This is a genomic window from Pleurocapsa sp. CCALA 161 (assembly GCF_003003995.1).
Classification (GTDB): domain Bacteria; phylum Cyanobacteriota; class Cyanobacteriia; order Cyanobacteriales; family Xenococcaceae; genus Waterburya.
This window is the reverse complement of sequence record NZ_PVWF01000031.1, coordinates 1-48,305: the sequence shown is the minus strand read 5'-3', so window position 1 is coordinate 48,305 and position 48,305 is coordinate 1. Positions and strand designations below refer to the sequence as shown.

The window sequence follows — 48,305 nt, the reverse complement described above, 5'->3', positions numbered from 1 at the left end:
ACTTGTTACTTGTTACTTGTTACTTGTTACTTGTTACTTGTTACTTGTTACTTGTTACTTGTTACTTGTTACTCGCTACTCGCTACTCAATTTTTTAAGTAACCTATATGAAACGAATTTAGTATCATCCTGTTGCTCTGTGCTTAATTTGCCCCTGATAAAGTATAAAGGTAGGCAGAAGCTCCCGTCTGCTCAAACGAGTCTCTTTTTTGACCGATGCGATCGAGATATTCAATTATTTCTGCTTTTTTTTCGGCATTTGCACGCAAAATAAACCAAACTCGATGATCTTTTAACGGTTGTAACTCTTTGCCCAAATCTTGCTGTAAATCTTGCTTTGGCTCATCGCTATCAAAGTTAACTGTGCCAAGAATATAGTCTATATTGCTATATTTTTTTAACTTCATGTAATAAGTAAAAGCTAGATTCCCTTCTGCATAAACGTATACTTTGTCTCCTGGTTGATTCTGCTGGGCAACATATGCCAACACTGGTTTAACTTCCTGTTTTAATTCAGGTTTAACAAGTAAGGTACTAGATCGATAAATTGGCAGGATCGTTAAAGCAACCAAAGAGATAATTCCTAACATTGCCATCAACCGAGTTCCTCTTGGGCTTTTGCCTCGATTTAGCTTATTTATTGGCGACAGCATCAAGACAATTCCTTCCGCTACGATCATCATGCCGAAAGGTGCTAAAAATAGAGTCAGACGATCTTGAAAAGGATATTGATGAAGATAAGCAGCAAGTATGGTAGAGACAAATGGAGCAATTAAGGCAAAAAAGAGCGTCCGATTGTGGCGATACCAGGCAATACAGCCGATGATAAAAGCAAAAATACCAATGGCATCGGTTATACCTAAAAATCCCATGGGATGATAGAAAAACTTAGCTAAAACATCGAATAACCACAAAATATCAGCAAATGAATCTGGATATCGCCCTGCCCAAGAAGAACTTAGATCTTCATTGTTCACAGCATCGGCAATATTAATTAAGTAGAACAAACCGAAACTAATCAACCAGGCAGAATAAATTCCCAGACGATTGATGATAATTTTGCCCCAGGATCTTCTCGAAGCTGTGCCCAAATTCCATCCCTCCATTCCTGCCATCACTAAAACCGCAGGATAAGAAAGCCAGATTGCTAAACTACCCAAAGCAGCAAAACCCAGCATCTCTCTAACTTTTAAAATTCGATGTTGAGCTTCAACTATAAACCAAAACAGAATTAGCGCGATCGCTACATCGCTAGAGTAAGGTTTTAATTCGGTGGAGAAGTAAACAGTAAACTTAGTACAGGCAAATAAACACAGAGCGATAGGTGCAGCCCAAGTTGAACTATATCGGCGCACCAAACTATAAAACACTCCCAAAGATATAATGCTGGCAATAAACGGCAATAACCTGAGAGCATATTCGCTGTTACCCCACAATTGCGTCGCCAGTTTCTCAATCCAGAGAAAACCCAGAGGTGCTGACTGATTATAATCTAGGGTTTGAGATAACTCTCCATAAGAGCGATCCAGAATGTTGACAACTAAACTAAGTTCATCTCCCCAGAGCGACCTATTACTAAGATATTGAACGGTTCGAACTAAAATACCCCAGAAAATGACCGCTAAAGCTAGATAATTAGCAAATTTAGTCCAGTTTACTTGATTTAAATTATTGTTTGACACCGCAAAACACTCAAATAGTTTCACTCATTAAACATCAAACATAGTTAGCTGGCAGCAATTATCTCAAAAACTACATAGAATTCATTTGCTATCTTCAAGGGCTGGATCGATAATCTGAATAAATCCAATGGGACGACCATCGATTTCAGCAATTAACTATATAGATTGCATGTCACATACATTTCATTAAGCTGCTACGTAGTGACATCAAGTTGGGTAATAACGCTAAATTTACTTGGCGAGTTCCGCTTCAACTGCCTGAATTAACTCAGCAGAAGTAGGAGCGACACCGCTACCAAAGCGAGCGACAACATCACCCTGTTTGCTAATGAGAAATTTCTCAAAGTTCCAGGCGACATCGCCTTTTGGCTCTATAGCGTTGGTGAGAGTTTGGTATAAAGGATGTTGCTCAGACCCCTTAGCATGTACCTTATCCATCATGTCAAAACTAACACCATAGCTAGTTTCACAAAACTTAGCAATCTCTTCGTTCGTTCCAGGCTCTTGTGCGCCAAAATCATTACAGGGGAAGCCCAACACTCTTAAGCCCTTTTCGCGGTAATCTTGGTTTAGCTGCTCTAATCCTTTGTATTGGGGAGTATAGCCACAATAAGAAGCAACATTGACAATTAACAATACCTTACCCTGATAGTCAGCAAATGTTTCAGATTTGCCTTGGATGTTTTTGACGGCTATATCGGATATATTGCTCATATTCTCCTAAAAACTCGATTAATTAAAGATGTCAGATCGTACTCTATCATCCCTCGATACTCAGGTTATCAAAATTGGTGACTTATCTGTCAGGGTTGCTGCTGACGCGATGGAATTAACCCAAGATGTAACGACACTGGCACAAGATTATCTTCAATCATTGCTTGAGCAACAAGAAACTGTCAGGATCATCTTAGCAACAGGCAATTCGCAGCTAGACTTTTTAACAGCGATCGCCCAAGGAAATCTACTAGTAGTCTGACAATTTTAAATTGAAGAGTTGAGATCAGGTAGTAGGTAGTAGGTAGTAAGTAGTAGGTTAAAACTCTTGACTTTTGACTTTTGTACTAACTATCCCTCAAAACAAATTTGATGCCCTACTAGATTGGTCGCGGATTATTTTTTTCCATCTCGATGAGTATCTGGGAATAGCTGCCGATCATCCTGGTAGCTTTCGCTATTATTTATATCACAAGGTAGAACAACCGCTAAAGCCACGGCAATTTTATTACCTCGCAGGAGATGCTCAACAACCCTTAAGAGAATGCGATCGCTATCGTCATTTATTACAGCAGCAAACCATTGACCTTTGTATGTTGGGTATTGGAGACAACGGACATCTAGCTTTTAATGAACCTAGCGTCGCCGATTTTAACGATCCACAAGTAGTAAAGTTAGTGAAGCTGGAAACAAAGACGCGCCAGCAACAGGTAAACGGAGGCTACTTCAGAGATTTAGCAGCTGTCCCCAGCTATGCCTACACTTTAACTATTCCTACAATTTGCGCTGCCAAGCGAGTATTTTGTTTGGCGGGAGGAAGTCATAAGACACAAGTGGTTAGACAGACTCTCAAACAGGCGATCGCGCCTAATTTCCCCGCAACTATCTTACGTACTTTGCCTCACGCAACTTTATTTTGCGATCGCGATTCTTTCAGCAGATAAATAGGTAGTAGGTAGTAGGTAGTAAGTTTTAAATAATACCTAATGTTAAAATTGAGTTGCGAAACTTAATCTTAACTATAAATTCAGTTCTTAATTAGAAAAAATAAAAATATTAGTTTCAATTACCAAAAAATTAAAAGCTCAAGAAAATTAACCCACTACCTACTACCCACTACCCACTACCCACTACCCACTACCCACTACCTAGTCTTAGCAGATTGATTAGTGCGTAACATCAGTTAATCACTCTTTAACGATCGCCCCAAAATCAGCTAAAACTCTAGCGTGATTCCGCAACAGCGCCAAAAGATTCAAGCGATTGCGTTTAACATCAGGATTTTCTGCCATAACTAATACGCTATGGTCACCATCAAAAAAGTTACTTACTACAGGAGCAATTGTCGTCAAACCCTCAATTAATGATTGATAATTCCGCTCTTGTTGTGCTGCTTCTGTCTGGGATAATAAATCACTGAGGGCTTGATAAAATTCTAGTTCAGAAGACTCTTCAAACAGTTCGGGCTTAACTAAGCCTTGAGGATCTAGAGTCTGTGTATCCAAATCTCCTTGACTTGCCAGACGTGATGAACGATTAATCGTTGCGTAGATCTCATTTAGTCTGCCGTTTTTGCGGGCTGATTGTAAAAATAAAGCGCGCTCTCGAACATCTAATAAATCTTCTAAAGCTCTTTGAGTGTATTCAGGATCATTATCGCCCACCACCCCATTGACTAGATCGTAATCTACTTGCAATTCGTCTTGCAGTAGTGTCCGTATTCGTTGCCAAAAGAATTCTTGTAAAGCTGTTAAGGGAGATTGGCGATCGCTATGGGCGGATACAAAATCGGCTGAACCCTGCTCTAATAATTGATTAAGATTAAGTGGTAAATCTGCCGACCAAATAATGTTCACGATGGCGTTAGCTGCCCGACGCAGGGCAAAAGGATCGGATGAACCAGTCGGAATCAACCCTAGACCAAAAATCCCGATTAAAGTATCCAGGCGATCCGCCAAACCAACCACCTGACCATTTAAGGTGGTGGGCATAATATCATCTGCGCCTTTAGGCAAATAGTGTTCAAAAATGCCCTTGGCTACAGTTACCGACTCACCACTAACTATTGCATATTTTTCCCCCATCACCCCCTGTAGTTCAGGAAACTCATAAACCATCTGGGTGACTAAGTCTGCTTTGCACAGTAAAGCAGTGCTTTCAATCTCATTTTGCTGCGATTCATCGGCGCTTAACTGTTCGGCAATCATTCTTGCCATATCAATAATGCGGTCAACTTTGTCCCGCATCGAACCTAAATCTTCTTGAAAGGTAACGTTCTCTAACTCAGGCAAATAGGTATCTAAATGCTCATCACAGTCTGCCTGATAAAAGAATTGTGCATCTGCGAGTCGGGCGCGAATAACTCTACCATTTCCTTCGGCAATAATATTTTGCTTCTTGGGATCGCCATTGGAAATAGTAATAAAGTTGGGCAACAAAGCCCCACCTTGCTCCTGATGAAGGGGAAAATAACGCTGATGGCTAACCATTACTGTCTTGATTACTTCCGTTGGTAAGGTAAGAAATTCCGCCTCAAATTTACCTGTAACTGCGGTGGGATATTCAACTAAATTAACAACTTCTGCCAGCAAATCTGGGTATATTTCTGCCTGTGCGCCTATTTCTTTAGCTCGCGCTAAGATGTCTGCTTCAATCTTTTCCTGTCTAACCTTAGAGTCTACTTCTACAGCAGCAGAACGCATGGTCGCAACATAATCTGTTGCTTGAGCAATTGCGATCGCCTCAGGATGTAATACTCTGTGTCCGCGAGAGATGCGATCGCTTTGAATACTTGCTGAACCATTAACTAATTCTAAGGGTAGAATCTGGCTATTCCATAACGCCACCAGCCAGCGAATCGGGCGAGGAAAACGTAAGTCACCATCTCCCCAGCGCATAAAACGTTTACCTTCTAAACCAGTAATCCAATCTAGGCATAGGTCTGGTAGAATCTCTGTTGTCTGACGACCTATAATCTGCTTTTGGATAAAGACAAATTCGCCTTTGTCAGTATCGCGAATTTCTAAATCTTCCAGGCTCACCCCCTGCTTACGGGCAAAACCCTCGGCTGCTTTGGTAGGCTGACCATTTTTGAATGCTGCTGTTGCTGGAGGGCCTTTAATTTCTTCTTCTCGATCTGCTTGGCGATCGGGAATGTCCTGAAGTAATACGGCTAGACGGCGAGGAGTTCCATAACACTCAACTTTGGCAGGATTAAGAAATTGCGCCGATAAACTATGAGAAATTTTAGTCTGCCATTGCGCGATCGCACTACTAACAAAATCTGCGGGTAATTCTTCTGTACCGACTTCCAACAAAAAATTAGCCATAAACCATAAAAGAGATCTGCTTACTGCCGTATCGTATCGTTTAAACAGGATAGCAGTTATCCGTAGTGCATTTTTAGTTATCAGGAGAAATTGGGTTTAAGACCTCCCCCTTCTAGGGGGACTTTATATTTTAGGTTCATTGTGTTAAAATGTAAGAGTTGTTAGACAAATATTACAAATGACTGAACGCGCCTACAAATATAGGTTTTACCCAACGCTCCCCCAAGAGAATCTCTTGCGTCGGACGATGGGCTGCGTTCGCTTGGTCTACAACAAGGCTTTGGCAGCCAAAACTGAAGGATGGTATCAGCGACAAGAAAGGGTTGGCTATAATCAAACCTCTTCTATGCTTACCGATTGGAAGAAAGAAGAAGATCTGGTTTTTCTGAATGAAGTTAGCTCCGTGCCACTTCAGCAAACCTTGCGCCATTTGAGCAAGGCGTTTGAAAATTTCTGGGCAAAACGAGCCAAGTATCCCAACTTCAAGAAAAAACGAAACGGAGGTAATGCTGAATTTACCCGTGCAGCTTTCAAATACCGTGATGGGAAATTGTGGCTTGCCAAGTGCAAAGAACCGTTGCATATAGTTTGGTCTAGGCTTTTGCCCGATGGCACTAGTCCCTCTACTGTCACAGTCAAACTTGAGCCATCTGGTAGATGGTTTGTTTCTCTGTTGATAGATGACCCAACTGTTCAACCATTGCCACCAACTGATAAAAAAGTTGGTATTGATGTTGGCATCTCTAGTCTGTTGACTACCAGCGATGGAGAAAAGATAGCCAATCCTAAGCATTTCAATCGGCTGTATCAAAAGCTTAAAGTCGCGCAAAAGTTGTTGAGTCGGAAAACCAAAGGCTCGAACAACCGATATAAAGCAAGACTTGAAGTAGCTAAGATACACGCCAAAATTAAAGATGCTCGTACTGATTTTTTGCACAAGTTGACTACAGGCTTGGTAAGAGCCAACGGCGTAATTGCTATTGAAGATCTTGCCATTAGAAACATGGTCAAAAACCATAAGCTGGCTCGGTCTATCTCCGATGCTGCTTGGGGCGAAATGTTTCGTCAACTTGAGTATAAGTGTGAATGGTACGGGCGAAAACTGGTCAAGATTGACCGCTTTTTCCCTAGCAGTAAGCGATGTAACCATTGCGGTTTCGTGATGGACAGCTTGCCCTTGGATATTCGCAGTTGGGATTGTCCTAGCTGTAAAACCATAGGCATCGACAGAGATATCAATGCTGGAAAAAACATACTTGCTGCGGGACTCGCAGTGATCGTCTGTGGATCGGACATAAGACCTAATAGACATAGTTCTAAAGGGCAGTTGAGCAAAACCCGCAACGCGGGAAGGAAACAGAAACCTAAGTCGTGAGTCTTAGGAATCCCCACGCTTTTAGGCTGGGGAGGATGTCAATCCTGCCTAACCAACAAATTCTGAAGATTTTGTTGGCCCAAGCCAAGAGTTAATTCTCAATTGAATAACGATACATTATAAATCTTTGAGTTACTATCAGAAATCTATATCTACACTCGGATAGATACAAATAGACATAAGGTAAGCTTAAACAAATATCTAGCAATTTAGGGCAATAACGCTTAAATTCGGTCATTTTCTTCGAGTTACAATGTCACAAAAATATACAAAATATTGTCGATCTATGATCGAATTTTTCACAATGTGTCCTTGAAGTTATCCGAATTTTTATCTTTCTCCTGCTAGGTTTTCTAGGTGTACAAATTGCCAGAACATTGTGCAAAAGCACCCTGGTCAGAATTATCAGCAAGACATACCGTCAAAAATAGTCTTGATTTTCCGTTTCTGACCGTAAAAAATACAAATCTTAATTTAGAATAAAAACATGCAAGATTCCTTAACTACTGAAACTACTGAAAACGTTGATTCAACTTATGTTGACAATGCTGGCAGCACGGAAAATTCAGGAACTAACGATAGTTTATATAGTGGAGATACAAATACTCCAGAAAGTGAGGTAAGCGACTCGGTCTTTTACGACACGACTACTGATCAAACCACTACCGATCAAACTGAGATTGATCAAACCACTACCGATCAAACTGAGATTGATCAAACCACTACCGATCAAACTGAGGTCGATCAAACCACTACCGATCAAACTGAGATTGATCAAACCACTACCGATCAAACTGAGGTCGATCAAACCACTACCGATCAAACTGAGGTCGATCAAACCACTACCGATCAAACTGAGGTCGATCAAACCACTACCGATCAAACTGAGGTCGATCAAACCACTACCGATCAAACTGAGGTCGATCAAGATACGACTGTTGTAGCAGAAAATGGTGGCAACGTTATTAATGTTGATAATGATTTTGGCGGCGATCTAAAAAGTGCGATCGCAGCAGCTAGCGATGGCGACATAGTTGAGTTAGGGAACAATACTTATTCTGCTTCAGGAGTTACCATCGACAAGGACATTACACTTGATGGTCAAGACGGTACGGTAATTGATGGTGGCGGCTCATCTGAACCGATTTTAAACATAACTCAAGATGCTGATGGTGCAACGATCCAAGATCTGGAATTAACCAATGCTAATATTGGTATTAACAGTTATGGGGCAACGGATCTAACTTTACAAAATTTAGATATTAATAACATTGGTATTAGCCAACCAAACACAGACGGTCAAAACAATACTGGAATTAACCTCGACAGTGCCGATGGATTTCAGGTTCTCAATTCCACCATCAGTAATGTAGGCAGAAAAGGTATTGGCGTTGGCGATACTAGGGGAGGTACAATCAGTGGCATTACCGTACAGGGTGTTAATTTAGCTGCCCAACATCCCCAAAACCATGATGCTGGTGGGGCTAAGTTTTTTAACACTACTGACGTTACTCTTAGAGATAGCAGTTTTTCTAATATTAATGCCCATTTCATATGGAACGATACCACCCATGGCACTACAATTGAAAACAATACTGCCCAAGGTGTTGGCAATGACTATATTGGTTACGGCTCGAATTCGAGTATAGGATTACCTATTTACGGTCTTTATAACGAAAAAAGTGAAGATTCGTATGTTAGTAACAACAACATTAGTGCTATTGATGGATTTACAGCTTTTAACTCCACAGAATTTTCTACTCAAACGCAAAGTCTTGACACCAACGAATTTTCAAGTCTAGAGACTGGTTCTACAGACTATTATGCCAATGAGCAAGCTGAAATACTGGTGGCCACAACTGAAGATCCATCACAGGCTGGTTTTGAGTTGTTTGCCGCGGAATATAATAGCCAGTAGACGAGGGCGTAAATAAAGTAAGCATCGAATAATCTGTAAAAGCTAATAAATCAATACTTATTACTTACGCGCAGCGGTACTAGGCTCTTATTTAGTCTTAAAGCTTCTAGTTTAGTCGTGAAACCTGTTGAGTATTAGTGCTTGTAAGTCACAAAAGCTTTTCCTAAAAGATTCACTAAAGCACTAGCTCAAAATATTAAGTTTAAGGTTCTAACTAAAAGTTCTAATTCAAATAAAAATTAAATTCTCATGTGTTGTTGATTTCATGAGTAAAACAAGAGTCTTTCTAATCATATTAGGGAGACTCTTTTAGTCAAGATAATATTGCCAACAAGAACTCTATTAGAACTAAATTCACGTTTTAATTAAAAGCGATCGCTTGGAAGGATGGATTAAAAACAGTTTCGTGGAATCTAATTATCTTTGTTGGTGCAGCTTTAGTCTTGAAAGAGGCGTTAATCGAGTCAGATGCAGCCCAATGGATTATTGAGCGCCTGTTTACAGCTTGTGGTATTGTTGGGGCTGATTCTCGCTTATTAATTTTGTTGGTATTGTCTTTAATCTCCTTTACTTCGCATATTTACATGACTTCTCATTGGTAAAGGTATCGAACAACCCCTGGTTGAACAAGTTTTCAATTCTTCAAACAATTTATCAGATAATATTGGCGTAGGACTAACTTTAACCAAAGCGATCCTTAAACAGCACGGAGGTAAGTTAACCATTAACGGCGAACCAGGTAAAGGAACATACGTTCGCATTCAAATTCCTTTTCAATGAAGACACTGCTTGCTTGGCTAACTCATGGTTTTTTTATTTTAGTTCTCGGAAAGTGACATAAAAGGATTAATTTTAGCTTTCATGGATATTTGAGCCTTTTCATTGACTCTTAGAATATTTTGGATCTTTCCAGCTACTTTTAAGAATTGGTATTATTTTAGCTTCTTATTATTCTTTAAATTACCAACAAGAACTTTGAGAATTAAGATCGAGTTAATTAAATTATTTTTAAAATATTTATTATCTATTATCTAAATCAACAATTTTTTGAATTAAATTAGAAATGTGTTCAGCCTGACTCATGATCATTAAATGTCCGCCATATTTAACGTTGAAATCTTCATGAACAAACTGATAAGGAAAAATGCGATCGCGTTCACCATGAATATGGTAAATATTTTCAGGAATTAATTCGTTTTTCCAGGTAACAATCTGATGAATTGCCCATTTTACGAATTGAGCATCAGTGTCAAACAAAATAGCTTTTAGTAGTTTACGTTCATCAACAGATTTTAAGCTAAAAAACCAGCTAGCAATAAATTGTCCAATCCAGAGTATAAATTTAGCAGGTAAGAGCAAATAAATTGGCAGCCAACGAAATATCTTAAAATAGAAAGGTACTTCCTGATAATTCTTTGTACTAGAAATTAAAATTACTTTTTCGGTAGCAATTTGCTTGGACATTTCAACAGCAATAATTCCTCCAAAAGACAAACCAATTATTATAGGTTTTTCAGCTTTTATTTGACTAGTTAAGCGTTGAGCATAATTCTCAATACTTTCTCCTGTTTTCGGTTTTAACCATTTAATATGTATTGGCTGGTAGCCTTGAAGTTTCAACTTTTGAAATACTCGCTCGTCTGCACCCAAACCGCTAACACAGTAGATATCTTTAAGAGCATTTTCTAGCTTTTCGTCAATTGTTGGTTGAGAATTCTCTTGATTGCTACTGTCCACAACAAATAAAATTATTGTTAATAATCGCTTAGAGTTTTTAAATTGCTCGACTGGAATAGTTAATAATTATTAGAAATTTAAAGATACAAGATTAAGCGATTATTAAAAAAATTCGCTAAAATTTCTATCATTATAAGTTTAAATAACGCTACAAAACTGTGGCTATGCTGACATAACGACATGAAAACACCTCATAGTGGCTATCACGGGAATCACATTACTCTTCGCTATTTTGAAGGCTGGTATTTCCGTTTAACATTACCAGAGATCAGACAAACCTTTGCTTTTATGTATTCAATTGAAGATCCCGTGGGTAATCAGCCTAATAGTGGTGGTGCAGTACAAATATTAGGTAAGAATGAAGCTTATCTTTGTCGTACTTTTCCTGATGTTCACAAATTTTTTGCCAGTAAAAATAATTTGATTTTTGGTCATTGGGGCAAAACCAATCTAAAAATTAAACCAAAACTGTTATCGTCGGCAGAATTTAATACTCACGTTACAGAAGGATATCAAGCAATGGCAAATCTTAATCAGGGAAGTATTTACGATCCTGTTAGAGATGAATATTGTCGTTGGGAATATCAAATTAAACCTGTATACGGCTGGGGAAACTCGCAACATCAACAATCATCTGCTGGCTTGTTCTCTTCTCTACCAATATTTGAGCCAGGATGGCAAATTACTATGGCTCATGGTTTGGCAACAGGCTGGATTGAATGGCGCGGGGAGCGATATCAGTTTGCTAACGCACCCGCCTATAGTGAAAAAAACTGGGGTAGCTCTTTTCCTCAAAAATGGTTTTGGCTGAACTGTAATAGTTTTAATGGCGAAAGCGATTTAGCATTAACTGCGGGAGGAGGAATCAGACAAGTATTGTGGTGGCGAGAAGAAGTTGCTTTGATCGGTATTCATAACCAAGGAAAATTTTATGAATTTGCTCCCTGGAATTCTCAAATTAGTTGGCAAATAGAGCCTTGGGGAGAATGGCAGCTTCAGGGTAAGTTGCCGCAGTATCAAGTTGTTTTAAGAGGAGAAACAAATTTATCTGGTACCTATGTACGGACTCCAACGGCAAATGGTTTAGTATTTAATTGCCGAGATACCACTTTGGGAAAACTAAGCTTATCCTTATATGATTGCCAGGGAAAAATTATTGTTGAAGCAGATAGCAATCAGGCAGGTTTAGAAGTAGGCGGAACACCTTGGGAAAAGACTTGGGTAGGAAGTAATTAACAATGAAAATATAATTTAAAATGATTTAAAGTACGATGATCAATTCCTGGAGCATATTTCCTTCAGAGTCAGTAATTTTAATCACTGTCAAGTTTCCTTGAAATTGCTCCTGAAAATTATAACTAGATTTAAGATTAAGATCGGTTTTTAAGCTTTCTAGTTGACAGTATTGTTGAATAGTTAGGTTGCTCATAATTTTAGCTTTGGATAATAATTTAATAGAACCTTTAAACTCGCTTGTCACTATAGCATAACTTAAAATGACAATCTCAATTGTGATCTCAATCCTTTAAAATAATCAATATATTGTCTTCTTACAACTAACTTTATTTTTGGGATTAATTAATCATTAATGTTAGTTAAATATCTATTATTCTGTGTATTATTAATAGTATGATAACGGTTCTCTAAAATAATTATTGATTTTAGCTATTTGATCAGCGATCGCGCTATTAATAATTTAAAAAAAGACAACCTAATGCAATTTAATCCTCAGTTATTAGTCTTTTGCTTTCCTCACAAGTTCCTCAAGTTTTACTTGTAAAATATTCTGCTATCAAGACATAACTATAAACTTTTTTAGTTTTACACAGTTTTACACAATTTAATTGAGGAGTCTAAAGATCAAATTGTCAATTTTGTTAAATAGCTAACTTGAATAATTAGTTTGTCATCCGAGCTAGCTGCTAATTGATCAACCAAAGGAGCAAAATAACCATGAAAGCGACACAACTACTTCGTCAGTATCGATATGGAATCTTGGATTTTCAAGGTGCAAGCTTACACTCTGTTCATCTTGAAGCAGCAGATTTAACCAGGATCAATCTAACTCAAGCAGATCTTAGTGATGCGGACTTAAACGATGCAGATTTAAGTGGAGCTTGTTTACAACAGGCTAATTTAACTAATGTTAATTTAGTGCGTGCTAGTTTAGTCGGTGCAAACTTATCACAAGTCAATTTAATTGGTGCAGACTTAGAAAATGCCGATCTTAAAGGAGCAGACTTAAGCGGTGCAGATTTGCGCTGTGCCAACTTAAGTGGTGCAGATTTAAGTAGTGCTAATTTAACAGATGTCGATCTTGGGGGAGCAGATTTAACCAATGCAAACTTGACCGAGGCAAAACTAGCGGGTACTGATATTTCTGTAGCCGAAATGGCAGGAGCAATTTTAAACAGTATAAATTGGGGTGAATCTCTCAGAAAGCAGAAGCATACATCTCATAATTGGGTTAGTTGGTCGGGTTAGGAAATAGCAGAAAATTGCAGAAAATTATTGCAGAAGGTAATTTTTAACCCGATTTAGTTCTAAACCTAATTCTGCTTCTGCAATTCGTACCTCATACCAATTCTCGAAAATAATGAGAGACTTAGGACAGATTAAGCTTTTCCTAAAGGATACACTCAATGCGATATCCTCATTGGCTTAAGGACAAGAGTGCAAGCCCTAACCCTAAAGGGTACTGCTTCGCATAAGGATTAGCTCCTTACGTCCTAAAGGATTCCTAAAGGATTAGCTCGCTTCGCTCCCGTCACCGCTCCGCATATCGCGTCCCGCTTCGTATATAGCTCTTAGCTCTTAGCTCTGACCGAAGGGAATCCTTTAGGATAGCTTTTATGGATATTTGAGCCTTTTCATTGACTCTCAGAATATTATTGAATTCAAGCTTCCGCGCAGTTTAATTCCTCCACTTCTTCAAGTGGAATAAGACATAGTGGGGTAAAATCCCCTACTATGTTAACTAACAGCTTATGGCTTGTAGCTTATAGCTTACAGCTTCGCGGTTTTCATTAAGCCTGTAACTAAAACTACCAACCATTTTCCGCTTGAGACAAGACATAGGTTGCTACATCATCAATTTGAGCATCAGTCAAACGACCTTTAAATGCTGGCATCGCATTTTTTCCATTAATGATTTGATTGGTAATGGCCTCAAGGGAATTCATTTCATACTTATCGAGAGCATCTTTTTGCAGGGTTTTAGCTCCGTTAATTACATTTCTTCCCCCTGCATGACAAGCAGCGCAGTTAGCGCTAAAAATTTTACCTCCGCTAGCAGCATCCCCCGCAATTGCAGGAGTAGCGAGGGTGAACATTGCAGCAGTCAACAATACTAACAACGTCGATAAAAGTTTGGCAAACATGGTTTCTCCTCTTAAAACAAATAGATTTAAATCACAAGCTGATTGTGGTCAACTGCTAATATTCGGTGATCCACACAAAATTGTCAAAAGACAAGTCGTAGAAGTTCTACAAGTCGTCAAACTTGTGTAGTAATATATATAGGTAGGAATTGAGCCTTCTTAAAATTCTAGATTTTTAATTAAAGCAACTAGATTTGAGCTGGGGTTTTAAATCCAGATTTTGGGAATTGCTCCTTAAAAAAAATCATATTTGACAACAGAGAGTTCAACAAAATGACTAAAAGAATAAGCTTGTTATTGACCGCACTAGTATTAGTAGTATCTACTTTCTTGCTTGGCGTTAACCCCGCAGCAGCAGAAACAGTTTCTGTCAAAATGGGTACTGATAATGGAATGCTTAAGTTTGAACCTGCTACCGTGACAATTAAAGCTGGGGATACAGTGAAGTGGGAAAACAATAAAATGTCTCCTCACAACGTAGTATTTGAAAAAGCTACTGACAAGTCCCACAAAAACTTGGTATTTTCTCCTGGAGAGGGTTACGAAAGCACTTTCAATGAAGCTGGTGAATATTCTTACTACTGTGAGCCTCATCGTGGCGCGGGTATGGTTGGTAAGGTTGTAGTTCAGTAACAAGAATAGATATTAGTTTGCTCGTTTATAGCAAGCTACAAACTTAAGAATTATCAAGTAAGAGAGAGTAGAGGTAGCTAAAGTCCAGCTTACCTCTATTTTTTCGTTAAAATGAATGTTAACAGCAACTATTGAAACTTCTTTAATATTTATTTCCAATCTCAATAATGGTAGATTTATCTCCACAAGAATTAGCCAGAGCTAGAAAAAACAATCTTTCTCCTGAAAAGTATGCTCGTTTAAAAGCAGAATCTAAAGCACCCTACAGGGGCTTACGCAAGTTTTTTTATTTTGCTTTTGGCGCATCGGGTTTAATTGGTGCATTTGTATTTTTAGCAAAATTAGCAGCAGGTCAAGATTTGGCAAATAACTTTCCTAACTTTGCTCTGCAAATTGGTGTAGTTGCGCTGATGGTGTTTCTGTTTCGGATCGATAAGGCTAAAGATGAAAATAAATAAATTTACCTAAAATAATATGAATTATCCAAAGTAATACCAAAAAGAACAAAGAAGGCGACAGATAGGGGAAATTTAAAGAGTTCATTATTCTTGCTCCTGATAGACTTTAATCTATACTTTGGTTTTGTGAGAGTGATAGTTTTTTCTCAGCAAATTTTTGGAGATTTTTATCTTTGAAAATTTCCGCTAAACGTCGATCCCATTGCTGCTGATTTTTATATGCGTCTTGAACATAAGGCGACCAACGAATTAAATTAATGATTAAATTATTGAGTAGCGAAATTGGAAACTTGACAGGTCTGACAATATCCATAAATAAGACAACTCGAATTTCGTCACTAAAATTCCAGGCTTCATGAGGAAAAGAATCGTCAAACATCATACTTTTTCCTTCCGACCAATAACGAAACTTATCGCCAACGCGAATACAACATTTTTCTCGTTCTCGCGGAACTTTTAAAGCTAACTGATAACGTAAAATCCCTTTATAAGGACCACAATGTTCTGGGATGTGTTTTCCAGGGAGCAAAATTGAAAAGAACGCGGTTTTCATCCCAGGAATATTTTTAATCAGTTTTGTAGTTACAGGACAATACTGGCAGTTTTGCTTCATTTTGATGCCGTATCCATAGAGAACAAATGTTTTCCAAAGACCATCGCCACTTATACGCTCCTGGTCTGGAGAGATATCATGAAAACCAGGTAAATAATCGATAGATTCTAAAATCCCATCTAGTTCTTTTCTGATACTTTGCCAGTTATTCTCTAGTTTTGATACCCAATTAAAGTAATCTGGATTTAGAAAATAATCGTTTTCAACTATTGAATATTTGGCAATTATTTTTTGTAAAAAGTTAATAGTCTTCTTGCCAATTTTGTAAATTACAAAGTTCCTAATTGTTGTCTTTACTTGCTCAAAATTCATTTTTTTCTGCTGCTAATCTCAGAAATGTTAAGATTATTTTAATTTAACTCTCGCTGATTCGGACACTTCTCATCAGTATATTTACAGACTTGAGCAACTGCAGTGAATAAACCTGGTGAAAAGATAGATATCAAGGTAGCTGAGTAATTACTAATTGTTATTGTGAGCAGGTTAATATAAATATGTATGAGGGTCTTTTCACTCCATGAAAGTTGGTTGTGAATAGGGCAATTTTTTAGTGCAAAGGTTAAGCTAGACACTTCAATTAAACTAACTTTTTATTTGACTTTGTTTTTATTTAACTATGTTGCCCAAGAATCAAGACGATCGCTCTCAAGAGTCGAAAAGCAATTCTCAATTAAAGTCGAGTATTGTCCATAAACCTTTTGCAACAGGGACAATCAATATTTTTAATCCTTACCGAACTAAGGGCAGTCCAACCAAAGACCAATTAGCTGGACCAAAGCTCTATTTGGATGCTCAACTAGAATCTGAGCGATTAGCTACCTATGAATCTGCTCAAGTCAAATATCAGCCCTCTCATTGGTTGGATCGTTTACTCAACCCCTGGAGCATTAGCGCGATCGCCATTGTCGTATTGGCTAATTTGATTTCAGGAGCAGTGATTTGGCGCAATTCTCATTTAAGGGCAGGTGTAAAGTCAGTTGAAGCCGTAGCTACTTTGGGTAGTGCAAATATCGCCAGTGAGGAATTTATGCCTCTTAACCTGAGTACTTTAAGCAGATTAAAAATGCCAGAAAGCGAAATAGAGCCTGTGGTTGCGCCGATTAGTCCTGCTCTTGCGCCGATTAATCTCACCCTATCAACTATCGCGGAGCGATATTATTACATACTAACTGAATATAATGGCGATTCCTCCCTCACTTTAGCCAAGCAAAAAGTTGAGCAAATTTCTTTGGTAAACTTGCCTCAAGGAGTATACATTTACCTAGGTGCATATAAAGATCTCGCTCAGGCAGAGCAGTTTATAACTCACTTAAAACAAGAAAATTTTGTAGCTCACATTTACCCTCCCGACTAATTTTGCTTATAGGATTTAGATAGTTCCTGTTTAATTTTTTGCTCTGTTTGGATATCTTGAGGAGTAGCAAAATTTTGTTTTGCCAGAGCCAGTAAATTGTATTCTTGACGAAAAGATTGGGCGATCGCTGCCGTTTTAGTGCTAGGCTTGACTATAATTCTCACCACAAACCGATAATTTGCATTGGCTTCAACAGATTTTAAGTGAATTTTATGGGACTGGTATTTTTGCTGTAGAGATTCAAAAGCATCGAGCATGATTTTCCAGTTAATGTCTTCATTAAAAGTTACTTCAATTGCATCCATTAAATCTTGCAGCATTGTTTCAAAATCACTGGAGCTAAGACTGTCCTGCTGATTTTCAGGCAAACGCTGCTGCTGATCGTGATTTTTATATAAATATTGGCAAATCACCTGGGCAAAACTAGTCCGATCATCAATTTTAGTATTTTCTAAACAAGCACCAGTCAAAATTGATTGATTAAAATTGGTATTCCAGGCCTGGTTGACTGACAAAAGATGAAGAGAAAAACCTGAGAATAGAGAGTTAGTAAAGAGTTGAGGGATTGACAAAAAGCAAGGGGAGTCAGCACTCTGAGATTAGATACCACTCATAATTTCAGAATACTGTGAATCATAACTCCCGTCTCTACAATGCCTTGAATCAATGGATGAGTCAACCTACTGACTGGTTACATTTATGTCATCTTAAAACTTGTATTTGGATGATAATTGCTTTAATACACGCGGGCAATGTCAACCTAACAAAATGGTCGATGTACATCCCCTGTCGTGGTCAGTTTGCTCAGAGCAGGCAAAGACGTATTCAGCGTTGGCTAAACAATCCTCGAATCAACGTCCATCGAATTTACAAGTCCTTGGTCAAAGCAGCACTTTCTAATTGGTCAGAACCAAAGATATTTTTGGCATTAGACACTTCATTATTCTGGGATGAGTATTGCCTTGTGCGTCTTTCAGTTGTTCATCGAGGGAGAGCCTTGCCGTTGGTGTGGAGAGTAATGAAGCACGAAAGTGCTAGCGTTTCGTTTACCGATTATCGAGAGATGATTAAGCAGGCACAAGCTAGGCTACCAGAATCAGTCAAGGTAATTCTACTGGCGGATAGAGGATTCATACATACTGAATTGATGACCATGCTGACAACTCAACTAGGATGGCATTACCGTATCCGAATTAAGAGCAATACCTGGATTTGGCGTGGAAGCTGGTGTCAGCCTAAAAACTTTCACTTTCACTTAGGAGAAGCAATTTGCTTACACAATGTACAGATTCATAAAGGTGAATTTTATGGTGCAGTTCACTTAATTCTAGGTCGTAACAGCGTTAATGGAGAGCTATGGGCAATTGTCAGCGATGAGAAAACTACTCTTCAGACTTTTGCTGAATACGGATTGCGCTTTGATATCGAGGAAAACTTTTTAGACGATCAATCCGCTGGTTGGAATGTTCAGCGTTCGATGATTCGCGATGTTTGTGCTTTGTCTCGCTTGTGGTTTATTTTAGCTGTGGCTACTCTCTACGTTACCGCTCAAGGTGTCGAGGTAGTTAGTGCTGGAAAGCGAAGATGGGTTGATACCCATTGGTTCAGAGGGAACAGTTATTTTAGGATTGGTTGGGATTGGGTTAAAGCTGCGCTTTTCAATAGTTGGAGACTACTTCATAATGTTACTTTCTTGGCTAATAAAGATCCTCATCCTGCGATCGCATCACTCAAGCAACATTGGAGACGAACGTATCAGTTAGAGTTCAAAGTTCTGACTTATTCCTACAATGTTTCTTAAAAGTTTTGTCAGTCAATCAGATTCCAGGCTTTGGCAAGAATTAAATCGGCTTGGGTTAAGTTTGCCTGGCTTAGATTTGCACCTGTTAAATCGGCTTGAGTCAAGTTTGCCTGGCTTAGATTTGCACCTGTTAAATCAGCTTGAGTCAAGTTTGCCTGGCTTAGATTTGCTTCTGTTAAATCGGCTTGAGTCAAGTTTGCCTGGCTTAGATTTGCTTCTGTTAAGTCGGCTTGAGTTAAGCTGGTCTTGGAAAGCTTGGCTTGAGTCAAGTTTGCCTCACTGAGATTTGCTTGCTTGAGGTTAGCACTGGTTAAATTAGCGCTCGCAAAATTAGCCTGAACTAGATTAGCATGATTAAACTTAGCACCCTCCAACTCTGTTAGCTGCAAGTTTGCTCTAGTTAGATTAGCGCCGATAAAGTTGGCTCCGTTAAGATTAGCGCCGATAAAGTTAGCTCCTGATAACTCAGCTCTAGCAAAATCGACAACCCTCAAATCTGCACCAGTCAAATTAGCTAAACTCCAATTAGAGCTAGTAGATTCTGCCCCAAGGTAGTTAGTTCCAATCAGGATAGCACCTGTTAAATTTACCCCACATAGGCTAACACCGCTTAAATTAGCTTCGCTAAGATTAGCCCCTGTTAAATTTGCTCCATCAAAATTTGCACCACAAAAATTACATTTAACTAGTATTGCTCCTGCTAGATTGACTCCAGTAAAGTTAATTCCTAGTAAAATTTCGCCACTTAAATTAATTCCTCTCAAATCTAACTGAAGATAGCGATCTTTTTTGCGCCACTTGTTCCAGTATTGAACACCGCGTTTAAGAACAGTCAAGCATTTTTTATCGACCATCATTACCCTGTTAATTAAATTGTAATAATTTTGCTTTTTTGCTCCAAATTATACATACTAGTTTTGTTTATGGAGCAATTAGCTCTAATTAATTTTATTTTTAGCTAATATTTTTAGCTAATTTACAGCCAGACTTGACTTAAGCAAGCATTTTATTTGACGATCAACAGTACACTAAAAGAATATGTCACACTAGAAACATAAAGAGCAGTCTAACTCTCTTAATCAAAAATTGGTGGTGGGTTTTAGTATCCTGGAGTCTACCAAACCTAATATTTTTTTTGTAAACGGTTATTAAGGATATACAAGTCATGGGATTATTTGATCGCCTTAGCAGAGTTGTTCGAGCCAATATTAACGATCTAGTTAGCAAAGCTGAAGATCCTGAAAAAGTTTTAGAACAAGCTGTCATTGATATGCAAGAAGATCTAGTGCAGCTGCGTCAAGCTGTTGCCAGATCGATCGCCACTCAAAAACGTACCGAGCAACAATATAATAAAAATCAATCAGAGGCTAATAACTGGCAACAAAGAGCGCAGTTAGCACTATCTAAAGGTGATGAGAACTTAGCTCGTGAAGCACTAGTTCGTAAAAAGTCATTTGCCGACACTGCTAGTAGCCTCAAGACTCAATTAGATCAGCAAAGCGGTCAAGTTACAACCTTAAAGCGCAACTTGATTGCTCTTGAGAGTAAAATCTCGGAAGCTAAAACTAAAAAAGACATGCTTCGCGCCAGAGCTAATGCAGCCAAAGCTAATAAACAGCTACAGGATTCCATGACCAATATTGGCACTAGTACTGCCATGGGTGCATTTGAGCGCATGGAAGAAAAGGTCATGGCTTTAGAGGCGGAATCGGAAACCGCAGGCGAATTGGGTGGAAGCGGAATCGAACAGCAGTTTGCTGCCTTGGAAGCGGGGAGTGGAGTTGATGATGAGCTAGCCGCCATGAAAGCACAACTATCAGGTACTTCCGCGGAAACTCCTAAATTAGAACCTGCCGCACCCGCCAACCCTCAAAGTGATGTAATTGATGCCGAGCTAGAGGAACTACGTTCTCAGCTTGATAAATAATTGGCTATTTTTAAACCTATTGATTCAGCAGGTAGTTATTTACACCACCTGCTATTTTTGTCTTTATTTTTCCTCAACAAGCTTCCCTTGACTTTTGACTATCTGCAACTGAGAACTAGGAGATTTTTGACCCGTAACTTTAGCGTAACAAGCCTTTGCTTCCTCAGTTTTGCCTTGACTAGTCAAGAGCTTGCCCAAAGCTAAATAAGCCTGATTAAAGTTGGGATTTAGTTGAATGCTATGGCGTAAACAAGCGATCGCTTTATCTACTTGACGTAGCTGTACAAGATGTTTTGCTAGACTAAAATGTTCTTGTGGCTTGACTAAATCTGGTTCTAAATTAAAAGCTTCATACCAACAGAGTATTGCCTGGTCTTTTTTGCCAATTTTTGAGTAAACTTTAGCCAAATTACGGTGAGTTTGAATAAGATGGGGATTAAGCGCAATTGACTCTTGATAGCAGCTAATTGCTTTAACCCACTGCTGTTTTTGCCCATAAGAGTTACCCAAATTATTCCAAGAAACTGCCGAATTTGGCTGTTTAGCTATTGGTGATGATGGCAAAATTTTGGCTGATTTAGCGTCTGGTTGAGGTGTGTTGTTCGGTAATGGTGGGACTTGAGCAAGTTGCTCAACAACTGGATTATTGTTAGTGGTAGATTTAGACTTGGATAATAGGTGTTTAATTGGTTTAGTTAAAGCTAAATTCTCATCGGCAGACTGTTGATTAGATATAGACATCAACCTATGATAGAAATCTACTGCCTGTTCCCATTCTCCCAATTCTTCTAAAATTTTAACTAGTTTGCTTAGCTGGGTTGGGGCATGAGGATTTAGCTCTATTCCATGAATATAAAAAATACTGGCTTCTGCGAGTTTTCCTTCTTGATAAAGGCGATCGCCAAAACTAAAATACTCTGAAGCAGAGAGCTTTTCTGGTTCTAGCTTAACGGCTAAACAAAGACATTCTAAAGCTTGCTTGCTATCTCCTAATTCTTCCCAAATACGTGCCAAGCTGCGATATGCTCCAGCCAAATCAGGATCGATAATTACCGCTTGTTGATAATAGTTTAAGCTCTCTTGCCATTTTTTTTGCTCAGCGTAAAAACTGCCTAAATTAGCATAGATAGGTGCAGAATTGGGATTTATCTCTAATGCTTTAGCATATACTCCCAATGCCTCGGCTTTCTTACCTTTTTTGATTAAAATGTTGCCCAAAATTTTATAGGCATCAGCATCGTGAGGATTCAAACGCAGACAATTTTTACAGGCTAAAATCGCTTCATGCCAACAGCTTCCCTGATAATAAATCCAGGCTTGTTCAACGTAAATTTTGGCGATCGCTTTTTTTTGCTGTTGATTTAATTGATTTAGTTTATTAGTAGGTTTAATTAGCGCCAACGAAGGCTGAGAATTTGGCATATTATTCTCAGGGTTGTTATTCAAAGAGATGAGATTGGCGGATTTTAAAGTAGTGTTCATCAAAAAACCAGGAGTAAAATGTTTAGACTAAATTTAGACTGATTCGACTAATTTAACGCTGCAAAACAAATTGCCGTGACTGTGACTATCAAGCAACATGAACAGTTACTAGCGATGGTCAATCTTATCTTAGAAAATCATTAATCGCCAGATGCTAATTTTTATCCAAGTTCTTTGATAGCAAATATAGTAATCCTAAATGAAATGAAAAATTTCTACTACCTACTACCCATTTGCGAAGCTTATCCTTTAGGACTACCTACTACCTAAAAACCAATCAATGTAGTTTCATCAATTAAACAAGACTGCTATTTACTATATTAATTGGTACAAACAACTATTAACTATTAATGTAATGTTTTGATTTTTTGTAAGGTAGTCAATGAGACAATTCTTCAAGTTAATGTAGGTTTTTGTGTCAGTTATTGTCTTAATCAAATTAATTAATCGAGCAAGAATTTTTTAACTCAAATATAAATAAGGCTTAAATGAGAAGTATTGTAACCTGTCCTCAGTCTCTGTACCGAAAACGTATTGGGTATAATCTAAATCGACTAACGTTTTGAGTAACAGCCACCAAAGAGCTTGGCTCTTTGGGTCTGTATCGTTTCGATTTAACAGCCTTCTGGCCCACAGAAACTTTGTCCGTAAAGTACCTCCGCGCCACAGATATAGGCAATGCCCGCATAATCGTTGAAATATTTCAGTGCGACCTTATCCGCAATATCCTCAGCCATCTCCCGATTTTCGGTAAGTATCTCAAACTTTACATTCGCCTCGGTGTCGGAACTGCTGGGTTGTCCCGACGAGCGCACGTTGCGACTGCCTTTACCGCCAGACTGCATCACCGTATACCCTTTCGCCCCGCATTCCTCGATGAGCTTAGCGACTTTTTTCAGCAGAACCTTTTCTGTGACGATGACGAGCTTGTTGGCTTGCTTAGCCATATTGCTTATCTCCTTAAATTGTTTATCTTCTTAAATGATGTACAATAATCTACTTGGTCTGCCAGGTCAAGGGATCACCGACAGACCCAGACCCGTCTGGGATTAGATGCCGCCTATCGCCTGGGCTAGCCCGATGAAGAACGGTATACAGATGCCGATCGCAATTGGTGTACCGACGGCTGTGGAGGCACCAATGTAGGCGGAGGGGTTTGCCGACGGGATACCAGCTCGTAACGTGGGTGGGCCTGAGATGTCTGAACTAGAGGCGGCGATGACGGCCAGGATCACGACCCCGCCCATGCTGAATCCCACAGTGTAGTGGGCAATCAGCCCAAGACCGAAGGCGATGCACCCATGCAAAAACGGTGCTACCACGCTATACACGACGTACCACTGGGCTACCTTACGCAGTTCGCCAAGCCTTGACCAAGCCTCTATACCCATGACCAGCATCAAGATCGAAAGCAAGCCTTTAAAGGCAGGATCGTAGAATTCTTCATAGACAGTTTCTGGCTTTGTGAGTATGCCAAGAGCGAGACCTAACAACATTGCCGATAAAGCAGAACCCTGGAGGCTTTCCTGAATAATCGGCCATACCTTGACCTTATTATCGTCAGGATCTTGCTGCTGGCTGCGATACTCCTGCCGAGTGCTGGGATAATCCTGCTGATCGGGATAACCACCTAGCGCAACGGACTGCTTGCTGAGAGATTCCTGCTTGATAGATTGGGCTGCTGCACTACGCTTTTTCTTGTTAAGATAAATGTTGGCTATAACAATCGCAGTGACGAGGGCTGGGATATCCATGAAGGGATATAGTGCGCCTGCCCATGCCTCGTATTGGATGTTTTGTTCTTCCAGTACCGTCAGCCCGGCAGCCATAGTAGAGCCACTCACGGCACCAAACAACCCCCCAGTCGCGATCGCATCCACGACTTTGACATTTGGCAGCTTCGCCAATGTATAGCGAGCGAGGAAGACAACAATAATCCCTATTGCTACAGCAGAGAGCATGGGTAACACCATATCCAGCAGGTTGGAATTGCGGATCGCAATTCCACCGGTCAGACCGATTTTGGTGAGTAGCATGAAGACGATGATTGTACAAATCGACTCTGGAATTACCAATTCGCTACCGAGAGCTGCAATGATCATCCCACCAATCAAAAAGGCGAGTGTTGGGGACTGCAACTGGAGAATAAAGTCCTTCACGAAAAGAGAAACAAAATCCACGAATACCTCCTTATGTCTCCTCTGATGAGGAGTAATACAATAAATGAAATTTGAAATTTAATGTTCTAAATTAATTATTAGTCGAAGCTAAATCCGCTTCTTTGACGGCTTCTTGGGCTGCTGTTTCCTCTGAGCCAAAGGCGAAACGTAATAAAGGTGGTGCAATAAAGGTCGTTAGAATTACCATAATGATAATGGCTGCCTGTAATGGTTTATCCAGAACACCACTGGCTGCTCCAATACCCGCAAAGACTAAACCAACTTCCCCACGGGGAATCATGCCAATCCCGATCGCCAAACGATTGACTTTTTCTTTGCCAAAAACCGCCCAACCAGTGATAATCTTGCCAATGATTGCCACCACAATTAAAAAGGCGGCAATGACTAATCCTTGACGATTATCAGCACTACTGGGGTTCAGCACACTAAGATCAACTCTTGCACCGACACAGACAAAGAAAATGGGAACTAAAATATCAGCAATGGGAATAATTTGTTGGTCTAATTCCTTGCGTTTGTCAGTTTCATCCAAGACTAAACCAGCAGCAAAAGCACCTAAAATTGCTTCTAGATGAATTGCATGGGCTAAAAAGGCCATCGAGAAAGCAAATATTAAAGCAGGAATAACTAAATTACCTCTAGTTTGTAATTTTTCGGCGATCGCCACAAAGCTTTTATTAAAGAATTGACCCAAAAAAATCGAACCTAACAAGAAGGCTGTCGCACTAATAATTAAGTAAATTACGTTAGCAATATCTACTTCTCCAGTTTTTGCCAAACTGGCTACTACAGCCAGAACAATAATACCGAGAACATCATCAATTACCGCAGCACCAACAATAATCTGACCTTCTGTAGATTTAAGTTGTCCTAACTCCGATAATACTTTAGAAGTAATGCCAATACTGGTAGCAGTTAATGCAGCACCAGCAAACACCGCAGGAATTGTCGGCATTCCAAAGATTAAAATCAATCCTAACGTACCAGCTACAAAGGGAGCGACAACACCTACTGTTGCAACGATCGCTGCTCTGACTCCGACTTTTTGTAATTCCCTTAAATCCGATTCTAAACCGATTTCAAATAAGAGAATAATTACCCCTAATTCGGCTAAAACAGAAATAACTTCACTTTGAGAAGCAAAGACTTCGCCAATACTTTCGGGGTTTAAACCAGCAATTTTTTGCAAAATGGTAATTACAACCGAATCACTAGCAATTGCACCTGCTTCAGGAAAGACTAAAAGATGTAATGCAGAAACCCCAACTATTACCCCTGCTACTAATTCCCCTAATACTGGCGGTAAATTGACTAATTGGGAAAGTTCTCCCCCTAGTTTACTTGCTAGATAGATAAAGACAAGACTTAGTAAAACTCCTGCTAAAACCATCGGTGCAGCTTCAGTATCGGATGCGGTTGCCAACAATGGGAAACCTAATTGACTATGAAATATTGATTCTAGAGGCATCATAATTATTTTTTACTTGTTAGAGGAAGATTAAATCTGGCTATCAGCTTTTGGCCGTTCAAGCTAACAGCTTTAAATTATCAGATCGTTTAGAGCTATAACTGCTGCGGTAACACCGCCGAAGATATCTCCTTTTACATTTCTAAAATGTATTTTGTTGGTGATTGTCATTGTTATCTAGTTTCAAAGGTCGTATTCAGGAATTTTACTATGTTTTTAGCTTATTTTAAGCTTTGAATCTTGACAAGAGAATATAAACTATGTTAACGAACAAAATCATAGATCTTACTCAACTATAAGAAAAGAAATATAAATTTCGTAGGCGCAAGCAATGATGATGCCGCCTAAACACTGCCATAAAGATGGGGTAGAAAAATATCCCCAACTCAAGGGAAGAATAGCAGCTGCTGCTAAAGCTATTTGATGAACTTCATCAGTAGTCTTGCTGGCAACCCAAAGTATTGCTAATCCTAAAAGAAATAAAATGCAGTGCGCCATTGAATTACACAGATTGAATTACACAGGTTAAATATCTTGTTTAAGTTTGAGATAGATTAAAAGCTATCGTTGAGTTATTTTAATTGATATTACACTATAGTCATAATAAACTAAAAAGTGAGCAATACAATATTTAAATTTAAAGAGGGAAAATTTTAATTGCCTTTAAACAGAAAACAGAATAAACAGATCTTGTTGACTGCCACGTTGATCGGGCATGCTAACGGTAGAATCTACACCCTGTATTGAGTTGAGTACAGCGATCGCTTTTGAGCTTTAGGTGAATCAGGAATCGGCAATTGATTGATCACGGACATAATTGGGGTAACATCTATAATTTTGCTTCTGCACAGATGAGCAAACTAGCGCTATGGTAAGGATTGGCTGAAATATTATCAAGCGAACTTTTAGAGAGTGAAACCAGGCATTTTATACGGCATAAGTGTCGGCACAGGCGATCCTGAATTGATTACTGTTAAAGGATTGCGTATCCTACAATCGAGCGATATTGTTGCCTTTCCCGCAGGAGTAAATAATCGTTGGGGAACCGCTCAAAACATCGTTAAATCATGGCTTCAGCCACATCAGCAGATCTTGCCCCTAGAATTTCCTTATGTTCAAGACGAATTAAAACTCAAAACAGCTTGGTCAAAAGCCGCACAGCAAGTTGGACAAGAACTAACCCTCGGCAAGAAGATCGCTTTTGCTTGTTTAGGGGACGTCAATTTTTATGGGACTTTTACCTATTTAGCACAAACTTTAAGTAAATCTCATCCTCAAGTGACTATTGAGACTGTTCCTGGAGTTTGTTCGCCCATGGCGATCGCTTCGGTATTGGGAATTCCCCTAACCGTAAATCAGCAGCGCATGGCAGTTTTACCAGCTTTGTATTCGGTTCAAGAATTAGAAACAGCCTTAAACTGGGCAGAAGTTGTGGTACTACTCAAGGTGAATTCTGTTTATTCCCAAGTGTGGCAGATCCTTAAGCAAAGAAATTTATTGGCATCTAGTGCGATCGTAGAAAAGGCTACTTTCCCTGAACAAAAGATCTATCGCGATCTCCGCAACTATCCCCAACTAGATTTATCCTATTTTTCGGTTTTGTTAATTAATCAAACAATAAAACCAGAAGACTTTCAATGATTATTTGTCAAGAGTAACTTGGTTAATTTTTCTTGCAAAAACATTGCAAATTATTTTGAATCAGCCCTAAACTAGGGGAGACGAGGCCTCGCCATGTTAGCTTGGGACAAGAAGTTAAGCATAATTGACAAATAGCAGGAGTCGAAGCGTCTTGGAGATTCAACCTACAACACCAGAATTACTCAGGGAAGATATTAGCGAATATGTGGCTCAATTACAGCTTCATATGGCATTACAAGCTCGCAATTTGATTCCCAGCCTCACCAACACCACGATGACTAATAGCCGACAGCAGATGTTACAGGAAACTCAGGCGATCGCCGAAAAATTTGCTTCACGTCAATCTTTATAATCTTGTTAAGCTATAGCCACCATAAGTCTAGTTCCTCCTCACTTAAACTTATTTATACTAATAATTCTTTTAAATAGACTACAAATGTCAAGCTCTGTTCTTGTTATATTCTCTTGCTCTGTTTTTATCTAAATTACCAAAGTCTCTGTAATGCTAGCAGCTTTGAGCTAAAAAATACTTAGATAGCTCAAGGAGTATACGCAAATATAAAATACTTCAGAGCTAAATAAATCAAGCAATGATCATTATTGTTTGCGTCCTCAAAAATAAATGATATAACTGACTTATAGTTTGGTGACAGCTAAATTATTTGTGTTTTGTAGCCCACATTATTGTTAAATTGGCTCTTGTTTAAATTAGCATCAAATTGAATAAAATTGAGTTTTTAATCGAAAAAACGATCAGTTATTGATGTATTGATGAGGTGATTTACTCAATAATGAATCATTGTCTAATAGTTTTACTGCCAATTTTAAAGCAATAATTTTCAGGAAACTATTTTAAGTTCAGGTAATGGTTGAAAATTTTGGTAACTACACAATTTAACTATTGCTCATTACCAATTAATGGTAGATGAAGAAGTACTACAAAAAACTACAAAAACAAATACTGATCGTAGATGATTTACCAGAAAACGTCAGACTTCTCTCATCGCTATTAAGTGAGCAAGGTTATGGTGTAAGCTCTGCTACTGATGGCAAGATGGCTTTGGCAATTGTCAAACAAAAGTGTCCAGATTTGATTTTACTAGACATTATGATTCCTCAAATAGATGGCTATCAAATTTGTCGTTACCTAAAATCTGAAGTAGAAACTAAACATATTCCGATCATTTTTTTAAGTGGTTTAGATTCAGAACTTGATAAGATTGAGGCTTTTAAAGTTGGTGGAGTGGACTATATAACTAAGCCATTCTTTGTCGAAGAAGTAGTATTTCGGGTCAAAGCTCAACTAGCAAGCATTCACCAGCAACAGAAATTTCAGCACATGCTGGAAGAACAGATAGCAGAGCGCAAAATTGCCGAACAAGAATTACATAAGTCCCGTGCTTTACTTACAGGGGTTTTGGACAGTTCTTTAGACGGAGTAGCAGCCTTTGAAGCAATTCGCGATCGCCAAGGTGAAATTGTTGATTTTCGCTGGTTGATTGCCAACCCTGTAGCCGCCATGACCGTCGGCGGAAAAATTGAGAATCTCAAAGGCAAAAGACTGTTTGTCGAAAATTCTCCTGGTCACTTATTCTATGGTCTATTCGAGCTATTTGTTCAGGTGGTAGAAACCTGCGCAGTTTTAGAACAAGAATACTATTACAACTCCTCCTCTCTCAAAACTTGGTTTCAAATCGTGGCGGTAAAATTAGGGGATGGTTTAGCGATTACTTTCCGTGATATTAGCGATCGCAAGCAAATTGAAACTACCCTCAAAAATGCCAATCAGCGCCTAACCTATGAGGCAAACATCGATAGCCTGACTCAAATAGCTAACCGTCGTCGATTTGACGAATATATTGCTCAAGAATGGTCACGATGCGATCGTGAGCAAAAATATTTATCGCTTCTATTGTGTGATGTAGATTATTTTAAAGCCTACAATGATACCTATGGACATCAGGCAGGAGATAGTTGTCTATACGAGGTAGCTAAAGGAATCGAACGAGCTGTAAGGCGACCTGCTGACTTAGCATTCCGCTATGGTGGAGAAGAGTTTGCAGTTATTTTGCCTCATACCGATGGGGAGGGTGCAATCAAAGTAGCCGAAGAAATTCAAAAGCAGATTCAAGACCTTAATCTTGCCCATGCTGCTTCCAAAATTGATGAAATTATTACCCTCAGCGTTGGTGTATCGAGCATTATTCCTAATGCTCAAGCCTCACCTCGCAATTTAATATCGGCTGCTGACAGTGCCTTATATGATGCCAAAGTTAAAGGTCGTAATCGCATAATTTACCGTTCTGTTGAGCTAGGTTAAATTGCAGTGGATTCAATACTTATTGTTGAACAAAATGTATTGAATTTGGTATGATTATATTTTCTTTTCTGTAACTAAGGTGCAGCTTACCCAATTACCTTTTTCATTATAGCTACGCATAATTCTCTGTCTAATATTAGGTTGCAAAAGCCAGCCCATTTCTAAGCCAAAATTATGGCCTAAACCCACTTGCAAAGGACAACTACAGGATGCGCCATCAGGAAATAACATTACCTGGGTTGGAAAATCGCTCTGGTCGAATAATAATCTTGTGTCTTCTATTTTAGCACTTGAACTAATAGTATGTTGTCCAAAAGATAGACTCTGTTCAATTTGATTACTATCCTTTTGTTTGATTGATAAATGAGTAGAAAATTGCGTTGGCTGACTCAGATCGGCAAATAACGTTACTGCTTCTCCTGACCATTCGCCGATTAAGCTATCTACAGTTAAGGTTGGTCTTTCTGGCACATTACTATGAGGTAGTTTTTCTCTAATCAACACCACTCTCTCAAGCTGAGAATTACTGTTATAAAGCTCTACCATTCGCAGCCGACGAGTACCATCGCCAAACTCATTATCAATCAGACCAAATTCACCACCAAAAGTGCTGTAGGGTCCCCACTGCATACTTCCTTGGGAAAAAGCACCGTTGGCAAAGAACAAGATACTGCGGTTGAGAGAATCATAATCTACCACCACGTCCCGCGATGGCTCATTTGGAGGCAAGTAGCGTACTACCTGATGTACATTTTGATTATTATTTAACCCTTCTAAAGTTACTAAGGTAGGAGTATCGGCTGTTTCTTCCCCTTGAGGCGAAAAGCGCGTAAACGAACCATGCCATTCTCCTAAGTTTTTCAGAAAACAATCCCATTGTGCCAGCATATTTATCAGTTATCAGTGAATAATTATCAATGAGCAATCCAATCTTTGCTTGTGAGCATAACTATTAAGATTGCTATAGATAACAGGATAGAATAATACTGTGGCAATTTTAGACTAAATAAATTGAGATTGTTCAAGCGTGATTCCCCGACTGCATCCCGACACCATCGAAGAAGTACAGCAACGAGTCGATATTGTTGATGTAATTTCAGAACATATCGTACTACGAAAAAGAGGCAAAGATTTTTTGGGCTTATGTCCTTTCCATAACGAAAAGACACCTAGCTTTAGCGTTAGTCAAGACAAGCAAGTGTATTATTGTTTTGGCTGTGGAGAAGGGGGAAATGCCTATAAATTTTTGATGGAGACTGGCAAGCAGTCTTTTGCAGAAGTGGTTCTTGATTTGGCTCGGCGCTATCAGGTTGAAATCAAAACAGTAGAGCCTGAGCAAAGACAGGAAATTCAGCGTCAATTTACCTTAAAAGAGCAGCTTTACGAAATATTAGCGATCGCTTCTAGTTTTTTTCAGCACGCTCTCTATCAGTCTCAGGGAGAAGTGGCATTAACCTATCTCCGTCAGCAAAGAAACATTGAAGAGAATACTATTAAGCGTTTCCAGCTTGGTTATGCTCCCCTGGGATGGGAAACTTTATATCGCTATTTAGTCGAGCAAAAACGCTATCCAGTCAACCTAGTGGAACAGGCGGGATTAATTAAACCCCGTAAGACAGGGAGTGGCTACTATGACGTATTTCGCGATCGCCTAGTCATTCCAATTATGGATCTTCAGGGGAGAATTATTGGCTTTGGCAGTCGTAGCCTGAAGGAAGAGGATCAGCCGAAGTATCTTAATTCTCCTGAAACCCCGCTGTTTGATAAAAGCAAGACTTTATTTGCCCTAGATCAGGCTCGTAGTGCTATTGGTAAAGCAGATTGTGCAGTAGTGGTTGAAGGCTATTTTGATGCGATCGCTCTCCATGAAGCAGGAATCAACCATGTGGTAGCTTCTTTAGGTACTGCCTTTACTCAGGAACAGCTCAAGCAGCTACTGCGCTTTACTGCTTCTAAACAGGTAATTCTTAACTTTGATGCCGATAATGCAGGTAAAAAAGCTACGGAAAGAGCGATCGCCGAGATTGAAGATCTAGTTTACGGTGGTGTAGTGCAGCTACGTATTCTCAATCTTCCTGAAGGCAAAGATGCCGATGAATTTATCAAAAGCCGAGCAGACGGCGTAGTACTTTATCATCAGGCGTTAGAAACTGCTCCTTTATGGCTTGACTGGTTGATTGCTCGTCTCTTAGCCGACAAAAATCTCAAGGCTGCGGATGAATTGCAGCAGGTAGCAGCAGGAATGATTAAACTCCTCAACAAGCTCCAGGATGCTAACCAACGCAATCATTACTTGACTCACTGCGCTGAGTTACTAAGTCAGGGGGATAGTCGATTAGTATTGCAAAATTTGGCTACCCTTAAATCACAAATAAAGTCAACCCGCTCAAGCTATCAGAATAACAATTTAAGTCAGCACAAAAAATCTTTCTCTAAACCTGCTTTTGCGATCGCCACCGATCCTGAAAGCGAATTATTAGAACAAGCTGAAGCACTACTTTTACGTATCTATATCCACTACCCACGCTATCGTGATTCAATCATCGAAGAGCTAGAAACCAAAGACTTACTATTTAACTTGGCATCCCATCGCTTTCTCTGGCAACAAATAATTATGGCAGAGGAAACAATACCAAACTCCTCTATGAGTAATATTAATCCGCTACTCAGTGAGTTACACAATCTTAGTGCTAGTTTCCCTAAAGCAATGATGGCTGTGACAAAACTATTTCATCTTGACGAAAAAACTCAAGAAGATGTTTTCCGCACCCAGGTTAGAGTAGCAGAAGCGATCGCCTCCTTAGAACAGGTAAACTATCAAAGACGACAAATTTACTGTTCAGAACAGCTACAAAACCTCAATCCAGCGACAGATATCAAGCTAATGGAATATTACTGTCAAGAAATCCAAACCGCTGTGGCAAAAATTAGGGAACTAGAACAAATACGTCTCAACTATGCCCAAGATCCTATAATTCAGTAAAGGGCTTTGCCCTAGCTCTTAGCCTACAAATCGAAAGTAGTCCTAAAGGATAAGCTTCGCAAATAGGTAGTAGAAAGTAGTATTTCAACAATGTCCTAACGTTTTTACGTACGGCTTTAAATCTATCAGACAGATATTTGAGTTGCCGTCCAGATTGTCCAACCGTCTAAAAACCATAAAATCATCGTGCAGGCAAACAGAATCAAATACATCCAGGGTTGAGACAGAGGACGAATATCAACCGTATCAATGCCAGTTTTATCTGTGACTAAATTGACCATTTTGTTAAATCCAGCTACCCGCATTGGCAATAAATAAGCTTTCTCAGCAGTAGCAGAAGTGAAATAATAAACTAAGCCACCCTGTCCAGTAGTACGCATTTTTAAGTTATCGATTTCTTGCCAAGACAAAGACCAACCTTTACGGAAAAACGCTGGCACCCAGTTGGGATAAGTCACCTGAATCTGGTCATCATCTAAAATTACCCGTTCACTGAGAGCAGCATATACAGCGATCGCACCCAAAGCAATACCAAGCCACAACAGCCATGATGGTATGGGGGCATCAGTAAAGTCGGCAAGAAACGGCAGCGGTACTGTTAAACCAACATAAAGTGATAAAAGAGTGATACGAATGAGCGGAGATATTTTAAAAATGTTCATTTTGATTACTGATTACTGATTACTGATTACTGATTGCTCATTGCTCACTGCTCATTGTTCACTGTACAGTTACGGTAGGCATAAAAAAATCTCAAGCTTGGGTAATTAAAATATTTCTCTCTAAGTAACTTAACATTTGTTAATGATGGTTGCACCAATTAACTCAATGAAGCAAAAATCAGTAATTCAGGTTTATGACACCACCCTTAGAGATGGCTCTCAAGGAGAAGGTATTTCTTTGTCTTTAGATGACAAGCTAAAAATTGCGCGACAGCTTGATCGCTTGGGAGTTCCTTTTATTGAAGGAGGATGGCCAGGAGCAAATCCTAAAGATGTCCAGTTTTTTTGGCAATTAAAGGAAGAACCTTTGCAGAATTCGCAAATAGTAGCTTTTTGCTCTACTCGTCGCCCTCATCTAGCAGTAGGCGAAGATAAAATGCTCCAGGCGATCTTGGCAGCAGGTACTCTTTGGGTGACAATTTTTGGCAAATCTTGGGATCTCCACGTTACGGAAACTCTCAAAACCAGTCAGGCTGAAAACTTGGCGATGATTCGTGACACCATTGAGTATTTGCGGAGTCAAGGCAGACGAGTAATCTATGATGCTGAACACTGGTTTGATGGTTACAAACATAATCCTGAATATGCGGTTTTAACCCTAAGAACAGCTTTAACCGCAGGAGCAGAATGGCTAGCTCTGTGCGATACTAACGGCGGTACATTGCCCCACGAAGTAACTCAGATTGTCACAGAAGTAATTCAGATCATACCAGATCTCAAAGGTAAATTAGGTATTCATACTCATAACGATGCAGGAGTGGCGGTGGCCAATGCGATCGCTGCTGTGATGTCTGGAGCAACGATGATTCAGGGAACAATGAATGGTTATGGTGAAAGATGTGGGAACGCCAACCTTTGTACATTGATTCCGAATTTGCAGTTAAAATTAAATTACTCTTGTTTAGGGCAAAAACAGCTAAGTGACTTAAGTCCTACTAGTCGTTTGATTAGCGAGATTGTTAATTTAGCTCCTAATGATCATGCTCCTTTTGTCGGGCGATCGGCATTTGCTCATAAGGCAGGAGTTCACGTTTCGGCGGTTGAGAAAAATCCTTTAACTTACGAACATATTCAGCCAGAATTAGTGGGCAATGAACGCAGAATTGTCATTTCTGATCAGTCAGGATTAAGCAATGTCTTACATTATGCCGCCAAGTTTGGCATCAATTTAAGCAAACAAGATCTTACCTGTCGTCAGATTCTTGACAAGCTTAAAATCTTAGAGAATGAAGGCTATCAATTTGAGGCAGCAGAAGCCAGCTTTGAATTATTAATGCGCTCAATTCTTACTCCTGGCAAACAATTGTTTTTACTCAAAGGTTTTCAAGTTCACTGTAATATTTATCAAGAACAAGATAATCCTGCCAGTAAAGCGTTAGCGACTATTAAAGTAGAAGTAGATGGCAAAAACTTATTGGAGGTAGCAGAAGGCAATGGACCCGTGGCAGCCTTGGACAGCGCTTTACGCAAAGCTTTAGTTGAATTTTATCCTCAAATCGCCGATTTCTATCTAGCAGACTATAAAGTTCGTATTCTTGATGGTAGTGCAGGCACAGCAGCCAAGACTCGTGTTTTAGTAGAATCAAGTAATGGGGTTGAACGCTGGACAACTGTAGGCGTATCTGCCAATATTTTAGACGCTTCCTACCAAGCAGTTGTTGAGGGTATGGAGTATGGTTTACTATTGCAAACTGCCCAAGAAAACAAAGCAGATAGTATAAAACAAAGAACGTAGCGACAAATAGCGATAAATATATATGACCACTCTTCCCCCCACCACTAGAAGTAGACTACAAAAAATTCCCCTGGCAAGTGTTGTTTGGGAAGGAGATCGCCGTTCCCTAGGCAGTATGGCATCACATTTAGATGGGGTAAAAAACACCGATGACCAGTGTATCATCTGGGTGGATGGTTCTGAGGGTGCTGTCCGCGCCATGGATGTGGTAGCAGAAGATATGGGTATGGAGGCAGTGGTACGAACTTTATTACGAGCAATTGAATCGCCACACCACCCAACTCAGCCTTGTCGCCCGCAAAAAATTGTGGTGCGCGATCGCGAAATTCAGTTTTTCCTGCGAGGAGTCCTGCAAGATTTGGGAATTAACGTTGAATATGCTCCTCAATTACCTTTGATAGATCGTCTGTTTGAAGGTTTTGCAGTCATGGAAGAAGATCAGCCGAGTCCATTGCCTGCTATCTATGAAGAGGCAATTGATCGGGTTGCTAGCAAGATTTGGTCACAAGCTCCTTGGGAATTGTTAGCCGACAGCGATATTTTACAGGTGGAGTTAAAAGACTGTGAAATTGAACGAGTATACATCTGTGTTATGGGCATGATGTCGGCAGAATATGGAGTGTTGATTTATCGCTCTTTAGATTCCCTCAAACAGTTTCGTCAAGCAGCTTTGGGCGATCATCACTCAGCAGCAGAGTTAGAAAAAGCCTTTTTAGCTCAAGACTGTTGGTTTCTCAATTATGAAGAGGTAGAAGACCCCGAAAACAGTGTTGTAGACGAGCCATCAATGGAAGCCTTTTTTGGTAGTCTGCATCCTTTTGAAGGAATGCGCCATTTTCTAGACGAAGCCGAAACCAGCATTGTTTACGCTACTTTAGAATCTTTACAACGTTTTTGCGATCGCCATCGTGCCATTCTTGCTCAAGAGCCAATCGAAGCAGTAACTAAATCCTATCGGATTGCTCTACCAGCTACAACAGAGCAGAAACGGACAATTACTACCAAAGTTTCTACCTTACCAGAATTATCAGCAGAATTGCTGGATATGGGACACAGCGATTTTACTGGCTTTTCCCCAGAAACAAATATGCCGTTCCAAGAAGATTTAATTCCTGATGGTGCATTGGTCAGTTTAGCCAGCATACCTAGAGAATTGATTAAACAACTTCAGCACCAGTCAAAAACTTACTGTCAGTCGGCAAAAGTTACGACTAAAACTGCGGAACTACCAACGATTTTCATCCAAACTACTCGCTCTAAGGCAAATCGTTTAATTACCAGAATTCAAGATGCTGGGGGGTTAAAAGCTGTTTGTTTCAATCCTGGTCACGATCCTTTTAATGGGGAGGTTTATGACTTAGGTATGCTGCAAACCGAAGATGATGAACTATATATCTTTGCGGAGTATTCTCAGGATGTAGTACAACAAGCTAAAGCTTTAGAAAAATGGCATCAACGTTGTAAAAAAACCAAAGGCTACTGTGGCTTAGTAATCGCTATGGGAGCGACAGGGGCAAACCGAGGTAATCCTCAAGCAAAAGATATGCTGGCTTGGTTTGAAGTTAAATCAATCAACGGTGAGGATTTAGGTATGGGAGTGTTGAAGCTAATGCCTGATTTTGATTTTTAGTCTTTTAAGTATTACTTCCACCACCAATACTCGTATATTGCTGAGCTTAATTTAATCGAATTGTGCTATTCTAGTCCATAGTGCAAAAACGCAACGGGATGTAGCGCAGCTTGGTAGCGCGCCTGCTTTGGGAGCAGGATCTCTTCAGCTTTCAACTCTTACTAATTGGTGCTTTCGAGGTACGTAAAGTAATTATCGCACCAATTCCACACCAGATTTTATTTTACTTAAGGTTTACAATACTGCACTTCACACGTTCGTTCTCTCCGAAGCGGAGCGAAGGAGCAGTAGGAACGAAATTATCAAGCTACGTCTTTGACGATAAAAGAAGCTGTTCTTTCATTACAGATGGAAGCTTTCCTTCGTGGAGACGAAGCTACATCTGACATTTTCTTAGCCATAGATGTAGTTTGTTATCTAATTCAACTTTATTAAGAACTTTGTATTGGTTACTAACACTATTTAGATAAACTATTTCACCTAGTTCTATTTCTTCAAGCGGAATAAGTTTAGCGGCAGGTTTGTATGCTTGAGGAGCAGGGCGTTTTCTATTTAATTCCCAGTCTTTGCTAACTTCTTTATTGTCGGGATGTTCCCAATCCCTTTTGAGATTAAAGCTTTGTAAGTGTAGTGCGTCATCTAAAGAACATCCTTCAAGTCTTAGCTCGTATTTGGCATCAACAATCTGAGGGTCTTTACTTACTGTATATTTCTCAGCAATATCTAAAATCCTAGTAAGATAGCTACCGTAGTTGTCAGCCCGTCCTTTAGCACTAAAAGCTATATAGCAAATACTATCTACGTGATTATAAATTATCTCGCCATCAATCTTTTCAAAGTTAGGATTAACAACTTGCTCCTCTTCGACGAGTTGAAGCTTAACTCCTATAAATTGTTGTAGATACTCGCGATCGCAATAGAATTTAACCTCATACTCATAGCCGTTCATAGTGTCGGTATCACTAAACATAGAAGGCTCAGAAATAGTATCTCTAAATTCTTCTGCCTCTACCCGATCATGGAAGCCAACGTAGGCTCTACCACTAGAAGAGTAAGTGATGTTAGGAGCTAAGTCAGTAAACGTATCAGGTCTTGTATCTGGTTTACCTGTTAATTCATAATAAGATAACGGGCCGAACTCTTTCTTTTCTTCTACTTGTTTCGTGGGAATAGGATAAGAATTTATCTTCTCAACATAATCATTAGTATGTTCCTCTGAGTGAAAGATGGCTACTACTGTATCAGGATCTTCTTCCTCAAACTTTTTCTCTAAATAGATGGGATAGATGGGTGATTCTGAAGGAAAAAGACTTAATAGACTTTCTTTAAATAGCTCAAGATATTTAGGATCTTGGATTTGTTCTATTGTTTCCTTAACATAGTCAAAAGCTTGACTAGAAAACTCTTCACAAGATTTGAGTGTATATAGTTCCTGCTCAAGTTTTTCCTGTTGGGTCTTATGGTAATGTAATTCTTCTTGAATCTGTAATATTGTTTCGTGAAACATTTGTTTTTACCTTTATGTAGTTAATTAGTGAAGTGAGATAGAACTACGTGGTAGATAAAATTAAATAGTTATTTTGAAATTAATTCTTTGTAGATTTTCTGAATAACATAATCAAGCGCAATTGATTGGCCAGTGGTAGCCCTACACCAAATAGTAAGTCCGTAAAAATCACGAATAATAGTCTCGCTTTTAGCTTCTAATTTATCTGCTAGCCAAGAACTAACTATCCAATGCTCGAAAATCTCTTGGCGATAATCATCTAAACTACCGCCTCTATAAATCTCAAACCATTCATAGATAGCAGTCTCTTCATCGTTATGAATTGGGTCAATTCTCCATACTGCGTCTTTATTCCTTACTCCAAAGTAATACTGATTATCTTCAGTGCAGAAGTGCTTAAAGACATAATCCTGTTCTAGTTCTAATTCGTATTTGGCTGCACCATAATCAATAGGAGCAGTCCATAGCTCTAAGGCTTGTTCTTCTTCAAGTTTGTTTTCTTGCGTCAGCGTATGTACAAGAGAGGATACGCAATAAATTACTTCAGTCTCTACTAATTCTTTAATTGTTTTGGTCATAATATTGATTTTTTAGTCAAATAAATAAGTAAAAAAGAAAGCTAGTTTTACGCCATAGCTCAGGGCGGATATGATTTTATTCTGATTAAGTATTTTTTATTAGTTTCAAATTGGGTAATCTAAATGAGTAAGATAATTTAAGCGATCGCATTTCATTCATGGCAGTTTCAGCCAACTTTGCTTTTTTAGGGGTTCATGATACCCAATTAGTCAAAAGCTGGTTGGGAAGTAGATTCAGATAACTTAACTTATTCCAAGGGAACAAGACCAGAAAAAGGAAAGAATCTAGCTATTGCCGAATATCCAACTAAGAATGGTCGGGCTGATTATGCTCTGTTTATAGGATTAGAAGTAGTAGGAGTAGTAGAAGCTAAACGCCATAGTAAAGATGTATCGGGAGATATCGACCAAGCTAAAAGGTATAGCAAGGGCTATCAAATTAAAGGTGATGAAACTTTTGTTGATGGTTCTCCTTGGAGAGAATATAAAGTTCCTTTCGTATTTGCTACTAATGGCAGAGAATATTTAGAACAGCTACATACTAAAAGCGGTATCTGGTTTTGTGATGTTCGTAACCCCAATAATCTTCGTCGTCCGTTACAAGGTTGGAAAAGTCCAGAGGGTCTAGTTAAGTTACTTCAGCAGGATAACGAGCAAGCCCATGAGAAATTAGAGCAAGAAGATTTTAACTACAATATCGAACTACGGGACTATCAAAAAAAAGCAATTAAGAAAGTAGAATCAGCCTTAGCAGATAATCAGCGTCAATTACTGTTAGCAATGGCAACAGGGACGGGTAAAACTAAGACCGCTATATTGTTGGTCTATCGTCTGTTAAAAGCTAAAAGATTTAACCGTATCTTGTTTTTGGTTGACCGCACCGCATTAGGGGAACAAGCAGCTAATTCTTTTAAAGATACTCGCATAGAAAACTTACAAACTTTTGCCGATATCTTTGAAATTAGAGAACTGAAAGAGAATGGTGTAGAGCTGGAAACTAAAGTTAATATCGCTACAGTTCAAAGCTTCGTCAAGAAATTATTTTATCCAGGGGATAATACAGAAATACCAACAGTAGATGATTATGACTGTATTGTTGTCGATGAGTGCCACAGAGGTTATTTACTAGATAAAGAACTAAGCGAGACAGAGCTAGTATATCGGGACTTCAAAGACTATATTTCTAAATACCGTCGGGTATTGGATTATTTTGATGCCGTTAAAATTGGACTAACCGCTACTCCTGCTTTACACACAACTCAGATATTTGGCGACCCCGTATATACCTATAGCTATAGAGAAGCAGTAATTGAGGGTTGGTTAATTGACCACGAACCACCAATTAAGATTAAGACCGAACTATCTGAAAATGGGATAGTTTGGGAACAAGGGGAAAATATGGAATATTTTGACCCCCTAACAGGTGAGTTGGATTTAGTTCATGCACCAGACGAAGTAAAGATAGAAGTCCAACAGTTTAATCGTCAGGTAATTACAGAACCTTTTAACCGTGTCGTATGTGAGGTATTAGCACAATACATCGACCCTATTCTTCCAGAGAAAACTTTAATCTTCTGCGCTACTGATGACCATGCGGATATGGTAGTTAATCTACTCAAGCAAGAGTTAGAAAAACTATATGGCAATGTAGAAGATGATGCAGTGGTTAAAATTACGGGTAAAGCAGATAAGCCCTTACAGAAGATTAGAGAGTTAAGAAATGAAGTCTTACCTAAGATTGCAGTTACGGTAGATTTATTAACTACTGGTATAGATGTTCCAGCTATTTGTAATTTAGTCTTTTTGCGTCGGGTTAATTCTCGTATCCTCTACGAACAGATGTTAGGTAGAGCTACAAGACTTTGTGATGAGATAGGTAAAGAAGTATTTAAAATCTATGATGCAGTAAGGCTTTATGAAGGAATAGCCCCAGTTTCGTCTATGAAACCCGTAGTAGTTAATCCTAATATTTCTTTTACTCAGTTGATAGATGAGTTAGATACTGTAGAAGATGAAGCACTACCCGAAGTCATCGACCAATTACTAGCCAAGCTACAGAGTAAAAGAAGACACCTTAGTCAGAGTAGCAAAGAACAGATAGAAAGTATTACAGGAATGCCCGTAGAAGATATCGGAGATTACTTACAGGGTAGTCAGCCAGAAGCAATTTCCCAATGGTTTAAAGAAAGAAAGTTAATAGCTCAAATATTAGATAGAAAAGACGGTGGTAGGAAACCAGTCTTAATTTCTCATCATGAAGATGAATTAATTGGTATTGAGACTGGTTATGGCAATGCAGAAAAACCAGAGGATTATTTAAATAGCTTCCGTAGCTTTATTGTGGAAAATATGAATAAGATTCCTGCACTGTTATTAGTTACTCAACGTCCCAGAGATTTAACCCGCAGTCAGCTTAAAGAATTAAAACTAGAGCTTGATACTGCTGGTTATCCAGAGAAGCATCTACAAGTAGCATGGCGAGAATCTACTAATGAAGATATTGCAGCGTCTATCATTGGCTTTGTCCGTCAAGCAGCTTTAGGAGATGCCCTAATCAGTCATGAAACGAGAGTAGATAGGGCAATGAATAAGATACTGGCTTCTAAAAACTGGAAACCACCACAGCGTAAATGGTTGGAACGTATAGGGAAGCAGTTAAAGCAAGAAACTATTGTTGATAGAGATGCCTTTGACCAAGGACAGTTTAAAGCTCAAGGTGGTTTTAAAAGGATTAATCAAACTTTTGGTGGGGAATTGGAAACAGTATTAAGTGAGATTAATCAAGAGTTGTGGCAAGAGAAAGCTTAACCACAAAGAAATCGTAAGAAATATCGCTACTACCAAACCCTTATAGGTTAAAGTGTTACTTTGTTTGAGTGCCTTTTTAACCGAGATTGAATGAACGTTACTACCGATATTGTTGCTAAACTCTGGAGTCTTTGTAATGTACTGCGGGATGATGGGATTACCTATCTACAGTATGTTACAGAGTTAACCTATCTCTTGTTTCTGAAGATGATGCAGGAGACAGGGAAAGAAGATATATTGCCAGAAGAATATCGGTGGGATGATTTAGTCACTAAAGAAGGTATCGAACAACTGACCTTTTATCGTGCTTTACTGTTAAAGCTTGGTTCAGAAGTCGCAAATGAAAGAATACAGGCTATCTTTGCTAATGCTCAGACTGCTTTGAAGAAACCCAAGAATCTAGCAACAATAGTAACTAGCCTGGATTCTCTTGATTGGTACTCAGCCAAGGAAGAAGGCTTAGGGGATTTATATGAAGGGTTACTAGAAAAGAATGCCAGTGAAAAGAAATCAGGTGCGGGTCAATATTTTACGCCACGTCCTTTAATTGACTGTATGGTTTCTTTAATCAAACCCCAAGCAGGAGAACTAATACAAGACCCCGCAGCAGGAACGGGAGGTTTTCTGACAATTGCCGATAAATATATCAAAAAGCAAACAGATAATTTATTTGACCTATCAGTAGACGAGCAAAACTTTCAACGAGATAAAGCATTCTACGGTATTGAATTAGTACAGGATGCTCATCGTTTATTACTGATGAATATGATGTTACACGGCATTGAAGGAGATGTAGAGTTAGGAGACAGCCTATCAGCAGACGGTCAAAGATTACCCAAGGCTAATGTAATCCTAACTAATCCGCCATTTGGCACTAAGAAAGGAGGAGGTAAACCAACTAGAGATGATTTTACTTACCAAACTTCTAACAAACAGTTGGCATTTTTAGAACATATCTATCGAGGGCTATTACCAGAAGGTAGGGCAGCAGTTGTATTGCCAGATAATGTTTTATTTGAAGATGGACAGGGGCGCAATATTCGGGCTGACTTGATGGATAAGTGTAACCTGCATACCATTTTGCGTTTGCCTACTGGTATCTTCTACGCTCCAGGGGTTAAAACTAATGTTCTATTTTTCCAAAGAGGTAAAACAGAGAAAGGGAATACTAAGGAAGTTTGGTTTTATGACCTCAGAACTAATATGCCTTCCTTTGGTAAACGTACTCCTTTAACTAGAAAGCATTTTGCCGAGTTTGAGTCATGCTATGGTGATGACCCTAATGGCAAGAGTCCTCGGACTGATTTAGGAGAAGAGGGTAGGTTTAGATGTTTTAGTCGGGAAGATATTACTAAACGGGGTGAGAATCTAGATATATCTTGGTTACGGGATGAGAGTTTACAAAATGCTGATGATTTACCCGAACCAGATGAAATAGCAGCAGAAATTATGCTGAGGTTGCAAACAGCAATGGAAGATATGGAAGCTTTAACCGAGTTGTTGGATAGTCCAGCAGTTGAGGAAGAAGCAGGATAATAGAGGAAACAGTAAAAAGTTTGGATTATGAATACAGAACAACAGTTAATAGAAAAGTGGCGTAATTTGCCATTAGACCAACAACAACAGGTTCTACAATTTGTAGAATCTCTTGACCAGCATAAACAAAAAATTGAACAGCGTCCCTTTGGATTATGTAAAGATGAATTTACTGTTCCTGATGATTTTAATGAACCATTACCAGACGATATTTTAGATTTATTTGAATGAAACTTCTTTTAGATACTCATATATTCTTGTGGTTTATTAGTGGTAATGAACGACTATCAGAAAAATATCGTCAAGAGATTAGTAATTTAGACAACGAAGTATTTGTGAGTGTTATTTCTATTTGGGAATGCACGATTAAATATCAACTGGGAAAACTACCTTTTCCTGAATCTCCTGAAATCTATTTACCCAAACAAAGAAAACGGCACTCTTTTGATAGTCTGACTATTGATGAAAATACTATTGCACAATTGATTAAACTACCATCATTACACCGTGACCCCTTTGACCGTCTTTTGATGTGTCAGGCTTTGGAGAATGATTTAGTTATGGTCACAGAAGATAAAGCAGTTTTGGCTTATTCTATGGTTAATTTTTTAAGTTGAAGATGAATAGAGAAAAACAACCCAAGCAAACAGAGTTAGGACAATGCTTACGCCAGATTAGAGCCAAGATTGTAGCTTCAGGCAAACCTCTATTAAATCGAGAGGAAATAGAGCAAGAAGTTATTAACTGTAGAGGTGGGCTATTTTAGATTTTGGATTATTGCGCTGGGTCATAAGTTTCGGATAGGTCAAGGTTTTGAAAGATAGATTTTTGTTGTTAAAGGTTGAGGAGAAATTAGATTGATTGACACTGATAAGTTACCTATTAGATGGGAAGTTGAGTCTTTAAGTGAGCTTTGTGTATTAAATCCTAAACACGACAAAAATTTGTCAGATGATTTAGATGTGTCTTTTATACCAATGGCAGCAGTTGACGAAAAGACTGGAACTATTTCACCAGATGTTGAGTGTAGAAAATTAGGAAAGGTTAGAAAAGGATATACCCACTTCGCAGATGGAGATGTAATTTTTGCCAAAATAACTCCTTGTATGGAAAATGGAAAATCTGCTATTGCTAAAAATCTTTGCAATGGTTTAGCTTGCGGTTCTACAGAGTTTTATACTTTGCGTAGTTATGGTGCAATTTCACCCCAATATCTACATTCTTTTTTGCGTCAAAATAGCTACATACATAATGCTGCTATGAACATGACAGGTGTAGTAGGTCAAAGGCGTGTTCCTAAAGATTTTATTTTATCTACTCGAATTCCTCTACCGCCCCTCAACGAACAGAAACGCATAGTCACTAAAATAGAAGCCCTACAAACAAGAAGCACCGCAGTAAAACAAGAACTAAAAGCAATTAAACCCCTACTAAATCAATTCCGTCAATCTGTTCTGGCTGCTGCTTTTCGTGGTGATTTAACTAAAGACTGGCGGGAACAAAATAACGGGACTTAAACAAAAACTAAGCCCAAACAAACCCCAAGCTCGCTTTATAAGCAGCAAACACGTCTTGATTATAGTTAAGCCATTGAACAAAACGATAAGACATAGCTGTACGAAATGCCTCCAAAGCTTCAGGAAAAGTAGTGATTGGCTTGTTAGCCCAACGCCGTCTTAATCCGCCAGTAAGCTTATGCCATAAGATAAAAGTATAAGCACAAAATACCAGAATAAAATGCCTCTTTAAAGCTTTGATTCCTCTAGTTTGATATTCTTTCAGTCCTAACCATCCTTTGGCTTCTCGGTAAAATACTTCTACCCAATTTCTGTCAGAATAAGTATCTACTATCCATTGAGATGTTACTTTAGATGGTTCTACATTGGTAATGAAGTAATCTATATCATCTGCATCGCCAAAGGTCGGTGCATTCATTACGATAGCTATTTTTCTATGACCAATTAGACGCGATATTTTTACTTCAATAGTTGCCACCCAAACTGTTCTGGCTTGTTCTAAATTGATTGTAGTTTTAGTAAAAGCCTCTTCTGATAATGACTCTGCTAGAACATCTAATCTTATCTCTTGTGTTAGTTTGGTCGAGTTGACAACTTGTACCTTTCTGTTTTTAGCCAGTCCTCCTAAATATTTCAATTTTCTTTTTTCTAATTCAAGCAGAAAGTTTGTATTGTTTCCGTACCCTGCATCGACTAAGACTATTTCTGGTTGATATCCTCGCGCTCTACTTTTATCAATTAATTCTAAGGCTAAGCGAGGTTTTTTCTTAAACTCTGGGTCTTTTTTTCCTTCAGGTAATGAATTACCGTGTCAGGGTAATCGCATCAAAATATTAAGTCAAAATATGCCAGAATTAGACAAAACCTGAAGTAAGAAATTATTATTCAATCCAGCATGGTAGCGTTTCATCTTCAAACTGCCAGAAGATTTATCCTGGCGTAGCAAATTGAGAGCCAATCTTCTAAGGATAGTCATATTTCGCGGAGCATGATCTTTGCGAATCCGAGAGTCATCTTCCGAAAAAACTACATCCAGGCACCAATGTAACTGATTCTCTACTCCCCAGTGGCTACGAATTGAACCAGGAAAATCGGCAAAATTGGAATTGAGAGAACTGAGAAAAAATCTTAAGCTTACCGTAGTTTTATTCCAAAGCTGACGAGTACTTTGTTCTACAATTAATGTTTGAAGTCCAGTCCAACGCTTGATACTAGCTCTCTCAAACACCTGCTCGACGGGAACTGAGAAAAAGCAACGTTTCTCAATACGATGATGTCCTGCTTCGCAGAACGATTCTGTTCTAATGCTTTGAGTCTGCTCAATCTGATGTTTGTGCTTTTCAAACCAATTCTGAGCTTCTTTTGCCAGAGTAGGATGGTTGGCTTTGAGAGTCAGAACATAATCTGCCCCAACTTCTTTAATTTGCTCGGCGATCGCTTTGTGATTTTAAGAGAAAAATCAAAACCCTTTGTTTACAAGGGTTACAGAATGTGATTTTTCCTTAGCGACCAAAATTTCTCCGTTGCTATCATAAAGCCTACTTCCATAAGCAGACGGGCTTCTTCATCTTCTTCAGCTTCTAACTGAGCCACAGCATTATTAACCATTTCTACATATCTGTTATTGGCTCTGAATACTGCCTCATATTGTTGGTCTAATAGTTGCTCTTCTAGATCCTTGCTGGCTTCATAGAGTAATCTATCCTCAATAGCTTCCCCACTGCTAACAGCAATTTGTTTATTTGAAGCTCTGAAATTATTCCTGAATTTATCATTTGCACCATTAGCTCTAGATTGTTTCTTAGCAATTCTCTCATCAATATTGATTCGCTCTCTTCCATGAGAATTGACATTACTATTTGAATTACTTGAATTTGGATTAGGCATAACTTGTTCATTCTCCATCTATCTTTCTTATTTACAAAATGTTTAATAAATAAAGCCCCATCAGTTTTAAAACATTAGGGGCTATTGGGTTTATAGTTATTTAACTGTTTAAATTAGAAAACAAGTTCTAATTCAGCCTTTAGAGCCTGAGCAATTTCAAGACTACTCATACCCGCAGCTTTCATTGCTACTGCGATCGCATTTAATTTGTCTTGTCTAGATTGTCCTTTTCCTTCAAGAGATTTCTCTACCACCCCTTCTGCATTTACTTGAGGAGTTTCTACAACATTTCTGTTGAAGGAAGGGACTGCACTTCGTTCTGCAAACTTTTGAGTAGCACTACTACTTACTTCTAAACCTCTACGGGCTGCACTTCTCTGAGCGAAGTGAGGAGCTAACACTTGTGGGCGATACTTTACAGTGCCATAGGAAGAACGAGGAACAACTACAGCACTTCGTTCTGCGAACTTGTGAGTAGCAGGTGGCTCTATAGCTACTATTTCATCTGGTGCATCAGCTTCTACGTTAATACATTCTACATCCAAGAATGTTAGACGATGGGGCGCACCACCCACACCTTTATTGAAGATAATATCTTCTTCCGTCAGCACTCTTAAGAATACGAAAGGATATTTGTTTCCTCTTGCATTAACAGGTCTGGCAGCTTGGATTGCTTCAATATCTTCTATTAGATCATTGGCTACTTCATCACTAGCAATACAAATAGTTCCTACACTACCTACACAGCTATTCCCATCTACCTCGAACAATTTGTTGTAGTGACTAACTACTAAATCATCGCTATGAACTATCTCACCAACAAAGGTTTTATTTCCATTTTTAGTTAAACCTACATGAATTTGATCTGCACCTTTGGCAAAAGCTAAACGAACGATAATAGAAGTCAAGTTTTTATAAATTAATGTCGGGCTGAAAACTCATGCGTCTTGTACCTTGAGATGAAAGCCCGACCAGGAAACAAACATCCGAAGGATACCGCTTAAATCGAGAACTTGAACTTAAAATCAAAATCTGAAATAATACAATAACTACAAATGAAAGAGTCCGTTCTGATACATGGCATCCCAACAGGGAAAGAGGAATTGTAAGCGACGACGGGTAGCTCCCTTACAGAGGCGTAACAACGATATTGTAGTCGAACCATGAAAACTTAAAGTTAGAGGTTCTGTCGAAGAATACGTCCGACAGGTAAAAACTTTAGCGTGAGCGTAAAAAACTCTAATTCTCTCTTCTACCTTTGGGTCGGAAGAGCAGGGCGTGACACCACGCGGTGTGGCAACTTTGGTTGTCTTGTCAATCGTCCGAACGTAACGCATCATTTGGTGTAGTTACAAGCTGCATCCGCTTGTCGGTGCAGTAATTGACTATT

The 48,305-nt window shown here is 39.0% G+C and carries 46 protein-coding genes and 3 pseudogenes; 25 read left to right on the top strand and 24 right to left on the bottom strand.

The features are described 5' to 3' along the window. Positions 1-143 precede the first annotated feature (143 nt). The 3 genes and pseudogenes from C7B62_RS09760 to C7B62_RS09750 form a co-directional block, all read right to left on the bottom strand. Positions 144-1,682, bottom strand: a complete 1,539-nt coding sequence (locus C7B62_RS09760) for a glycosyltransferase family 39 protein (protein WP_106235325.1) — start codon at positions 1,680-1,682, stop codon at positions 144-146. A gap of 87 nt (positions 1,683-1,769) precedes the next feature. Further along, positions 1,770-1,838, bottom strand: a pseudogene (locus tag C7B62_RS27115) (GNAT family N-acetyltransferase); the annotation flags it as partial. 75 nt (positions 1,839-1,913) lie between these two features. Continuing rightward, complete coding sequence (locus C7B62_RS09750) at positions 1,914-2,396, bottom strand: glutathione peroxidase (protein ID WP_106235313.1); 483 nt, start codon at positions 2,394-2,396, stop codon at positions 1,914-1,916. Between the two features lie 28 nt (positions 2,397-2,424). Here C7B62_RS09750 and C7B62_RS09745 point away from each other — a divergent pair, with 28 nt between their 5' ends. Together C7B62_RS09745 and C7B62_RS09740 are read left to right on the top strand one after the other, a co-directional pair. Next, positions 2,425-2,658: a hypothetical protein gene (locus C7B62_RS09745; RefSeq protein WP_199194128.1), complete on the top strand. Its 234-nt coding sequence runs from the start codon at positions 2,425-2,427 to the stop codon at positions 2,656-2,658. 73 nt (positions 2,659-2,731) lie between these two features. After that, on the top strand, positions 2,732-3,340 hold the full coding sequence (locus C7B62_RS09740; protein WP_106235311.1) for a 6-phosphogluconolactonase: 609 nt from the start codon (positions 2,732-2,734) through the stop codon (positions 3,338-3,340). A 243-nt stretch (positions 3,341-3,583) separates the two neighbouring features. Here the strand turns inward: C7B62_RS09740 and glyS are convergent, their stop codons facing one another. Further along, entirely contained in the window at positions 3,584-5,725 is a 2,142-nt protein-coding gene (gene glyS, locus C7B62_RS09735; protein WP_106235309.1) for a glycine--tRNA ligase subunit beta, read from the bottom strand. A 178-nt stretch (positions 5,726-5,903) separates the two neighbouring features. Here glyS and C7B62_RS09730 point away from each other — a divergent pair, with 178 nt between their 5' ends. From C7B62_RS09730 to C7B62_RS27110, 4 genes are all read left to right on the top strand, one after another. After that, a complete protein-coding gene (locus C7B62_RS09730; protein ID WP_106235307.1) occupies positions 5,904-7,100 on the top strand; it encodes an RNA-guided endonuclease TnpB family protein in 1,197 nt (398 codons plus the stop codon). A gap of 487 nt (positions 7,101-7,587) precedes the next feature. Continuing rightward, positions 7,588-9,018 (top strand): nitrous oxide reductase family maturation protein NosD, encoded by a 1,431-nt coding sequence (locus C7B62_RS09725; protein ID WP_106235305.1) that lies wholly within the window; start codon positions 7,588-7,590, stop codon positions 9,016-9,018. Between the two features lie 443 nt (positions 9,019-9,461). After that, the gene (locus C7B62_RS09720) at positions 9,462-9,620 is read left to right on the top strand and encodes a hypothetical protein (protein ID WP_199194127.1); all 159 of its coding nucleotides are present in this window, start codon (positions 9,462-9,464) and stop codon (positions 9,618-9,620) included. Continuing rightward, positions 9,613-9,798 (top strand): ATP-binding protein, encoded by a 186-nt coding sequence (locus tag C7B62_RS27110; protein ID WP_106235322.1) that lies wholly within the window; start codon positions 9,613-9,615, stop codon positions 9,796-9,798. Before C7B62_RS09720 ends, C7B62_RS27110 begins: the two co-directional genes overlap by 8 nt. A gap of 240 nt (positions 9,799-10,038) precedes the next feature. Here C7B62_RS27110 and C7B62_RS09710 read toward each other — a convergent pair whose 3' ends face one another. After that, positions 10,039-10,755, bottom strand: a complete 717-nt coding sequence (locus tag C7B62_RS09710; protein ID WP_106235303.1) for an alpha/beta hydrolase — start codon at positions 10,753-10,755, stop codon at positions 10,039-10,041. A gap of 180 nt (positions 10,756-10,935) precedes the next feature. On the opposite strand from C7B62_RS09710, the gene C7B62_RS09705 reads away from it, so the two are divergent. Next, the gene (locus tag C7B62_RS09705; protein ID WP_106235301.1) at positions 10,936-11,991 is read left to right on the top strand and encodes a tocopherol cyclase family protein; all 1,056 of its coding nucleotides are present in this window, start codon (positions 10,936-10,938) and stop codon (positions 11,989-11,991) included. Between the two features lie 25 nt (positions 11,992-12,016). Here the strand turns inward: C7B62_RS09705 and C7B62_RS25660 are convergent, their stop codons facing one another. Beyond that, complete coding sequence (locus C7B62_RS25660; protein WP_158260658.1) at positions 12,017-12,184, bottom strand: hypothetical protein; 168 nt, start codon at positions 12,182-12,184, stop codon at positions 12,017-12,019. Between the two features lie 524 nt (positions 12,185-12,708). On the opposite strand from C7B62_RS25660, the gene C7B62_RS09695 reads away from it, so the two are divergent. Continuing rightward, positions 12,709-13,239 carry a pentapeptide repeat-containing protein gene (locus tag C7B62_RS09695; protein WP_106235297.1) on the top strand — a complete coding sequence of 177 codons (531 nt, stop codon included), beginning with the start codon at positions 12,709-12,711 and terminating at the stop codon, positions 13,237-13,239. Between the two features lie 560 nt (positions 13,240-13,799). Here the strand turns inward: C7B62_RS09695 and petJ are convergent. After that, positions 13,800-14,135, bottom strand: coding sequence for a cytochrome c6 PetJ (petJ, locus tag C7B62_RS09690; protein ID WP_106235295.1), 336 nt, complete (start codon positions 14,133-14,135; stop codon positions 13,800-13,802). 273 nt (positions 14,136-14,408) lie between these two features. On the opposite strand from petJ, the gene petE reads away from it, so the two are divergent. Both petE and C7B62_RS09680 read left to right on the top strand, forming a co-directional pair. Then, positions 14,409-14,768: a plastocyanin gene (gene petE, locus C7B62_RS09685; RefSeq protein WP_106235293.1), complete on the top strand. Its 360-nt coding sequence runs from the start codon at positions 14,409-14,411 to the stop codon at positions 14,766-14,768. A 167-nt stretch (positions 14,769-14,935) separates the two neighbouring features. Beyond that, positions 14,936-15,226: a DUF3493 domain-containing protein gene (locus C7B62_RS09680; protein ID WP_106235291.1), complete on the top strand. Its 291-nt coding sequence runs from the start codon at positions 14,936-14,938 to the stop codon at positions 15,224-15,226. A 106-nt stretch (positions 15,227-15,332) separates the two neighbouring features. On the opposite strand, the gene C7B62_RS09675 is transcribed toward C7B62_RS09680, so the two are convergent. Next, on the bottom strand, positions 15,333-16,151 hold the full coding sequence (locus C7B62_RS09675; RefSeq protein WP_106235289.1) for an aspartyl/asparaginyl beta-hydroxylase domain-containing protein: 819 nt from the start codon (positions 16,149-16,151) through the stop codon (positions 15,333-15,335). A 304-nt stretch (positions 16,152-16,455) separates the two neighbouring features. Here C7B62_RS09675 and C7B62_RS09670 point away from each other — a divergent pair, with 304 nt between their 5' ends. Then, positions 16,456-17,193, top strand: a complete 738-nt coding sequence (locus C7B62_RS09670) for a hypothetical protein (protein ID WP_106235287.1) — start codon at positions 16,456-16,458, stop codon at positions 17,191-17,193. Here the strand turns inward: C7B62_RS09670 and C7B62_RS09665 are convergent. After that, entirely contained in the window at positions 17,190-17,708 is a 519-nt protein-coding gene (locus C7B62_RS09665) for a hypothetical protein (protein WP_146132078.1), read from the bottom strand. The genes C7B62_RS09670 and C7B62_RS09665 overlap by 4 nt on opposite strands. 113 nt (positions 17,709-17,821) lie before the next feature. Between C7B62_RS09665 and C7B62_RS26105 the strand changes: the two genes are divergently transcribed. Further along, positions 17,822-18,994: a transposase gene (locus C7B62_RS26105; protein WP_199194126.1), complete on the top strand. Its 1,173-nt coding sequence runs from the start codon at positions 17,822-17,824 to the stop codon at positions 18,992-18,994. 8 nt (positions 18,995-19,002) lie between these two features. Here the strand turns inward: C7B62_RS26105 and C7B62_RS09655 are convergent, their stop codons facing one another. After that, positions 19,003-19,851 carry a pentapeptide repeat-containing protein gene (locus C7B62_RS09655; RefSeq protein ID WP_199194125.1) on the bottom strand — a complete coding sequence of 283 codons (849 nt, stop codon included), beginning with the start codon at positions 19,849-19,851 and terminating at the stop codon, positions 19,003-19,005. A 308-nt stretch (positions 19,852-20,159) separates the two neighbouring features. Here C7B62_RS09655 and C7B62_RS09650 point away from each other — a divergent pair, with 308 nt between their 5' ends. Then, on the top strand, positions 20,160-20,921 hold the full coding sequence (locus C7B62_RS09650) for a PspA/IM30 family protein (RefSeq protein ID WP_106235281.1): 762 nt from the start codon (positions 20,160-20,162) through the stop codon (positions 20,919-20,921). A 63-nt stretch (positions 20,922-20,984) separates the two neighbouring features. On the opposite strand, the gene C7B62_RS09645 is transcribed toward C7B62_RS09650, so the two are convergent. The 5 genes from C7B62_RS09645 to C7B62_RS09625 form a co-directional block, all read right to left on the bottom strand. Then, positions 20,985-22,343, bottom strand: coding sequence for a tetratricopeptide repeat protein (locus C7B62_RS09645; protein ID WP_158260657.1), 1,359 nt, complete (start codon positions 22,341-22,343; stop codon positions 20,985-20,987). 674 nt (positions 22,344-23,017) lie between these two features. Then, positions 23,018-23,350, bottom strand: a complete 333-nt coding sequence (locus C7B62_RS09640; RefSeq protein ID WP_106235277.1) for a hypothetical protein — start codon at positions 23,348-23,350, stop codon at positions 23,018-23,020. A gap of 102 nt (positions 23,351-23,452) precedes the next feature. Next, a complete protein-coding gene (locus C7B62_RS09635; RefSeq protein WP_106235275.1) occupies positions 23,453-24,583 on the bottom strand; it encodes a sodium-dependent bicarbonate transport family permease in 1,131 nt (376 codons plus the stop codon). Between the two features lie 70 nt (positions 24,584-24,653). After that, positions 24,654-26,054 carry a cation:proton antiporter gene (locus C7B62_RS09630; RefSeq protein WP_106235273.1) on the bottom strand — a complete coding sequence of 467 codons (1,401 nt, stop codon included), beginning with the start codon at positions 26,052-26,054 and terminating at the stop codon, positions 24,654-24,656. Positions 26,055-26,336: 282 nt separating this feature from the next. After that, positions 26,337-26,549, bottom strand: a complete 213-nt coding sequence (locus C7B62_RS09625) for a hypothetical protein (protein ID WP_106235271.1) — start codon at positions 26,547-26,549, stop codon at positions 26,337-26,339. A 414-nt stretch (positions 26,550-26,963) separates the two neighbouring features. On the opposite strand from C7B62_RS09625, the gene C7B62_RS09620 reads away from it, so the two are divergent. The 3 genes from C7B62_RS09620 (at position 26,964) to C7B62_RS09610 (ending at position 30,012) form a co-directional block, all read left to right on the top strand. Further along, positions 26,964-27,692, top strand: a complete 729-nt coding sequence (locus tag C7B62_RS09620) for a precorrin-2 C(20)-methyltransferase (RefSeq protein ID WP_106235269.1) — start codon at positions 26,964-26,966, stop codon at positions 27,690-27,692. A 151-nt stretch (positions 27,693-27,843) separates the two neighbouring features. Then, positions 27,844-28,044, top strand: a complete 201-nt coding sequence (locus C7B62_RS09615) for a hypothetical protein (protein WP_199194124.1) — start codon at positions 27,844-27,846, stop codon at positions 28,042-28,044. A gap of 573 nt (positions 28,045-28,617) precedes the next feature. Further along, entirely contained in the window at positions 28,618-30,012 is a 1,395-nt protein-coding gene (locus C7B62_RS09610; RefSeq protein ID WP_106235267.1) for a diguanylate cyclase domain-containing protein, read from the top strand. Positions 30,013-30,066: 54 nt separating this feature from the next. Here the strand turns inward: C7B62_RS09610 and C7B62_RS09605 are convergent, their stop codons facing one another. After that, a complete protein-coding gene (locus C7B62_RS09605; RefSeq protein WP_106235265.1) occupies positions 30,067-30,900 on the bottom strand; it encodes a DUF3598 family protein in 834 nt (277 codons plus the stop codon). Positions 30,901-31,039: 139 nt separating this feature from the next. Here C7B62_RS09605 and dnaG point away from each other — a divergent pair, with 139 nt between their 5' ends. Continuing rightward, entirely contained in the window at positions 31,040-32,995 is a 1,956-nt protein-coding gene (gene dnaG, locus C7B62_RS09600; protein ID WP_106235263.1) for a DNA primase, read from the top strand. 125 nt (positions 32,996-33,120) lie between these two features. Here the strand turns inward: dnaG and C7B62_RS09595 are convergent, their stop codons facing one another. Beyond that, positions 33,121-33,657, bottom strand: a complete 537-nt coding sequence (locus tag C7B62_RS09595) for a hypothetical protein (RefSeq protein ID WP_106235261.1) — start codon at positions 33,655-33,657, stop codon at positions 33,121-33,123. Positions 33,658-33,823: 166 nt separating this feature from the next. Between C7B62_RS09595 and cimA the strand changes: the two genes are divergently transcribed. Both cimA and C7B62_RS09585 read left to right on the top strand, forming a co-directional pair. Continuing rightward, entirely contained in the window at positions 33,824-35,452 is a 1,629-nt protein-coding gene (gene cimA / locus C7B62_RS09590) for a citramalate synthase (RefSeq protein ID WP_106235315.1), read from the top strand. Positions 35,453-35,474: 22 nt separating this feature from the next. After that, positions 35,475-37,082: a hypothetical protein gene (locus C7B62_RS09585; RefSeq protein ID WP_106235259.1), complete on the top strand. Its 1,608-nt coding sequence runs from the start codon at positions 35,475-35,477 to the stop codon at positions 37,080-37,082. Positions 37,083-37,458: 376 nt separating this feature from the next. Here the strand turns inward: C7B62_RS09585 and C7B62_RS09580 are convergent, their stop codons facing one another. Both C7B62_RS09580 and C7B62_RS09575 read right to left on the bottom strand, forming a co-directional pair. Beyond that, complete coding sequence (locus C7B62_RS09580; protein WP_106235257.1) at positions 37,459-38,589, bottom strand: hypothetical protein; 1,131 nt, start codon at positions 38,587-38,589, stop codon at positions 37,459-37,461. Between the two features lie 68 nt (positions 38,590-38,657). Continuing rightward, a complete protein-coding gene (locus tag C7B62_RS09575) occupies positions 38,658-39,167 on the bottom strand; it encodes a hypothetical protein (RefSeq protein WP_106235255.1) in 510 nt (169 codons plus the stop codon). A 216-nt stretch (positions 39,168-39,383) separates the two neighbouring features. Between C7B62_RS09575 and hsdR the strand changes: the two are divergent. The 6 genes and pseudogenes from hsdR to C7B62_RS09550 form a co-directional block, all read left to right on the top strand. Continuing rightward, positions 39,384-41,975, top strand: a pseudogene (gene hsdR, locus C7B62_RS09570) (type I restriction-modification system endonuclease); the annotation flags it as partial. A gap of 90 nt (positions 41,976-42,065) precedes the next feature. Further along, entirely contained in the window at positions 42,066-43,511 is a 1,446-nt protein-coding gene (locus tag C7B62_RS09565) for an N-6 DNA methylase (RefSeq protein ID WP_106235252.1), read from the top strand. A gap of 27 nt (positions 43,512-43,538) precedes the next feature. After that, a complete protein-coding gene (locus C7B62_RS09560) occupies positions 43,539-43,742 on the top strand; it encodes a DUF2281 domain-containing protein (RefSeq protein ID WP_106235250.1) in 204 nt (67 codons plus the stop codon). Next, entirely contained in the window at positions 43,739-44,128 is a 390-nt protein-coding gene (locus tag C7B62_RS09555) for a type II toxin-antitoxin system VapC family toxin (protein WP_106235248.1), read from the top strand. The genes C7B62_RS09560 and C7B62_RS09555 overlap by 4 nt, the downstream gene beginning before the upstream one ends. 2 nt (positions 44,129-44,130) lie before the next feature. Continuing rightward, positions 44,131-44,277, top strand: coding sequence for a hypothetical protein (locus C7B62_RS25655; RefSeq protein ID WP_158260656.1), 147 nt, complete (start codon positions 44,131-44,133; stop codon positions 44,275-44,277). 91 nt (positions 44,278-44,368) lie between these two features. After that, positions 44,369-45,028, top strand: coding sequence for a restriction endonuclease subunit S (locus tag C7B62_RS09550; RefSeq protein WP_158260655.1), 660 nt, complete (start codon positions 44,369-44,371; stop codon positions 45,026-45,028). Positions 45,029-45,035: 7 nt separating this feature from the next. On the opposite strand, the pseudogene C7B62_RS09545 reads toward C7B62_RS09550, so the two are convergent. From C7B62_RS09545 to C7B62_RS25365, 5 genes and pseudogenes are all read right to left on the bottom strand, one after another. Continuing rightward, positions 45,036-45,839, bottom strand: a pseudogene (locus tag C7B62_RS09545) (transposase); the annotation flags it as partial. Between the two features lie 27 nt (positions 45,840-45,866). Beyond that, the gene (locus tag C7B62_RS25650; protein WP_255413997.1) at positions 45,867-46,463 is read right to left on the bottom strand and encodes an ISAs1 family transposase; all 597 of its coding nucleotides are present in this window, start codon (positions 46,461-46,463) and stop codon (positions 45,867-45,869) included. A gap of 47 nt (positions 46,464-46,510) precedes the next feature. Then, entirely contained in the window at positions 46,511-46,933 is a 423-nt protein-coding gene (locus C7B62_RS09535) for a hypothetical protein (protein ID WP_106235242.1), read from the bottom strand. A 95-nt stretch (positions 46,934-47,028) separates the two neighbouring features. Further along, positions 47,029-47,823: a hypothetical protein gene (locus C7B62_RS09530; RefSeq protein WP_106235240.1), complete on the bottom strand. Its 795-nt coding sequence runs from the start codon at positions 47,821-47,823 to the stop codon at positions 47,029-47,031. Positions 47,824-47,964: 141 nt separating this feature from the next. Then, complete coding sequence (locus tag C7B62_RS25365) at positions 47,965-48,255, bottom strand: hypothetical protein (protein WP_146132049.1); 291 nt, start codon at positions 48,253-48,255, stop codon at positions 47,965-47,967. Between the last annotated feature and the right edge of the window lie 50 nt (positions 48,256-48,305).

Coding starts and splice junctions, on each gene's coding strand:
- C7B62_RS09585 (WP_106235259.1), top strand. CDS start 35,475: ATGACCACTCTTCCCCCCACCACTAGAAGTAGACTACAAAAAATTCCC.
- C7B62_RS09730 (WP_106235307.1), top strand. CDS start 5,904: ATGACTGAACGCGCCTACAAATATAGGTTTTACCCAACGCTCCCCCAA.
- C7B62_RS09680 (WP_106235291.1), top strand. CDS start 14,936: ATGGTAGATTTATCTCCACAAGAATTAGCCAGAGCTAGAAAAAACAAT.
- C7B62_RS25660 (WP_158260658.1), bottom strand. CDS start 12,184: ATGAGCAACCTAACTATTCAACAATACTGTCAACTAGAAAGCTTAAAA.
- C7B62_RS09630 (WP_106235273.1), bottom strand. CDS start 26,054: ATGATGCCTCTAGAATCAATATTTCATAGTCAATTAGGTTTCCCATTG.
- C7B62_RS09675 (WP_106235289.1), bottom strand. CDS start 16,151: ATGAATTTTGAGCAAGTAAAGACAACAATTAGGAACTTTGTAATTTAC.
- C7B62_RS09610 (WP_106235267.1), top strand. CDS start 28,618: ATGAAGAAGTACTACAAAAAACTACAAAAACAAATACTGATCGTAGAT.
- C7B62_RS09745 (WP_199194128.1), top strand. CDS start 2,425: ATGTCAGATCGTACTCTATCATCCCTCGATACTCAGGTTATCAAAATT.
- cimA (WP_106235315.1), top strand. CDS start 33,824: ATGAAGCAAAAATCAGTAATTCAGGTTTATGACACCACCCTTAGAGAT.
- C7B62_RS25655 (WP_158260656.1), top strand. CDS start 44,131: ATGAATAGAGAAAAACAACCCAAGCAAACAGAGTTAGGACAATGCTTA.
- petE (WP_106235293.1), top strand. CDS start 14,409: ATGACTAAAAGAATAAGCTTGTTATTGACCGCACTAGTATTAGTAGTA.
- C7B62_RS09575 (WP_106235255.1), bottom strand. CDS start 39,167: ATGACCAAAACAATTAAAGAATTAGTAGAGACTGAAGTAATTTATTGC.
- C7B62_RS09580 (WP_106235257.1), bottom strand. CDS start 38,589: ATGTTTCACGAAACAATATTACAGATTCAAGAAGAATTACATTACCAT.
- C7B62_RS09605 (WP_106235265.1), bottom strand. CDS start 30,900: ATGCTGGCACAATGGGATTGTTTTCTGAAAAACTTAGGAGAATGGCAT.
- C7B62_RS09625 (WP_106235271.1), bottom strand. CDS start 26,549: ATGGCGCACTGCATTTTATTTCTTTTAGGATTAGCAATACTTTGGGTT.
- C7B62_RS09645 (WP_158260657.1), bottom strand. CDS start 22,343: ATGCCAAATTCTCAGCCTTCGTTGGCGCTAATTAAACCTACTAATAAA.
- C7B62_RS09670 (WP_106235287.1), top strand. CDS start 16,456: ATGTTGCCCAAGAATCAAGACGATCGCTCTCAAGAGTCGAAAAGCAAT.
- glyS (WP_106235309.1), bottom strand. CDS start 5,725: ATGGCTAATTTTTTGTTGGAAGTCGGTACAGAAGAATTACCCGCAGAT.
- C7B62_RS09650 (WP_106235281.1), top strand. CDS start 20,160: ATGGGATTATTTGATCGCCTTAGCAGAGTTGTTCGAGCCAATATTAAC.
- C7B62_RS09565 (WP_106235252.1), top strand. CDS start 42,066: ATGAACGTTACTACCGATATTGTTGCTAAACTCTGGAGTCTTTGTAAT.
- C7B62_RS09640 (WP_106235277.1), bottom strand. CDS start 23,350: ATGGCTAAGCAAGCCAACAAGCTCGTCATCGTCACAGAAAAGGTTCTG.
- petJ (WP_106235295.1), bottom strand. CDS start 14,135: ATGTTTGCCAAACTTTTATCGACGTTGTTAGTATTGTTGACTGCTGCA.
- C7B62_RS09555 (WP_106235248.1), top strand. CDS start 43,739: ATGAAACTTCTTTTAGATACTCATATATTCTTGTGGTTTATTAGTGGT.
- C7B62_RS09655 (WP_199194125.1), bottom strand. CDS start 19,851: ATGATGGTCGATAAAAAATGCTTGACTGTTCTTAAACGCGGTGTTCAA.
- C7B62_RS09750 (WP_106235313.1), bottom strand. CDS start 2,396: ATGAGCAATATATCCGATATAGCCGTCAAAAACATCCAAGGCAAATCT.
- C7B62_RS09725 (WP_106235305.1), top strand. CDS start 7,588: ATGCAAGATTCCTTAACTACTGAAACTACTGAAAACGTTGATTCAACT.
- C7B62_RS25365 (WP_146132049.1), bottom strand. CDS start 48,255: ATGATGCGTTACGTTCGGACGATTGACAAGACAACCAAAGTTGCCACA.
- C7B62_RS09595 (WP_106235261.1), bottom strand. CDS start 33,657: ATGAACATTTTTAAAATATCTCCGCTCATTCGTATCACTCTTTTATCA.
- C7B62_RS09695 (WP_106235297.1), top strand. CDS start 12,709: ATGAAAGCGACACAACTACTTCGTCAGTATCGATATGGAATCTTGGAT.
- C7B62_RS09535 (WP_106235242.1), bottom strand. CDS start 46,933: ATGGAGAATGAACAAGTTATGCCTAATCCAAATTCAAGTAATTCAAAT.
- C7B62_RS09705 (WP_106235301.1), top strand. CDS start 10,936: ATGAAAACACCTCATAGTGGCTATCACGGGAATCACATTACTCTTCGC.
- C7B62_RS09560 (WP_106235250.1), top strand. CDS start 43,539: ATGAATACAGAACAACAGTTAATAGAAAAGTGGCGTAATTTGCCATTA.